A 57,671-nucleotide genomic window follows, 5' to 3' on the forward strand; every position below is an offset into this window, starting at 1 on the left:
GGCGGGGGCGGCGTGATGATCACCGTGGTGTCCTCGGCCATGCTCCGGCGGCCGTTGGGCGTGGTGGCGATCACCTCGTTCCGCACCAGATCGCGCTCGCCCTTCTTGAGCACCCGGGCCACCACCGAGAACACCCGGCGCTCCCCGGCCTTGAGCGGGAATTCGGGCCAGCGCACCTCTCCATCGGCGTACGTGCCGTCGCCGGACAGGGAGACGAACTCCAGCCGCTCGCCGAACCGGTCCACCAGCGCGACCGAGGGCTCGTTCACCTCGCCGGTGTTGCGCACCGTGATGGTGTAGGTGAGCTCCTCGCCGGGCTTGGCGTCGGCGCGGTCGTCGCTCTTGCTCAGCGCCAGGCCGGTGGCCACGGTCACCAGCGTCTCGTCCACGGCCTGATCGCTCAGGCCGACCGCGGTCGCGCTGGCCGTGGTGCGCAGCACCTGGCCGGATTTCGCGTCGGCCGGCACCTTGGCGGTCATGATGAACTTCTCCTCCGCGCCCGCCGCCAGTTCGAAGCCCGGCCAGGTCACCTGGCGGTGGGTCTCGTTCCAGGCGCCACCCCGGGTGGCGGACTCGAACTGGAGGCCGCTGCCGGCCGACTCCACCAGGTTGACCTGGCCGAGCGGCAGCGTTCCCGGGTTGCTCACCGTGATCGTGTAGGTGAGGGTTTCGCCGCGCACCGCCTCCTGCTTGCGGTCGGTCTGGCTCACCGCCAGCTGGGCCGCGCCCACGAAGGTCTCGTCGGTCGCGTCGGCGATGGTGCCCTGGGCGGTGGCCATGGCCCTGGACTCGTAGCGGAAGCCCGCGATGGCCTGGTCCGGCACCCGGGCGACCACCTGGAAGACCCGCTCCGCCCCACCGGCGAGCGAGAACTTGGGCCAGTTCGCGGAGCCGCCGCCGGCGGAGCCGCCGTCCGAGGCCGACGAGACAATCAGTCCAGCGCCCAGTTCAAGCCGGGTGTCGATCGCATTGGCTTTCTCGCCTCCTTCGTTGATCACGGTAACCGTGAAGCTCACGGTGGCGGATGGCGCCACGTATGTCCGGTTGTCAGTGACTCGTACCGTCAACTGCGCCTCGCGGGACGCTGACGCCGGTAGCACCAGGCCGATGGCCAGCCCTACGAGCAGGCACCCCAGCAATACCGGCAAAAATGAACGCCGACCCCTCCGAGTATTGATCATCTAGAAATCCCCCGATCTCGGTGCACACTCGCACGACTACGGAGCGTAACAACGGCTCAGGTGTCAAGTCGAAGAGCCGTACCGTGGCGATCAGGAGAAGTTATTGCCGGGGTCGATCTTCGTTAGCCCGGATCTCCGCTCTTCCGGTGGCGTCCGCGGGCCGGTTCGTCGGAGTGCTCGGCCCAGGCGGCCTTGAGGGCGTCGGGGAGGGCGCCGCTCCGGTAGATGTCGGACGTTTCAGGTTTGCGGCGTTTACCGCGATATTGCGGTTGAGGTGGGGTGGGGTGGTGGGGGTATCGGGGCAACTCCGCTGTTGATTCGGCGGGGTCGAACCAGCTGGGGGGTTCTGTGGCGGCGACGGCGTTGACGCGGGTCCTGCGGGTTTTGGCGTAGCCGAGGGCGATGACGGCCAGCAGGAGGGGGGCGATCAGGGCTTGGGCGTTGAGGGCCTCGATGCCGCCCGCGGGGACGTGCTGGACGGCCGAGACGGGGAACGCGGCCAGGTGTCCCGCGATCCCCTCGTTGTTCTGCTGGGATTTCGGGTGCGCGGTCTTGGCGGACGGTTTCTCGGACGTCCTCTTGTTTGCGTGCTTCTTGGGCGCGGGCCCCTGGGCGGTGCGGTCTTGCTGGTTCCGCTGGCCTTGCTGGTCCGCCTGGCCTTGCTGGTCCTGCTGGTCCTGGTGGTTCTGGTGGCCCTGGTGGTCCTGCCGGTTCTGCTGGTCGCGGTGGTCGTGGGAGTTCGGGCGCCCCTCCCGCGTGGCCAGCTTGGCGGCCGGATCTTCAGAGGCGTTTTCGGGCGCGTCCCCGGAGATGACGTCGGGCGGTTTGACCGCTTCGGGCTCGGTGTCTGTTTTGACCTGGGCCGGTTGCAGTCGTTCTTTGATCTTTTCCGGGTAGCCGTACCCGACGACAGCGCTCTGGTCCCGCGACTTCTCGCGGACGCGGCTGCCGTCGACGTTGCCTTCGATCGTGGTGATCTCTTTGCCGTCCACCCCGGTGACCAGGCCGATGTGGTCGATGCCGTCGAGGCTGCCCGAGCCGTCCCAGTCGTAGAAGACGACCGCGCCCGGCACCGGCTTGTCGCCCCAGGCGCCCTGCTCGCGGAACCAGCGGGCGTGCCCGACGGTCCAGGCGAACTGCCCGAACCACTCCTGGTATCCGAGTTTGTGCGCGCCCCACGACAGGAACATGTCGCACCATGCCTGCGTGGAGTAGTCGGCATCCTGTTCGACGTTGTTGTACCACTTGCCGAACTTCGTGTGTCCATTCGGTCGTTCGGTGTAACCGATCTCCTGCCGCAGCAGGGCGATCAACTTCGCCATCTCGGGGCTCATGAGAGTGGGGGGCCTCCTGTTCCCTTCGGGGACATGAGTCACGAAGGAGGCAATCCCTCGCAAAAGGGATATTCAGTGACATCTATGCATAGAGTCAACGCACTTTACCCAAACATGAACAAACAGGAAAAGGAGGCACGGCGTCGCCGGTGCCTCCTTCAGTGCCGAACGGAGATCCTCAGAGGATGGGTCCGTCGGTGCCCTGGCTGGGTGATTCCTCGGTTTCCGGATCCGGGCAGGCCGGGCCCACGATCCTGGACGTGGAGGTCGCGGTGGCGCCGCCCGGGGAAGCGCTGACCGTGATCACTCGCTCGTCGGTGAAACCACACTGCGGCTGCTTGAAGGAGGCCGAGAACTCCTTGGTGTACTGCGTGTCGCCTTCCAGCGTGGCGCTCTGCGCATCCTTGAACTCCAGGTCACGCTCGCCGTACCGGAGGTGCTGCACGATGGACACGGTCAGCTTGACCGGAGCGGTCGAGCCGGACGTCACCTGCACGCTGGCCGTCCGGCCGTTCCACGAGGCGATCTTCACTGTCGGCGGCGCGCACTGCGGCCCCGGCACCCGCACCTGCTTGGTCTGCGGGCCGTTCGCGGCGGCCGGTTCTGTGGTGACCGTGACGCTGAAGACGGCCACCTTCTCGCAGGCCACCTCGCCCAGGTCCCCCTTGAGGCTCAGCGGGTAGGTGGTCTTGCCGGAGATGTTCGTCGACTTCGTCTGGGCCGGCTTGCCGTCCCTGGCGAACACCGCCGTCACCTTCGCCGGGCCCGGGCCGTCGGTCTTGACCTCGACGCCCGCGGTCGTGCCGTCCCAGCTGGCGATCGCCACGCTCTGCACGGCGGGGGGCGGGCACGCCGGGCCCTTGATCGGCGTCGTCTTGCTGACCGGCCCCGCCTTCGGCGTGGTGGCTATGGTGATCCTGCGATACACGGTCTTCCCGCAGGCGGGCGCGGTGAAGGCGTCCTGCACCACCGGCGTGTACGTGGTGGCCCCCGCCAGCGGGATCACCTGCGCGGGACGCGCCACCAGATGATCGGTGTCGGGCCCTTCGGCGAACACCACCCGCAGCGACACCGGCCGGTTGGCCGACGTACGCACCCGCAGCGAGGCCGACTGCCCGTCGAACGACGAGACCGCCAGCCCGGTCACCTTCAGCGGAGCGGGTGTGACGGTGGCCGTCGCGGTCACCGTGGGCGTGACGGTCGGCGTGGTCGTCGGGTCGGTCACCGGCGGCTGCGCGACCGGGGGGTCAGTGGCCTCATCGGTCGGATCCGTCACCGTCTCGCCGGTCGGTTCCGTCGGCTCCGTGGACTCCTCGGTCGGCTCCACCGTCGGCACGACCGGCTCCGGCGACTCGCTCTGCGCTGGCGGCCGGAGCGTCGTGCCCTCCGAGACGGGCGTCGCCCCGTTCGAGGCGACCAGCACCGCGATCACCACGGCCGCCACCAGCGACCCGCCGATCGCGAACCTCGGCGCGAAATGCCCGAGCCGATCCGACAGCACGGTCCGCGCCAGCGAGGTGCCCACCTCCGGCGCCGACGCCGGGCGCGCCAGCGGGAACAGCAGCGCCAGCAGGGTCGCCAGCTCGGCCAGGTGCCGCCGCCCGCGCTCCTCCCAGTCGGAGCCGTACGCCGCGACCGCCGCCGCCTCCAGATCGGCCACGAAGGCCCGCGCGGTCGGCGGGCGGTCCATCGGGTTCTTCGCCATCCCCCGCCCGACCAGGGCGCGCACCGAGGACGGCACCTCCATGGTCGGGATCGGCGCATGCTGATGCGCGTGCCGCATCCCCGCCAGGTGATCCGCCCGGTACGGCTTGCGCCCGGTCAGACACTCGAAGAACACGCACGTGGCCGCGTACACGTCGGTGGCCGGGCTGGCCGGATTGCTCGACCACTGCTCCGGCGCCATGTACGACGGCGTCCCCGACGGAACCCCCTGCTCCCCGCTGAGCGCCGCGACCCCGAAGTCGGCCAGCTTGCTGGTGCCGTCGGCCTGGATGAGCACGTTCTCCGGCTTGTAGTCGCGGTGCACGACCCCCTGGGCGTGCGCGGTCGACAGGCCGAGCAGGGAGCCCTTGAGCACGACCAGCGCCGCCTCCGGGCTGGTGGTGCCGTGTTCGGCGAGGATCCGGCGGAGCGGCACGCCGTCCACGAGCTCCATCACGATGGCGGCGTCGCCATAGGGGGACTGCACGTATTCGTAGAGCTTGACGATGTGGGCGTCCTGGAGTTCGACCATCAGCCGGGCCTCGCGCTGGAAGCCCGCCAGGAACTCGGGGTCGTTGCGCAGCCGCTCGCTCAGGTATTTGATCGCCACGAACGCGCCGGTGGACTCGTAGGTCGCCAGCACGACCCGCCCGCTGCCGCCGACGCCTAACTCACGTATCTCCCGATACCCCGGAACCGTCCACTCGCTCACCGAATTAGCCCCCTCCAACAGGCACTCGGCGCGAAGAACTAACGCCGCGTACTCATACGAAGGTCTCACCTCTACGCCAGCTTGTCACCGGAGCAGAAATGTCACCTATTCGCTGCAAACCGAATGGGTATGGCTGCTCAGCAGGTCGCGCCGCAGCTCCAGCGGGCGACTACCCACAACGTCGGGTAGGCCAGCACCAGGATCGCGAACACGTAGCTGAGATTCCAGCGCGCGATCCGGAAAGTGTCCACCCGGAACCGCGACTGCAGCACCACGTTCAACCCGGACAGCGGGCCGCCCGCCGCCTGGATGCCCCACGCGATCAGGCCGGTCATGGCGAACAGCGTCGGGTCGGGTTCGAGCGGAGCCAGCATGCTCGCCGCCACCGCCAGCGAGATGACCGGATGCACCCCGACCGCGGACAGGAAGACCATCACCAGCACGAGCGCCCACGCCTGCGGCACGCCGAACCGGAGCATGGGCGGATCCAGCGGCACCACGTCGAGCATGGCCGCGAACCCGGCCGTGAGCAGCCCGGCCGACAGGAACATGGACAGCTCGCCGCTCATCGCGGGCAGGCTCCGCCGCGCGTGCGCGACCAGCCGCCTGGCCGCCCGGCGCGGTGTCCGCACCACCAGCAGGGTGATCGTGAGCGCCGGAGCGCAGACCATGATGATCCCGGTGACCGGCACGGACGGCAGCAGCACGTGCGCGAGCACCACCAGGATCACCAGCGTCAGCGGCAGGCGCAGCGCCCCGAGCGTGAGCGGATATCCCCGGAAGTCGCGGACGGCGGGTCCGAACGCCCGGGTGATCTGCACACAGCTGATCGAAAGCGCGGCCAGCGCGAGCCCGGCGCCGACCGCCATGAGGATGGGCAGCTTCGCGGCCGGCGCGTAGGTGAGCGCCGCCGCCGACGCCCCCCAGAACGGCGACCAGAACGCCCCCGCCGAGTAGCCCCGCGACAACACCATCAGCTCGGCCCGAGGCAGTGGGATCTTACGAAATATCCGGTTCGCGATGATGTCCAGCGCGGTGAGGTTGATGACCGACCCCAGCACGTGCACGGCCATCGTCGTCTGCCACACCCCCGACCGCCCCGTCGGCGCCTTGTGCTCGCCGGTACGCCCCCGGGGCGCCACCAGCCGCACGAACGAGATGGCCGCCAGCATGCTGATCATCGGCTGATTCGCGGCCAGCGCCAGCCGCCAGTCCGGCGTCACCCCGTGCGCGATCCCGATCCCGAGACCCACCACGCCGAGCGCGGCGAGCAGCACCACGATCGCCCGATACCGCCGGGTCAGCCGCTGGAGCAGGAGAATCCCTGCCACCCAGGTGACCGCCCCGGCCGCGAGCATGGCGGGACGCCAGGCCAGCCCCGCGATCGAGAGGGCGATCGCGGCGGCCAGCAGCGCGGCGGGCAGCTGCCGGGTCACCTGCGGCCTACGCCGCGAGTTCGTGCAGCACCTTGCCCACAGCTCAAGCCGTAACTGAGCGCGGGGTTCATCTGCAGCACGTCCCGATCTTTGCGCAAAACGCCATAAATAACCAAATTCCGGGCGTCCTGGAAGGACGTCAGGTTCTCCCCGGTCGCCAGCGGCCCCGGATAGCGATCCCCGGGCCAAGATTCGGCTGAACCCGCGCGCGGCGTACCTTTGGACGGGCCAGGAACCGCAGGAGGATCGAATGGCCGCAGGCCCGCTGGAGAGCACCGACCCGCGCACGCTGGGTGGCTTTGAGATCGTCGCCCGGTTGGGGGAGGGCGGGCAGGGTGTCGTGTACGAAGGCTGGTCGGCGGCGGGGGAGCGGGTCGCGATAAAGGTGCTCAAAGGGGGCACTGATCCGGTGACCCGGCGGCGTCTGGCCCGGGAGTTGGAGGCCGCGCGTAGCGTCGCGCCGTTCTGTACGGCCCGGGTGCTCGCCGCCGAACTCGACCGGCCTGAACCGTATGTGGTGAGCGAGTTCGTGGCTGGGCCCTCGCTGCACGATCGGGTCAAGACCGGTGGTCCGCTGCGGGATGGGGATCTGGATCGGCTCGCGGTCGGTACGGCTTCCGCGCTCGCGGCCATCCACGCCGCCGGGATCGTGCACCGGGATTTCAAGCCGGGGAACGTGCTGCTCGGGCCGGATGGGCCCAGGGTGGTGGATTTCGGGATCGCGCGTCCGTTGGATGGGGCGACCGCGACCTCGGAGTTGGCGGGGACGCCGCCGTACATGGCGCCGGAGCAGTTGCGGGGGGTGCCGGCGTCGGCGGCGGCGGATGTGTTCGCCTGGGCGGCGACGATGGTGTTCGCGGCGACCGGGCGGGCGCCGTTCGGGCAGGACACGGTGGCTTCGGTGTTTCATCGCCTGCTGAGCGCGCCGCCGGATCTGGCGGGGGTGCCGGAGAGCCTCCTGCCGGTGTTGCGGGATTGCCTGGCGAAGGACCCGGAGCATCGGCCGACGGCGAAGGAACTGATGATCCGCCTGGTCGACCCGACGCGAGAGTCGACCGCCGTGCTCGCACCGGATTTAACGCGATTTATTGGGACGACGGCTCCGACGGTGGTTTCGCCTACGGCCATGCTCGGGGTGAGCGATCGGCGGGTCCCCCGGCGGGCGATTGCCGCGATCGTGAGCGGGGCGGCGGTGGTCGTCGCGATCGTCGCCTTCTTCCTGATCAACCAGGGCACGACCCTGCCGTCCGGTGGCCCTTCGGAGCCGGTCGTCAGCGCGGAGACCGGAACCGAGCCGGGGACTACGTCGGAGATTACGACGGGGACTACTTCGGGGCCTGCGACGGGGACGCTGGTGTCCGGGGCGTTCGCGGGGACGTGGAAAGGAGACGTCGTCTCCCAGGACAGCCGGAAGGACACGTACGGCCTCACGATCATCCTGGGAGAGGGTGATCGTGAGGGATACGCGATCCGGGAGAGCTGCGAGCAAGCGCTGCGAGTCACCCGGAATCGGGGCAACGCGCTCGATCTCACCATGGAACAGCAGGGTCAGTGTGTGGGCGGGGATATCACCCTCACGTCTTCCGGTGGGGACACGCTGGTATACGAAGGGCAGGAGGGCGGCGGCTCCCTGGCGTACCGAGGAGAGCTCAGCCGCTCGTCCTAACCGCCGCGAACCAGCTGGAACGCGTACGGGCCTGTCTTCGCCGAGTTCGATCGGACGATCAGCGCGTACTTGCCGTCGCCGTTTGAGAGCGCCATGTCGAAATCCCCGCAAAGCGGGACCGGCTGGCGGGCGTTGGCGATGTTGGTGTAAGCCGCGTCCACGAGTTCCAGTTCGATCGCCGTGCACGCGCCGGTGCCGCCGACGACCTTGATGGCCGTCGCGCCGTCCGAGTCGAACTCGAAACGGTCGATTCGTCCGGGGACGTCCAGGCGTCCGGCCCCGGCGGGGCTGCCTTCTTCGATCTTCATGCCGATGGTGACCGGGAACGTGCGGGGCTTCACGGTCGCGATGCGGAAGCCGTACGGGCCGATGGTGTTGTTGTTGCCCCAGACCTCCAGCCGGTGGGTGCCCGCCTTGGTGAGCTTGAAGACCCAGGTGCCGAAGGACAGGCTGAGGTTGGGCAGGCCGACCGGTTCGTCGTCGACGTCGGAGAAGGCCTGGAACTGCAGGTCGGTGGAGCCGTTCATGTCGGCGACGTAGAACTCGCGGGCTTCGCCCAGGTCTATGACGTACACGTCTTTCTGGCCGGCGCGGGTGAGCTCGCCGGAGACGACGCTGCCGTCGATGAGGGTTCCGCCGGGCTGGACGGTGGCCCCGGTGGTCTCCCCAGTGGTTTCCTCGGTGGGTTCGGTTGCGGGTTCGGTAGCGGTTGCGGTGGCTTCTTCGGGTTCCTGGGTGGCGACGCTGACCACTTCGGGGGCGGCCGCGTCGGTGTTCGGGGAGGTTGCGGCCGGGCCGCAACCCATCAGGGCCAGGCTGACCGCGGTCAGGGCGAGTGCGGTCTTCACCAGGCCGGAGACGGTGGGAGAGTTCGTCATGTCCCCGATTGTGGGCAGTCCTCCTTACGGGAGGGTTGAACTCCGCTAACGGGTACCTTGGCGCAATGACCGTTCTGTTGCCGGGTGTCGCGCTCAGCGACCATTCGTTCACCGTTCCGCTGGACCACGCCGACCCGGGCGGCCGGACCATCGAGGTGTTCGCGCGCGAAGCGGTCGACCCGGCGCGGCGTGGCGAGGACCTGCCGTGGCTGCTGTTCCTCCAGGGCGGTCCCGGCGGCAAGTCCCCCCGCCCCACCTCGGCGGACGGCTGGCTCGGCCACGCGCTGCGCACCCACCGCGTGCTCCTGCTCGACCAGCGCGGCACCGGCCGCAGCACCCCGGTCACCGCCCGCACCCCCGACCTGGCCGGGGAACTCCACCACTTCCGGGCCGACGCGATCGTGGCCGACGCCGAACTGATCAGGCGGCGGCTGACCGACCGGCCCTGGGACACCCTCGGCCAGAGCTACGGCGGCTTCCTCACGCTGACCTACCTCTCCCAGGCTCCCGAAGGGCTCCGCACCTGCTACATCACCGGCGGCCTGCCCGGCCTGGACGCGACGGCCGACGACGTCTACGCGCGCACCTACCCCCGCGTCCTGGACAAATGCCGCCGCTACCTGGCCCGCTTCCCCGCCGACGCCGCCAGGATCGAGGCCATCGCCGACCAGCTGCGCACCCACGACGTACGCCTCCCCGACGGCGACCGCCTCACCGTGCGCCGCTTCCAGACCCTCGGCATGATGCTCGGCACCGGCGAGGGCGCGCAGCGCCTGCACTGGCTCATCGACGAGGGCGTCACCGACGATTTCCTCCATCAGGTCATGACCGAAACCAGCTTCGCTGGCAACCCGCTCTACGCCGTCCTGCACGAATCCATCTACACCCAGGGCGCCGCCACGAACTGGTCGGCGGCCCGCCTGCTGCCCCCCGAACTCGCCGAGGACGCCGCCCCGCTGCTCTTCACCGGAGAAATGATCTACCCCTGGATGTTCGACGACATCCGCGCCCTCCGCCCCCTCAAACCCGCCGCCGACCAGCTCGCCACCCGCGCCGCCTGGCCTCCCCTCTACGATCCGAACCGGCTGGCCGCCAACGAGATCCCCGTCTTCGCGGCCGTCTACCACGACGATATGTACGTGGACGCGGCGCTCTCCCTGGAGACCGCGCGCCGGGTGGGCAACGTGCGAACCTGGGTCACCAACGAGTGGGAACACGACGGCGTACGGGTGTCCGGCGGACAGGTTTTGGCCCGCCTCATGGACATGGCTTCCGGACGGATATAACCCCGGAAAGGCGATAAATCCTCATATCGTTGGGCTAAGATCGTCAGCGAACGTGTTGAGGGTTTGGGGGATCGATGGAATTCGAGCAGGCACCCACGGGGATCGACCCGAACATTCCGAGCGTCGCCCGGATGTACGACTTCTTCCTCGGCGGCAAGGACAACTTCGCCTCCGACCGGGCCGCGGCCCAGAAGATCATCGAGCTCACTCCCAACGTCCGCGAGGGAGTCCAGGCCAACCGCCGTTTCCTCAGCCGCGCCGTCAACTTCCTCACCGGGACCGGTATCCGCCAGTTCCTCGACATCGGCGCCGGCCTCCCCACTCAGGAGAACGTGCACCAGGTCGCCCTCCGCGCCGCCTCCGACTCCCGGATCGTCTACATCGACAACGATCCCATCGTGCTCGCCCACGGCCGCGCCCTGCTCGCCGACAACCAGCAGACCATCGTCCTGGACGGCGACCTCCGCGAACCCCTCGCCATCCTCAAGGACCCCCGCGTCAACGCCCACCTCGACTTCACCCGTCCCGTCGGCGTGCTCCTGCTGGCCGTCCTCCACTTCATCCCCGAAGACGACCTGGCCGAGACCATCGTGCAAACCCTCCGCGACCACCTCGCCCCCGGCAGCGCCATCGTCATCAGCCACCTCTCCTACGGAGACCTCGACGAATCCCAACTAGCCGAAGGCACCGCCGTCTACACCCGCACCACCGCCGGCGCCGTCCGCCCCCGCTCCCACACCCAAATCCTCAACTTCTTCAACGGCTTCACCCTCGTCGACCCCGGCCTAGTCTCCACCGACGACTGGCGCCCCGACCCCTCGTCCCCCCGCCTCCCCCTCCTCCCGGGCGTAGACGGCTTCAGCGGCGTCGGCCTCCTCTAACTCCCACCGATCAGGTCGGCCAGACAAGGCGGTAGCGTCCGCCGTCGGCGCGGATGATGCGGCGGGCGCGGTGGAACAGATGCGGATGTTCGCGTTCGATGCCGATCAGCTCGTCCGCGCGTAGTCGGCGGACGACATCGAAGGCGGTCGCTGGGACTTCGGACGGGTCAACGTCCAACTCCATGAGCGTTACCGCCGCCTCCAGGTATAACCAACCGGGGAGGGGGAGTTCGTAAAGGACCCGACCGAGGAGTTCTAGATAATCACGGTCGCGTGCCACCAGGTAAAGGGCACATGTGACCAGGTAGTCTCCCTCGCCCACAATGATGGGGTCGAGGCTTACCAGCGGCAATGCCTGAATCAGAAGAGCGGACGCTTCCGGCGCGGTTAAGTTTCGCAGATCCTCAAAGAGACGGATTAACACCTCGCGAAGGAAATGCTCGCGTGGTAATCGTCCAATCCGGGAGATCATCTCGAAGACGCGAGCGTAGGCCTCTGTGAGCGGGGGGTGGTCGACTGGATAGATCTGCTTGTCGGGGAGCCGTAGATCGTTAAAAGCGGTGAACAGGGAAGTTGAGGCCCCGTCGCTGGTGCTGGCGATGGAGGTCACCGCGTAAGGCATGGAATGAAAGATAGGGGTGAAGATTTCCGCATTCACGGATCGGCCGGCCCCGGTGTCGAGCATGGTGTGAGCGGGAAGTGCCCGCCACTGCCGAGGATCGGCGGTTGGGGGCTTGTTGTGCGCCCATGCCAGTGGGTCCTGGGTTTCCCATATGACATCGCGGGTGGTCTGGAGTTCTCCCACCTTGGATCGGTAGCTCACGGGAAGCACCTGGTGTGAGCCCGTCCAATACACGGTCAGCACTCTCCTGTCCCCGTCCCACGAACGGGCGATTCCCAGCGCGGATACCATGCTGGGCCACTCATCGTGATGCATCCCGGCCCGCCAGAGATCGACCAAGTGCTGCCAACGCCACACCGCCTCGGCATCGGGGCCGAACAACTCTGCGGCGGTCACCGGTCCCGTCAGGACCGTGGTCAGCAGGACAAGGTTGGCGGTCTGCCGGGCGATGCGCTGGATCGCCGACAAAGCCATGGGTTCATAGTTCGAGCGGGTCAGTTCGGTGCCGAAGTAGATTTCCTGGAACTGGTGCTGGAGAAACGGCCTCAGGTTCTCGCCCGGTTCGGAGATGTTGATCAGGAACTCCGGGATCGACGCGCGGACCGACAGGACGGCGAACGACAGCAGGGCACCCAGGGGCCTCCGATCGGGACGCGGGCTGAATATCCCGCCCAGGATGCCTTCGTGATCGTGTATCTCTCGCGCGGCTCCCTCGCGCAGCAGATCCCGGACCAAGCGCGCGATCAGATATTCACCGAAGGTGGCGTGCAGGAATTCATAGGTGCTTAGCTCATTGGAATCCTGGAGCGCCAGTGCCTGGTGCATGAAAAAGAACCGGCCGATGACCGTCTGGGCCGCAGTCAGCGGACGCTGGAAGCCCACTCCGGGAGTCGGAGGGTCGGGGATCAACGCGGTGAGGTCTCGATCCAGGTCATCGTGGGTGACCCACTGCTGACCTCGATTGAACATGGCGAACGCGGCCACTGAAAGCCGGAGTAACTCCCGTTCGATCGCCGCCTCGCGCCGGGCGGGGGAAAGGCTGGGTTCGTGCTTGTCGACCTCCCGGGCGGCGAAACCGTGCAGCAGGCGCTCGTACAACTCGCCGAGGCTGAGTCCACTCGCTTCGTGCAAGGCTCCCTTGGATGTCGGCGTTGGACCGGTGGCCGAGTCGGCGTCGTACAGCGCGAGCATCAGCAGGAGCAGTGGTTGCTCGGCAAGTTCACGGTGCGCAAGCACGTCGTCATATGCAAGCGGCTCACGGCCGGTCGAGGCGAAATGAGTGGCGTTGGTGCTGTTCCAGGTGTCAATCCACAATTTCACCTGGTCGTCGGAGAACGGCTCCAGCTTTACGGCGACGGTTCCGCCGGGCAAGCGGCAGCGGTCGGCGACGGCCGTCCGGGTGGTGACGATCACGGCTACCGGGCGGCCGAGCTCGGCTTCGCGGGTCTGGAATTCGGCGGCCTGGACGAGATAGTCGGCTCGATTGACGCCGGTCGCCTGGAGTAGTTCGTCGAGGCCGTCCAGAAGGACAATCGGGAGGGCACCGTCGGCGGAGCGAGACAGTTCGGGCCAATTCAGTGTTTCACCAGTGGCGACGCGGATCGCCGCCTCGATCTGCTCCTGGATTCCGGCGTCGGCGGGGACCTGGCGGAGCGGAACGCGGATCGGCAGGAAATCCCCAGCGGGGAGACGAGCGGCGAGCACTTGGGTGAGTACGGACTTCCCCACGCCCGGCTGGCCGAGAACCAGCAGTGGCGAACGGGTAGCGGCCATCGAGGTCACGAACCCGGCCAGCATCTGCTGGAGGTCGTCCCGGATCGGCTCGGCCGCCCAGGACTCCTCCAGGCTGAGATCCTCCTGTCCGGTAATGACGCGAAATCGTGGGTTGACGTATCCATCGGCGAGGGTGGGCAGGGCCAGGTTCCCCGGCCGGTCTTTGGTCGGGCTGATCGGGCGGGCAAGGGCCGCGTGGTTCAAGGCAAGGATGCTCCGCAGTTGGGGAGGCGGGACCCGGCCGGAGGTGATGGCGGCGAGCATGGAGTTCAGGCCGCCGAGCCCGTGGCGGATCTGCTCCTGAGTCTCGTGATGTTCGCGTTGGTACGCCCAGAAGGCGAACTCGGGGAACTCGATGGCGAGCTGGCGGTACATCTGCTCGTAGCGGTCTGCGGCGAAGCGCGGCAACCGGTAGATCTCCCGCTGCGCCCGGTCCTTCTCAGTCGAATTGAGCTCTTCCCAAACGGCCAGACCGGCGATGAAGGCTATCAACGAATCGCAGGCGAGAGAGTAGGCCTTGTGCTGGCGGCGGAACAGTATTCCCGCCGCGATCTCGGACATCGGGATGCCGTCTGACGATTCCAACGGGAAACGCAGCGCGGCACGCCGGGGCTTGCCCGCGGAAAAGATCGCGCTCTTCTCGGCGTAGGTGAGGTCCAGGCGCTTGAGACTGAAGGGCACCTCGATGTCATCGAGGGCTTCGAAGAACGCGGTCGTGATGATGATCGTGTGTGCCGCGTGCAAACGTTCCGTTCTCGTGTAGCGGCTGGTACCGGTGACCTTCTCACGGAGCGAGCCAATGAGCTGGTGGCCTAGCCGTACCGCCTCGGTCTTGGCGTCGAACAAGCTGAGCGCGACCCCGCTCGTCCCCGGGATCATGGCCGCTCCCAGGAGCAGGCCGCCGAAAGCTCGATCCAGAGCCTGGAGCGTGCGGGTTTCGCCCCCCAGCACCCGGACCGCTTCCCCATAGCTGAACTGCATCGTCACAGGAGCTCCTCAGCGGGTGATCGTGCCGACGCCTCCCAGAACATAAGGCTTGGCGGTGTCCATTCGTGGGGGAACGGGGTGGTCTGGGCGCCAGTCGTGGACGGGGACGAGGCCGGGGTCGAGGAGGGTGGTGCCGGTGAAGAAGTTGGTGAGGCAGGTGAGGGAGCGGTCGGCGGCGGGGCCGGTGGAGGTGCGGGCGTAGATGGCGCGGCCTTCGGCGCGTTCGGCGGGGGGCATGTCGCCGGCGTAGATGTGGGTGATCACGATGTGGCTGCCCGTGGGGAGGGCGTCCCGCACGTGGGCGACGACCGCGAGGGCGTCGCGGTCGGAGGTGATGAAGTGCAGGACGGAGAGCATCAGGGCGGCTGTCGGGAGCTCGGGGTCGAGATGGGCGAGCAGTTCGGGGTGGTCGAAGATGGATTTGGGCTCGCGGAGGTCGCCTTCGATGGCGATGGTCCGGGGGTTGTTGGCCAGGAGGGCGCGGGCGTGGGCCAGGACGACCGGGTCGTTGTCGACATATACGACTTTGGCGTCGGGGGCGAGGCGCTGGGCCACCTCGTGGGTGTTCTCCCGGGTGGGCAGGCCGGCGCCGATGTCGATGAACTGGCGTACGCCGGTCTTGGTCAGGTGTTCCACGGCTCGGCGCAGGAATGCCCGGTTCTCGCGAGCGAGTTCGCGTACGCCGGGGACCAGCCGGATGACCTCCTCGGCCGCCTCGCGGTCCGCGCTGAAGTTGTCCTTGCCGCCGAGCCAGTAGTCGTACATCCGCGCGACACTGGGAACAGCGGGGTTGAGCCCCGGTGGCACCTCGCCCGATTCGCTCAACGTCATGCTCCTCGACCCCTGGACGGAAGCCAATCTTAGAGCGATATAGGCGATATATACGCGCTGGCGGGGTGGCTTTAGGTCGTGAGGATTCTGGCGGATTCGGATTCGTGGGCGAGGCGGCGGATGGTGTCCAGGACCCGGCCGTACATGACGGTGCCGATGATGAGGGCTTCCACGGTGGTTTCGCGGGGGGCGTCGAAGGGGATTTGGTGGATTTCGTGGGTCTGGACCAGGGTTTGGGCGGCGGTGGCGTACGGGATGAGGTCGGCGAGGGTGGGTTCGGAGCCGAGGCGGCGGAGAGCGACGATGGTTTGGGCTAGTTCTTCGCGGGCGGGGGCATTGGGTTCGATCTGCCAGTCGTAGGCGGCGATGAGTTGGTCGACCATCTCGCGGGCTTCCTGCCAGTCGGGGGTTTCCTCGTGGGGTTCGACGCCGGGGCTGAGGGCGTAGTGGGCGGTGCCGAGCATCTTGTGCACACCGAGGGTCTCGTCGTCGACGGCGTCGATCACTTTGCGGATGGCGGCGACGGGGAGGCGGCCGACCTCCAGGAGGGCGCGGATCAGGCGCAGGCGGCGCAGGTGGGTCTGGCCGTATTCGGCGCGGGTGGCGGAGGTTTGCTCGCCTTGGGGGAGGAGGCCTTCGCGCAGGTAGTACTTGATGGTCGGGATGGGCACCCCGGATTCGGCGCTGAGCTGGGAGATCCGCATACCGAAGAGGGTACCTGTGGATTAGACAGCAATGCTATCCAACTGGAGATCTTTGCCAGAATGACGCGGCGATCAGTTCGGCGATCAGGGTTTCGGTGAGCAGGGCCACGTCGGGGTCGTCGTCGTGGCGGTAGCGGATCGACGCCTTTTGTCCGGGGAGTTCGCCGCCCACCGTCAGGACCGTCGATTCGCGCTGGCGAATCCACTCCATCGCCTGGTCGTCGTAGCGAGAGCCGGGGAAGAACAGGGCGCGGTAGTCGTAGGTCTTGGTGAGGTAGACGTCCACGTGTGACCAGTCTCCGGTCTCGCAGGCGTCGGCCTGACGCCGTGGGCCTTCCCGGAACATCAGCGCCGACTGCTGCGCGGAGGACAATCGCTCGGCGGGTGCGATCGTGTACACGCCATGCGGCCCGTCCAGCAGCGAGATCGCCTGATCCAGCCACGCTCCCCGCCGATCGAGCAGATCAGCACTGGCCTCCGCCACCCGCCGCACAAGTCCCGAAATATCGCCACCTGTCCCCGTCAACCGATCAACGAGCCCCAGCAGCAAAGCCAGCGTGTGCTGAAATGTCCGGCAAGCGACGCCACCGTTCTCCGCCCCGGCCAGCATCGGCGCCACCACATCCGCGCCCTCCGCGACCGCCGACTCAACCTGGTTGGTCACCGCGACCACCCGCGACCGCCCCCGATACCGCGCCACCGCGTCCAGCGTCTCCCGGCTCCCTCCAGACGCCGAAATCGCCACAACCAACGTCGACGCATCAGCCGGATACCCCCCAGCCGCCGAGGCATACTCCGCCACCGCGTCAATCCCCGCCACCCGCAACCGCAGCGCCGCCACCCCCGCCGCGTACCGGGAACTCCCCATCCCCAAGAAGACAACCCGCCGCACATCCAACGGCACCCCACCCAGGAGATCACCCCCATCCCACGCATCGGCAAGCGCGAACAGCGCCTCAGGCTTCGCTTCCAAATCAGCCAAATACAACGCCGCGTCCATCAAGGGCCTTTCGATCTAGAACCAGGTGCGGAGGACGCCCATGGGGGCGTAGCGCCAGCGGGGGAGGTGGTGGGCGGCGTAGAGGAGTTCGCGGCATTCCTGTTCGATCTCGAAGGGGCGCAGGAGTGAGCGATCCAGGAGCTCTGACTGTCCGGCTTCCGCCAATTTCGTGACATAGGCGGTTTCGAGGGCTTCGCGGGTCATCCAGGACCATGCGGCCATCGCCTGGGGATCAGCCCCGCGCCGCTTCACGGCCACCTGGGCCACATGCTCAAGGCTGGTGGTCAGCTGGGCGAGATCCCGAGCCACCGGCTGGTACGGCAAAGCCCCCGAAACCGTCGGATTCCCATCAAAATCCACGATCGCCAACCCATCCCGCCACCGCAGCACCTGCCCCACATGCAGATCCCCATGAACACGCACCACCGGCGTCTCCCCGGCCACCGCGAGCGGCGCGAGCTCACGCCGGAGATCCCCCTCATGCGCGGCCAGCCACGCCGAATCCTCCGCGTCCTCGGTCACCCGAAGCGCCTCACCCAGCGCCTCGAACGCCCGCCCCGCCCACGACGCCTCCGCCACCCGCACAGGATCCGGCAACACACTCGACGGCGTCGCCAGCGCGACATGCAACTCCGCCGCCATCCGCCCGAGCTCGCCCGCGAAAGCCGTACCCCCCGAAACGGCCTCATCGACGCACCACTCCCAGCCATCCCTGGCCTCGGGCAGGTATGCGGTCACCAGCGCCAGCAGCTCATCCCCGCAGAACACCGCCGCGTACGGCTCCGCGATCGCCCGGAACCCCACCTCCGCCAGATGCGCGAACAACTCAGGCGCGGGCGAATCATCAGAAGGCCTCGCAAACCACTTAACCACTACGGTTTCACCTACGATCACCGAGTGGTTTGTCTGATCGGCCGGAATCACCCGTTCCCCGGCCGGGATGGGCGGAAGGGGACGCATGCTCCGTACGACGAAAGGATCCGGCGGATCCAGCAGGGTGCGCAGGAGCGTCTCCGAGAGGCCCGGTTCGATCGGGCGTCCCGGGATCAGGGTGGCCGTCGCCGACAGCCGCCACCGTGGAGTGTCCACGCCTACTCCTGAACGTCGCTTCAACAAGAAACACAAATGTAAAGCTCACCGTGCCCAGCAAAGTCTTGTCTAAGTTGAGTTCTCCTGCAACACTCGCGAATCATCAGGAAGGGAGCGCCGCTTGTCCGGAAATCTCACGAAGGCTTCGGAGACTTCCCGGAGGCCGCCAGGCTGGGGAAGGGCCGCCGCGGCGGTGTTCTTCCTGGCGCCCGGACTGACCGCCCTGATCGTGCTGGCCATCGTGCCCATGATCTTGATGCTGACCTACATGTTCTTCCCGCGAGGACGCTTCGGCGGGGTCGTCTACGAGTTCACCCTGGAGAACTTCGCCCGCCTCAACGACCCCCTCTACCTGGGCGTGATCGGCGACTCGCTCGTCATCGCCGGCCTGGTCACCCTGATCGCGCTGCTGATCGGCTACCCGACCGCCTACGCGATCGCGCAACTGCCGCCGCGCTGGAAGACCATCGCCCTGGTGGCGATCATGCTGCCGTTCTGGACGAACTTCCTGATCCGCATCTACGCCTGGATCGTGCTGCTGTCCGGTCCTGGCCTGGTCAACGACGCGCTCACCGGGCTCGGGCTGGTCGACGAGCCGCTGGAGCTCCTCTACAACGAGGGCACGATCGTGCTCGGCCTCGTCTACGGCTACCTTTCGCTCATGATTCTGCCGATCTACTCGGCCGTGGAGAAGCTCGATCCCCGGCTGCGTGAGGCGTCCGCCAACCTGGGCGCGAGCCCGTTCCGCACGTTCCTCAGCGTGACGCTGCCGCTGACACTGCCCAGCGCGCTGATTGGCGCGGTGCTGGTGTTCGTGCCCAGCTTCGGCAATTACGTGGTGCCGGAACTGCTCGGCGGCGGAAAGGCGATCATGGTGGGCAACATGATCAGAGACCAGTTCCTCAAGGCCCGCGACTGGCCGTTCGGCGCGACGCTGGCTTTGGTCATGATTGTTTTCACGTTCGTGCTGCTCATCGCCCAGGCCGTGGCCTCCAGGAGGGTGCGCAATGCGTAGGCGGAACCTGGGCGTCTACGTGCCGCTCTGGCTGACGTACGTGTTCTTCTACGCGCCGATCGTGGTCATGGTGGTGATGTCGTTCAACTCCAGCGACTCGCCGTTCGGCTTCGACGGCTTCAGCCTGAAGTGGTACGGCGCGCTGGCCGAGAACGACAACGTGCTGCGCGGCCTGGTCAACACGCTGATCGTCGCGGTGGGCACGACGGTGATCGCCACGGTCGTCGGCACCATGCTCGCCGTCGGCCTGGCCCGCTACACCCGGTCCAAGATCCTGGACGCGCTGGCCACCCTCCCGGCCATCCTGCCGGAACTCATGCTCGCGGTCGGGCTGCTCATCTTCTACTCCACCGTGCGGTTCACCCTCGGCCTGCACTCGATCCTGCTGGCCCACCTGACGTTCGGCATCCCGCTGGTCGCCGTCGTCGTCCGGGTCCGCCTGGCCTCCATGGACATGTCCCTCGAAGAGGCCTCCCGCGACCTGGGCGCCGGCCCGATCCCCACGTTCCTGCGGATCACGCTGCCCGGCCTGATGCCGGGCGTGGCCGCCGGCGCGCTGCTGGCGTTCACCTTCTCCCTCGACGAGTTCGTGCTCGCGTTCTTCACCGCCGAGCCGACCGAACCGACGCTGCCGATCGTGATCTACTCCATGATCCGCTTCGGCGTGACCCCCGACATCAACGCCCTGGCGACGATCCTGCTGGTGGTCAGCTTCACCGCCGTGATCGCCGTCCAGCGGATGACCCGACTGACGGAGTCGTTCAAATGACGCTGCTTTCCATCGAGGGAGTGTCCCGGAAGTTCGGGGACGTCGTCGCTCTTTCCGATGTCACGCTCGACATCAAGGCGGGGGAGTTCTTCGCCCTGCTCGGGCCGTCGGGGTGTGGCAAGACCACGCTGCTGCGCATCCTGGCCGGCTTCGAATGGCCGGACCGCGGCAACGTCCGCCTCGACGGCGCCGACCTGCTGCGCCAGCCGCCGCACCGGCGGCCGGTCAACCTGATGTTCCAGTCCTACGCGCTGTTCCCGCACATGACCGTCGCCAAGAACGTCGCGTACGGCCTGGAGCGCGAGGGCCTGCCCCGCGCCGAGATCAAGACCAGGGTCGGCGAGGTGCTGGAGAAGGTCGGCCTGGACACGATGGCCGGGCGGCGGCCCGCCCAGCTGTCCGGCGGCCAGCAGCAGCGGGTCGCGCTGGCCAGGGCCATCGTCAAGCGCCCCCGCATGCTGCTGCTGGACGAGCCGCTGTCCGCGCTGGACAAGAAGGTCCGCGCGGAGATGCAGCTGGAGCTCAAGCGGCTCCAGCACGAGGTCGGCATCACCTTCGTGGTCGTCACCCACGACCAGGAGGAGGCGATGTCCCTCGCCGACCGCATCGCCGTCATGGACAACGGCCTGATCGAGCAGGTCGACGCCCCCATCGCCCTCTACGACCGGCCGCGCACCCGGTTCGTCGCCGACTTCATCGGCGCCAATAACCTCTTCACCGGTACGGTCACCGCCGGCGGCTTCGAAGTCCCGGGCCTCGGCCCGCTGCCCTGCAAGACCGACCTGCCCAACGGGATCGCGGTCCTGGCCGTGCGCCCCGAGCGGGTCCGGCTCGGCGACCCCGGACGCGGTGCCGCCGACGGAACCGTGGTCGACGTGAGCTTCTTCGGCGGTATCTCGCACATCGCGGTGGACGTGCCGGGACATGACCGGAAGGTGCTGGTGGCCACGCAGGGGTCGGCGCGGATCGCCCCGGGCGCGGCGGTCGGGCTGTTCTGGAACCCGGACGACGCCGTGCTCGTGCCCGCGTAGCGGTCAGGCGCTCTGGGTGCGCGGCACGGATGGCCTGCGGGTCGCCGTGGTGCGGTGCGGGATGCTCGCCTTGAGCGGGTGGCCGGTGGCCAGGCGGGCGTAGTCGAGGATGAGCTCCGCGGCTTCGTCCGCGCCGATCGTGTGGTGCCTGGCCACGATGCGGTAGCCGTACGCGTCTTCGAGGGCCACCAGGTTGCGGCCGATGGTCTCGGAGTCCTGGGCGAGGGTGAAGGCGTGCTGGGCGGCGCCGACCTCCAGGATGGTCTGGTACATGGAGACCTGGCGGTCGTAGAGGGTGGTGAGCAGCGTGCCGTACACCCGGTTGCGGCCGGCGGCGCCGCCGAGTTCGCAGAGCAGGCGCACGCCCGCGTCGTCGGGGCCCTGGGGGAGGCCGGAGCGGATCGTGACCATGAGTTTCTGGGCCGGGTCGGCGATGCCGCTGATCTTCTTGATCCGCTGCTCGTAGAAGCGCTCCATGCCCGCGTGGTGCGCCTCGATGAGCAGGTCGCGCAGGTCGGGATAGTGGTAGAGGACGGCGCCCGAGGTCAGGCCCGCCTCCTCCGCGATCTGGTTCAGATGAACGCCCTCCGCGCCGTGCTGGATCATCGCGCGCCGCGCCGCGTCGATCAGCTCAATCCGCCGATCTGCCTTGCTCTTGCGCTGAGTCATGACACCCGTCCCCGTCTGAACGATCTCACAACTAGTCTCGCAGGTCTTGACGTAGGAACTCGATGGGTATTTGAATCACGATTCAACAAACATGGCACGAAGGGAGATGCGGTGCTCAAGGAGGCAGCTCCCCGGGTCTACTGGACGGATGGCCAAACTCTTCCGGCATACCCACCTTTGGACCGGCGTACTACTGCGGATTTGCTCGTCGTGGGCGCGGGTTTTACGGGATTGTGGGCCGCGGTGCTCGCCAAGCGGGAGAACCCCGCGTGCGATGTCGTGCTGGTCGACGCGCACACCGTGGGATTCGGGGCGAGCGGGCGGAACGGCGGCTTCATCTCCGACTCGCTGACGCACGGGCTGGCGCATGGCGTGCATCGCTGGCCTGGGGAGATAGCGCTGCTGCTGGCCCTCGGCCGGGAGAACCTGGCGCAGATCGCGGCGTTCGTCGAGGAACACGCCATCGACGCCGATCTCCGCCTGGTCGGCAAGACCAGCGTCGCCGTCGCGCCGCACCATGTCGACGAGCTCCGCCGCGCCGAGAAGCGGCACCGCGAGTACGGCGAGGACGTCACCTTCCTCGGCCCCGAGGAGATGCGCGCCGACGTGAACTCGCCGACCTATCTGGCGGGGCTGCGGATCCGGGGCAACGGCGGGCTGGTCGATCCGGCCCGGCTGGCGTGGGGGATGCTGCGGGTCGCGGGCGATCTGGGTATCCGGATTTATGAGAACACGCCCGTCACCGGGCTGGAGCGATCCGGATCGGCCGTCCGGGCGACCACCGGCCGGGGCGCCGTGACGGCCCGCCAGGTGCTGCTGGCCACCAACGCGTTCCCCGCCCCGCTGCGGCGGCTGCGCAACTTCGTGCTGCCCGTCTGGGACTACGTGCTCGTCACCGAACCGCTGGACGCCGGCCAGCGCGCCGCGCTGAACTGGCCGGACGCCCAGGGCATCACCGATGTGGGCAACCAGTTCCACTACTACCGGCTCACCCGGGACCAGCGCATCCTCTGGGGCGGGTACGACGCCGTCTACAACTTCCGCGGCACCGGAAACGAGCAGCGCCCCGCCTCCCACCAGCTGCTCGCTCAGCACTTTTTCACGACATTTCCCCAGTTGCGGGGTCTGCGCTTCACCCATCGCTGGGGCGGCATGATCGACTCCACCAGCCGTTTCACGCCCTTCTTCGGGACCGCGATGGGCGGGCGGGTGGCGTACGCGCTGGGGTACACCGGTCTCGGCGTCGGAGCGTCCCGATTCGGGGCATTGGTCGGCCTGGACCTGCTCGCCCGCAGGGACACCCCCAGAACAGGTCTGCGCATGGTCCGGCGGCACCCCGTGCCGTTCCCGCCGGAGCCCCTGCGCTGGCCGGTGGTCGAGTTCACCCGCCGCGCGCTGGCCCGCGCGGACGCCAACGAGGGCCGCCGAGGGCCCTGGCTGCGCGCCCTGGACCGTTTCGGCATCGGCTTTGACAGTTGAACAGGTAAGGAACCACCCGATGACCATCCTCATCAACCCCGCCACCGGAGAACCCGTCGACGAGGTCCCTGACAGCACTCCCACCGACGTCGCCGCGGCCGTACGGGCCGGGCGGGACGCCTTCACGCACTGGCGGGACACCACCCCCGCCGACCGAGCCCGGCTCCTGCTGCGCCTGGCCGACCTGGTGGAAGCCGACGCCGAGGAGCTGACCCGCCTGGAGGTCGAGGAGACCGGCAAACCCGCCGCCGTCTTCCGGGACGGCGAGCTCCCCTTCGCGATCGACAACCTGCGCTTCTTCGCCGGCGCGGCCCGCTCCCTGGACGGCACCGGCGCGGGCGTGCTCAGCTCCGGCTACACCTCCGCCCTCATCCGCCGCCCGATCGGCGTGATCGGCTCGATCGCCCCCTGGAACTTCCCGTTCATCATGGCCGTCTGGAAGATCGGCCCCGCCATCGCCGCCGGCAACGCCGTCGTCATCAAACCGGCCCCCGCGACCCCGCGCAGCACGCTCCGCCTCGCCGCCCTGATGGCCGAAGCGGGCGCCCCCGACGGCCTGCTCCAGGTCGTCACCGGCGGCGCCGGCATCGGCCAGGCCCTGGTCACCGACCCCGGCGTGGACATGGTCGGCGTCACCGGCTCCACCGCCACCGGCCGCGCCGTCATGCGCGGCGCCGTGGACGGCCTCAAGCGGGTCCACCTCGAACTGGGCGGCAAGGCCCCCGCCCTCGTCTTCGACGACGCCTCGCTGGCGGACATGGCCTTCGGCGTCACCATGGGCGCCACGTACAACACCGGCCAGGACTGCACCGCCGCCACCCGCGTCTACATCGCCAGATCCCGCTACGACGAAGCGCTGGAGGCCCTGCACGCCGCCATGGAACAGGTCAGGCCCGGCGACCCCTGGTCCGACGAGACCGACATCGGCCCGCTCATCTCGGCCGCCCACCGCGACCGCGTCCACGGCTTCGTCACCCGCGCCTCCGGCCGCGTGCTCCTCGGCGGCAAGCCCATCGACGCCCCCGGCTTCTACTACCCGCCCACCCTGATCGCGGACGCCGACCAGGCCAGCGAGATCGTGCAGGGCGAGATCTTCGGCCCGGTCCTGGTGGCGCTGCCCTTCGACTCCGAGGAGGAGGCCGTCCGCCTGGCCAACGACACTCCCTACGGCCTGGCCTCCTCCATCTGGTCGGCGGACGTCGCGCGCGCCCTGCGCGTCGCCCACCAGCTCGACGTCGGCGTCACGTGGATCAACGATCACCTGCCCATCGCCTCCGAGGCCCCGCACGGCGGCGTCAAGGGCAGCGGCTTCGGCAAGGACATGAGCCAGGAGGCGGTCCAGGAGTACTCCGTGGTCCGCCATCTCATGATCAAACACGCCGCCCCGGAGGCCAGGGACTCCTTCAGGCCCGCCTGAGCGCAGAACCTTGTTCCGTTATGCAACAAGCGCTTGGTCGCAGGTGGAACATGGGGTGAGCAGGCGACTCGCCGCAGGTTACGCGAACAGGCCATTGTTCGAAAGGCTCATAATGGAGCACGTGAATCAGCGAAAGAGCACGACCACGGTCAAGCGTCAGACCGGGGGCAGGCGGGGCACCAGCATGGCCGGCGCCGTTTCCGAGCGCCGGGACCACCTGGTGAAACTCGCCGCGGAGCTCTTCGCGCGCAAGGGCTTCCAGGCGACCACCGTCCGGCAGATCGCCGAGGAGGCGGGCATCCTGTCCGGGAGTCTCTACCATCACTTCGACTCCAAGGAGGCGATCGTCGACGAGGTGCTGCGCACGTTCCTCGAAGACCTCATCGCCCGCTACCGGGCCGCCCTGCACTCGGACGGCGATCCGCGCGCGGTCCTGTCGGAGATGGTCAGGATCGGGTTCGGCACCCTCGAGCTGCACCGCGCCGCGATCACCGTCATGCAGAACGACTGGAGCTACCTGCGCTCGCTTCCCGACAACCGCTTCGACTACCTGGTGAAGGCCGAGGACGAGGTCGAGCGCATGTGGATCGAGCAGATCAAGCGCGGCCAGGCCGTCGGGCAGGTCCGCGGCGACGTCGACCCCAAGCTGACCTACCGGATGATCCGCGACACCATCTGGGTGGCCGTGCGCTGGTTCCGCCCCGGCGGGCGGCTCAACACGGCCGGGCTGGCCGAGCACTACGTCAAGGTCCTGTTCGACGGGCTCGCGACCGGGGACCGGACCAGCCAGCAGGCATGAGCATCATCGAGGCCGTGCGGGGGGCGCTGGCCGAGGTCGCCGACCCGGTCAAGGCGCCCGCGATGCGCGCGTACATGAAGTCGGAGTTGCCGTTTCTCGGGGTGCAGTCGGGGCCGCGCCGTACCGCGCTGAAGAAGGTGTTCGCGGGGCACCGGCTGGGTTCGGCGCCGGAGTGGCGCAAGGCCGTGCTGACGTTATGGCGGGAGGCCGAGTATCGCGAGGAGCGGTATGCGGCGATCGAGCTGACCGGGTCGCGGCTCTACCGCGACTGGCAGACGCTCTACACGCTGCCCATGTACGAGGAGATGATCGTCACCGGGGCCTGGTGGGACCTGGTGGACGAACTGGCCGTGCATCGTATCGGGACGCTGCTGCGGCTGTTCCCGGACACGATGAAGGTCACCATGCTGGAGTGGGCGCGGGATCCCGATCTGTGGAAGCGCCGCACCTCGATCCTGTGCCAGAACACCTTCAAGGACAGGACCGACCTGGGGCTGCTCTACGCGTGCATCGAGCCGAGCCTGTCGGATACGGAGTTCTTCGCCAGGAAGGCCATCGGCTGGGCGTTGCGCGAATACGCCAAGACCGATCCGCGGGAGGTCGTGCGTTACGTGAACAACCACGGCATCAGCGGGCTTTCCCGGCGGGAGGCGCTTAAGAACGTGGCGGAATAGGGACGGCTCGCGCGCCCCGAATACGCGCGAGCCGGGCCGGATGATCAGACGCTGGGCACGGTGTCCACCCAGCGCGTCGAGGCGGACCGGTAGGAGTTGACCCGGTTGAGGACCTCGGTGGGCGCGACGACTTCGTTCTTGGAGTGGTAGAACCAGTCGACCTGCTGGACGTACGTGCGGGGGGTCGAGCTGCCGAGCAGGCCGCCGCTGATGAACCACAGGTTGAAGTTCACCGACTGGACCGTCTCGGGGTAGTAGATGTCACCGTGCGTCGCGAAGAGCGCGCCGTCGATGTAGTACTTGATCTGGCCGCCGGAGACCTGGAGGACCAGGTCGTGCCAGCCGTCGTAGCTGATGCGGTTCTCGGTGTGCACGTTGACCGCCAGCCAGGGTTCGTTGCGGTAGGTCTCCCAGGAGGTGGCGTACATGATGTTGGCGGGCTCGCCCCAGCCGCCGTTGGGCAGATACTCGAAGTCCTGCTCGCTGTAGTTCGGGTCGAGGTCCTGGTTGAGCGGCGTGATCGTGAAGAAGGTCTGCACGATGTGGTCGCCGTCGGGGCCGCTGATCGGGGCGTCGGAGAATTTGACGCGGGCCGCGTAGGTGCCCTCCAGGAACTTGCGCTGGTGCAGCACTTCGGACTGCTGGGTGCCGGCCGAGGTGCCGTCGGTGACCGACTTGAGCTGGAGCGCCTTGTTGGTGCCCGAGACGACGGGGAAGGAGATGTTCCCCTGCGGCCAGGTCGCTCCGGGGATGCCGGGGCCGCCCTGGTTGGTGCGGATGGTCCAGTTGTGTGCGCTGATGGTGCTGTCGTTGGCGTCGGTGTAGTTGAAGTCGTCGAACACCACGCCGGAGCCGCCCGGCGGGGGACCGCTCGGCGAGGGCGACGGCGACGGAGACGGGGACGGCGATGGGTTGCCGCCGGTCGGCGCGGTGCCCCAGAGCAGGGTGCCGTTCTGGTAGACGGTCACCTTCGTCCAATCGATGTACGAGGTGTTCGTCCCGAAGGAGTAGTCGTCGCTCTGGGTGATGCGCTGCCAGTCGGCGCGGTAGAAACGCAGCTGCATGTCACCGGACTGGGCGCCGGTGGCCAGGGTGCCGGAGGTGAAGCCGACTTCCAGGTAGCGGTCGGCGGTGGCCGTGCCGGGCGAGATGGCGCCGAAGGTGCCGGTGACCGTGGAACAGGACACGACCGCCCAGGAGCAGGCGAAGCGGTACTGCTGCGAGGCGGAGTCGGCCTTGAAGTAGTAGCGGATCTTGAGGCCGCTCAGCGGGATCGCGGTGGTGCCGTTGTTGATCAGGTTGAACCAGGGTTCGACCTGGTCGGCGGTGACGCCGGAGGCGCTGGTCTTGTACTGCAAGCGGACGGATGTCGCGGCGTCGGCCGGGAGGGCGACCAGGCCGATGAGGGCGAGAGCGGACACCAGTCCGCCGGCTAACCACTTCTTTCTGGACAACATTCTTCCTTTCGGTGTACGAATCCCCCGAGGTCTACGGAATGAGCGGCCCGATATGGATGCCCTGGGCGGCCAGCCGGGCCAGGTGCGGGTCGAGCCGCCGGAGGAAGTCCGGGTAGTCCTGGGGGGAGCCCCAGGCCACTTCGGCGAAGGCGCACAGGCGGGGGAAGGTCTGGCGCTCGACGTCGTCGGGGGTGGGCATGTATTCGGTCCAGAGCTGCGCTTGCACGCCGAGGATCCGGCCGTCCGCTCCGGGTGGGGCGGGGGGTGGGTCGAAGTGGTATGCGTCGGACAGCGTGAGGACCCGGTCGGGGGCGAAGGGGCCCGGCTGGAATTCGACGGGGTAGTCGAGATATGTCCGGGTATGTGGGGCTAGGACGACGTCGCGGCCTTCGAGGGCGGCGAGCGGGCCGCTCTGCTCGTCGAGCCAGGTCATCGTGGTCGCGCCGGGAGGGCCGTCCGCTTTCTCGTGCCAGTAGACGAGGCGGCGTCCTCGGCGCTGGAGGTGCTCGGCCATCCTCGTCATGATCCAGCTCCTGGCCGCGTGCGCGCCGGGGAGCCCGAGTTCGCGGATACGCTCCTGGGCGCGGGGGGTTCTCTCCCATTCGCCGGGACGGCATTCGTCCCCGCCCACATGCACGTACTGATCCGGAAATATCTCGATAACTTCGTCCAGCACCTCCTCGAAGAAGGTGATCGTGGACTCTTCCAGGTTGAGCGTGTGCGGGCTGATTCCCCAGGCGTCCCACACCGGCAGCTGGCGGGAGGGGTCGTTGCCCAGATGCGGATACGCGGCGAGCGCGGCCTGGACATGACCCGGGAGCCCGATCTCGGGGACGATCCGGACAAACCTCTCCGACGCGTACGCGACGAGCTCCCGGATGTCGTCGTGCGTGTAATGATCGCCGGACACCTCGGTGAGCCGGGGGTGCCGCTTGATCTCCAGGCGCCAGCCTTGATCGTCGCTCAGGTGCAGCTGGAGCACGTTGAGCTTGTGCAGGGCCAGCAGGTCGATCAATCTGCGGATGAAGTCCGTCGGCATGAAATGCCGGGCGACGTCCAGCATGAGGCCGCGCCAGGGGTACTTGGGGCGGTCCTCGATCGTGGCGTGGGGGAGCGCGTCGCCGTATAGGGCGAGGGTTTGGCGGGCGTAGAAGTGGCCCGCGTCGCCTCCGGCGGTGAGGTCGACGCCCGTGGGGGATATTTCCAGACGGTAGCCTTCCTGTCCGAGTGTTGGGTCTGGTGGTGCGAGCCGGACACGCTCAGGGTCGTACGCGACAGTGCCCCCGAGAACGGCCAGTTTCCTGGGCCGCGGAATTATCACGTGGAGATCCCTCTCAGGTCAGCCCTTGATCGCGCCGGCGGTGAACCCGGAGGTCACCCGGCGCTGCAGGAGGAGGAAGATGAGCAGGACAGGCAGCATGAAGAGGGTGGCGGCGGCCATCGTGGCGCCCCAGTCCGTGCCGAAGATGTTGCTGAACGACGACAGCCAGACCGGCAGGGTGCGGTCGTCCTGGTTCTTGATGATCAGCGCGTTCGCGAAGGCGAACTCATTCCACGCGGTGATGAACCCGAACAGGGAGGTGGACATCAGGCCCGGCGCGAGGAGCGGGAAGACGACCCGGCGGAACGCGACCAACCGGCTCGCGCCGTCCATCTGGGCGGCTTCCTCCAGCTCCGGCGGGATCGCCGCGAGGAAGCCCCGGAGCGTGACGATCGTGAACGGAAGCGTCGTCATGAAGTAGATCAGGCTGAGCATGGACAGCTTGTCGAGCATGCCGGTGTCGCGGGCGATGATGAACATCGAGATCAGCAGCGCCTCCCAGGGCGCCATCTGGGCGATGAAGACCATCAGGATGAAGCCGCGCCGTCCCCGCCACCGCATCCGCGCCACCGCGAACGCGGCGAGCAGCGCGACGACCAGGGCGGCCAGGACCGCGCTGACGGTCACCAGCAGGCTGTTACGCCAGAACAACCCGAATCCGTCGGCGTTCACGGCGGTGGCGAAATGCTCGAGCGTGGGGTTCGCAGGCCAGAACGTTGGGGTGTCGGCCTGGATGTCCTTCGTGGGTTTGAACGCGGTCAGCACCATCCAGTAGACGGGGAAGACCGAGACGATCAGGACCGACAGGGCGGCCAGGGTGAGCGGGAGGCGCCGGAGTCTCACAGCTGGTCTCCTTTCGTGTGGTCTCCTTCGTGCCGGAGCATCCGCCGCAGGTGCGTGATCAGGGCGGCGACCAGGATCAGGACGGTCAGCGTGGAGATGGCCGCGCCCAGGTCGTATTTATGGAGGGATTGGGCGATCTGGTAGGCGTACACGGGGAGGGTGGTGGTCGCGCCGTCCGGGCCGCCGCGGCTGATCGCCCAGATCTGGGCGAAACACTTGAACACCCAGATCACCTCGAGGGAGGTGATCAGCCCGAACAGCGGGCGCAGGATCGGGAAGGTGACATTTCTGAATATCTGCCATCCGGTCGCGCCGTCGATCCGCGCGGATTCGTAGAGCTCCGCCGGAATCGTGGTCAGTCCCGCGTACAGGGTGAGCGCCGCGAACGGCACCGACTGCCAGACGACGACCACCACCAGGATGACGAACGTGGACGTGCCGTCCGCGAACCAGGGGTAACCCCGGAAGGACTCGAGACCGAGCGTGGCCAGCAGCCAGTTGACCACGCCCAGCCTCGACTGGAACAACCACTGGAAGATGGTGGTCGCCGCCAGAACCGGCGTCGCCCAGGTGAGCACCAGGCCACTCATCACGGCCAGCCGCAGGCGTTTCCGCAGCCGGGCGATCATCAACGCGACGAGGGTGGAGATCACCATGATCGCGGCGACGTTCACGGCCGTCCACAGGAGGGTCCGCCAGACCACCGACCAGAACTCGTCGCTGCCGAGGACCTCCTGGTAGTTCTCCAGACCGACGAAGGCCGCCCCGCCACGGATCAGCTCGCCGGTCCGGAAGTGCTGGAAAGAGATCACCACACTGCGCAGCAGCGGGTAGAGCAGGAGATACGCGGCCCCGAGCACGGTGGGGGCGACTAGCAGATACGGCCATAATCCGGCCATCCGGGATCGTCCCGGGCTCCGCCGGGTGAGCGGCGGCGCGGGACTTTCCTGGCGGGGGGCGACCACGGGCGGTGCGGACACGGGCTTCCTCGGAAGGTCGTGGGGAGCATGGGTGGGAGGGTCGGCCCACCTTTCGGGAAGGGTGGGCCGCGCTCCTACGACTTGGTGGGGGGCTTGGAACACCTGACGGAATGCCGCTGCTGCTCCGGATACGGTCGGATTCCGTTTCGTGGGCGTGAGCCGTACAGCTACGACTTGGTGTTGAGGATGTCCGTGATGACCTGGGACGCCGCGGCGGATTCGGTCGCGGGGTCGCCGCCGGTGAGGACCTTGGTCAGGTATTCCTTGATGACGTTCTTCGCCTCGACCGCGGCCCAGTTGGGGGAGTTCGGGGTGGCGTGCCCGTTGGTCGCGCCGATGGCCATCGCCGCCGCGCCCTCGCTGCCGCTCAGCACGCCGGCGAAGGACGCCTTGTTCGGGACGTACGACATCTCCTTGGCCATGTCGAGCTGGAACTTCTCACCCGCCAGGGCCTTGACGACCTCGTACGCGGCGTCGGGATTCTTGGACGCCTCCGGGATGATCAGGTCGGATCCGCCGGTGAACACCGCGCCCGGCTTGTCGGCCGTCTTCCCCGGAATCGGGAAGAATCCCAGCTTCCCGGCCAGCTCCGGATTGGCCTTCTCGATCGCGGTCGCTCCGCCGGGGGAGGAGATCAGCTGCGCCACGTCGCCCTTCGCGAACACGTCGGCCTGCGGCGGCTTGGCCTCGTCGGAGTCGCGCGGCCCTTCGCCCAGCGCCTGCAGCTTCTGGTAGAACCCGATCCCGGCGATCGCCTGCGGCGTGTCCAGGGCGCCCTTCCACTGGTCGCCCTCCCGGACCGCCAGGTCGCCGCCCTCGTCCCAGATGAACCCGGCGAGGGTGTACCAGTTCTGGCCTGGTAAGTAGATGCCCTGCGTACCGCCCTTGTTGAGCTTGGTCGTGACCTCGATCCATTCGTCCCGCGTCTTCGGTGCCGCCGTGATCCCGGCCTTCTCGAACAGGTTCTTGTTGTAGATCACGACCCGGTTCGCCGCGTACCACGGGATCCCGAACTGCCGCCCGTCGATCTTGCCCGGCTCGGCGAGCCCGGGAATCCAGTCGGTGCCCCCCAACTCGGCGACCTTGTCGGTGAGGTCCTTGACGCCGCCGCTCGCCGCGTACTCAGCCACCTGGGTGTTCCCGACCTCGATCACGTCGGGCGCGTCGTTGCTGGCCAGCGCGCTGGTGACCTTCTGCCCGATGCCGTCCCACTCCTGGATCTGGATGTCCAGCGTGGTCCCCTGGTGGCTCGCCTCGAAGTCGGACTTGAACCGGCTGATGACCCCGTCGGTGAAGCTGTCCCGCATGACCCAGACGGTCAGTTTGACCGGCCCCGCGTCAGCGCTGGGAGTGGTGGATTCTGGCGTGGATCCGCACGCGGTCAGGCCGGCGGCGAGCGCCAGCACCGCCGAGGCGGTAAGGAAGCGGGACCTCATTGGTACTCCCAGTGGTCAGATATTGGTAAGCAATCTGCCTGCTTCGAGTAGAGTGGTCTTAACCAGTTGTCCCGTCAAGGCCTGTTATCAAGCGTTAATCTGGCCAACTGGTCATAAGCTGGTAAGGTGCAGGTTGTGACTCTGAACATGCGGGCCGGGCTGAAGCGCGACCGAGTGCGCGACTTCCTGCTCGACTTCATCGCCGACAAGAAGCCGGGCGAGGCCATCCCCTCCGAACGCGACCTGTGCAAGGAACTCGGCGTCTCCCGCCCCACCCTCCGCGCCGCCATCGACGACCTGGTCCGCTCCGGCCAACTCGTCCGAGAACACGGCCGAGGCACCTTCACCGGCCCCCACCGCGTCACCCAGGCCCTCGCCGCCACCCCCAGCGGCTCGTTCTACGCCCCACCCGCCGAGGGCCACTGGGCCAGCCGCATCCTCGAATTCGGCTCCGCCCCCGCCGGCCCCCAACTCGCCAGCCGCCTCCAACTCGCCCCCGCCGCCCCCGTCCTCCGAGTCGTACGCCTCCGCCTGGTCGACGACGAACCCATGGCCATCGAACGCCTCCACCTCCCCCACGCACTGGTCGACGGCCTGGTTCCCTCAGACATGGAATCCGGCTCGTTCTATCGCTTTCTCCGCGAACGTTTCAGCGTGGACGTGCGCAGCGCCATACAGACCATCGAGGCAACAGTCACCGACGAGACAGAGGCAGAACTGCTCCACGTGCCGGAACATTTCCCGGCATTGATGGTGGAGCGCACCACCAGAGACGTGAACGGCCGGATCGTCGAGTTCACCCGCTCCATCTACCGAGGCGACCGCTACCGAGTCACCTCAGAACTAAACTTCGACGCCGATTCCGGCTGATCCCGCCCAGGCCGCATGGTCACGGTACGCAGGTCGTCCAGCGTGGCCGGACCGGTTCTTCTTGTTCCCGCGAAATGGACGTACTATCGCCGGTTCCCGGACATTATGGGTCTGATGCATGGACCTGGATTCCCGGAGGGGTGGATGGCGCGTCGCGTGTGGCCGACCAAGTCGATTGCCCTGGTCATCGTATTTGTGCTGTCCGGATGTGGGGATAACGCCCCTCCGGAGCCGACCGCGGCCGAAGCCGGCGAGGTGCTCAAGAGCCATATCGACCAGACGTTGAAGCATGCATTCGCCGAGAACATAAAGATCACGGACCCCGGCGGAAAGGACATCCCCTGCGGTAATGGAAAGTACCGGCGTACCTACGCCGCCGAAGCCGACGCCGGAGCTGGTTCAGGTGATTCTGAGATAATCACCGTCGCACTTATCGGCGCACTGCGCTCTGTGGCCGATTATGACCTCGTCGGCCCCCTCAGCCAGTTGACCCAAGAAGAGGCTGTGAGTGCGAAATATCATACGAGACTCGTTCTTTCCTCTCCTGCCAAAGGCAGGATGGTGGCACGAGGTGAGACAGAGTGCTTGTCATTGAGTTGACGAGGGTAAAGTTAGTCGAATGGTGATGGGTTTTGCTTCAATGCGCGACCTCGGCTTCCGTCGATGACTACCTTAAGCCACTCGTGAGCCTCGCCCAGCTCCTTCTTTTCTGTTCCGCCGGACCCATTGGCGATCAGCCAATCATTGAAGTTCTTCAGGGCGTTCTTGTCTTTGGCTATCTTGTCGAATGACAGCAGGTTTCCGTTGTCATCAGTGATGGGCGGATGGGAGAAGCGTGCATCGGTCAACGGAACCTTGGCCTTGAAGCCGTGTTCCATGAGCATGTTCGCCATCCAGCCGTCCATGGCCAGAGCAGCGGCATCTGACTTCGCGGTCAGTGCGTCCATTCGGGTCTCGTCGATCTCTAGCACGGACTCCAGGCCGGGAGGTGCAAGAGTGGAGAGACCAAGCCATAGGATCTGACCTCCCATGCCAGGCACAGCAAGGCCCCCCACACCAAGAGCCAGTCCAGCCGCGAACATTTGCGCCTTGATTCGCTGCTGGTCGATGGCATCCAGCTTCCCCTGGACCTCACGCTCGGCTGCGAACTGCAGGCCCGCGACATACCCCATCGCCCTCATCGTGCGTTCGAGATACCCGACTCCGTTGCCGCCGTCCTTTGCGGCGGCCGTGTTGATGAGTCTGTCGGCGAGGACCCCCATGCCTTCTTCGAAGGGTTTGATGTTGCCCGGAGAGTTCGCGAAGGTCTTGACGAATTCATACGTGTCTTTCGGGCTTAGGCGAAATACTGGGTCCAGTCCGGGGATGATGGTTTTGGCGTCCTCGAACGCGCTGGGCTGGGTGCGGTTGGCATCACCGAGGTTCGCTCCTTCGACTATCTCGGTGGCGTACGAACCGGCGAGTTCGGCGAGGCGTATGCGGGTCGGTTCGGCGATCTTCAGTGACGGAAGTGTCGTCATCAGTTGGAAGGCATTCCGGACAGCCTCCGTGGAGTGCGCCCCGTCCTTCTCGTCGTAGGCGCCTGATGCGGCGGCCAGCATCCGGCCGAAGGCGTCGGCGCGTGAATTCTCCTTCTCCTGCAAGTCCGCCTGCCAGGAGAAGGTGGAAGAGACTTTCACCCTCTCGTTCAGTCGGTGAAGCGACGCAGCCAGGGATCCGTACTCCTTGGTCGCAGTAGAGATCGCCGTTCTCGCGGCTTCGGGATTGTTGCCCAGGGCGTAGAGATATCCGGCCAGGCTCGTGCCGTTCACCGTGCTCTCGCCGCTCAGCGCATGTCGGCTCACCACGGTCGAAAGCCAGGCCGCGGGAAAGTCGCCGGTTCGGAGCAGGTCGCCCAAAGCCTGATTACCGTGCTCCGGGTCGTATGCTCCGGCATTGTCCTTGAGTTCCGCGAAGTCTGCCGCGATGGCGCTACTTTTCGGTGGCTGGAAGAGCGTGGATGCGTGTCCAGGGTCCCGGCCGGTCACCATCTCATACCGGGTTTCGGCGAAGCCCGGCACCTGCGCTCCGAAGCTGACCGCGGTACCGAAAGCCCGGCTGACCAGGTCGATCGTGTCGTCAGGATCTTTCATGCCCGCCCGGAGCTTGGCGGGGATCCCAAGCGTGCCTTCGGCTCCGAGCGTGGCGAAGAAGGAGGCGCTGAAATCCGCGTCATTCCAGTGTGCGCCCAACTCGGCCGCCATTTCGGCGAGCACGTCATCGTTGGTTTTGCCGCCGGGCCATCCCCAGTCGATCGCCTGGATGCCGGCGAAGCGTTCCGCCAGCGCCTTCCCCTGCCGCCGCGCCTCCGCCTGGGACAACATCGTTTTTTCGTCCAGCGGCACCAGACCGCTCAGCAGGCCCGGCGCCCACGACCGGATATTAGCCGAGGCCTGAATCGCCTGATTGCGTCTGCGGAGCTGCGGTAATTCGGTTTCGAGCCAGTCCAGAATTTGCCCGACCGGCTGCAGGCCCAGACTCGACAGGTCGGCGCTGGTCAGCAGGCGGCGGATCGCTTCCATCTCTTCTTTGATGACATCGCGGCCACTTGTGAGAGAGGCGATGAACGTGCTCATCAGACCTGGATCGATGCCACTGAAATCCGGTGACAACGGCCCCGTTCCAGGGGGTCCCTGCTCCATGATCTCTCTCCACCCTGTAGCCGCCCCGCTTCACTCTAATATTCGTACGACAGATTGGTCTGGTGTACCTGCATAAACGATGGCAGATCCCATAACGTGGAAGTAATCGCGACGTTTAGCGAAGGGGCATATGAGCCACTCCGCGGACCACATGGTCCCCAACCCCCGGCACCAGCTCATGGAACGGACTTTGGCGGAGCTCAGAACACGGGTCGAGGCCCTGGAGGCGGCGCTCGATTCGCCGCACCGCCAGTTCACCGGCCAGCCCGTGTGGGTCGGCCCCGTGGCCCGACGGTTCGCCGAGGACTTGAGCGCGCGCCGCGCACGGTTACGGCAGGCGGCCCACGCAATGATCGCCGATCTCGAAGGGGAACTGCGGGCCGTGCCAACGAAGGTGCCTTCCACCAAGATTCCCCCGTCCCGCGGGGGCTGGTGAATCCACGCGTGTGAGAACACGCGACGGGGTGCTTGGGCGCGCGTGGTCGCCTGCGTGGCGCGTCTGGTGGTGTTCAAGTGAGAGTTCGTTATGGACATTAACCATGATCTTGGAAGATAATTCGGGGAACTGTTGCTCGCGAGCCTTAGTCACCGTGGCTTCGCAACCCCATCGCTCCGTCGATGCCCGGTGACCTTACTCCGGGTGACAGAAGGGTTTCTCCATGAAGCGAACCCCCCGGCTGCTGACTCTGGCAGTCTCGTTACTCCTGGCGGCCTTGGGCGTGCTCGTCGCGCAGACGTCGGCGTACGCGGCCAATCTGCTGGCGAATCCCGGATTCGAAACCGGTGCGCTGTCGCCGTGGTCCTGTACCGGCGGGCTCGGGTCCGTCGTCAGCACGCCGGTGCGCAGCGGTACGAGGGCGCTCTCGGGCGCGGCCAACGCGTCGGACAACGCCAAGTGCTCGCAGACGGTGAGTGTGCGGCCGAGTACCGCGTACACGGTGTCCGCCTGGGTGCGTGGGAACTACGTCTACCTGGGCGTCAACGGTGGATCGGCGACGTGGACCTCGTCGGCGGCCTATCAGCAGCTCACCCTCTCCTTCACCACGGCGGCCGGTCAGACCACCGCCGTGGTCTACGTGCACGGCTGGTACGGCCAGGGCACCTACTACGCCGACGACATCAACTTCGACGGACCCGGCGGCACGGCGTCCCCCTCTCCGAGCCCGAGTCCGTCCCCGAGCCCTTCCCCGAGTCCGAGTCCGTCTCCGAGCCCGAGTCCGTCTCCGAGTCCGTCTCCGTCGCCCTCCCCGACGGGAAACACGTGCGCGGTGAAGTCCAAGCCGGCCGGCAAGGTCCTGCAGGGCTACTGGGAGAACTGGGACGGCGCGTCCAACGGGGTGCACCCGCCGCTCGGCTGGATTCCGATCACGGACGCTCGCATCAAGGCGCACGGCTACAACGTCATCAACGCCGCGTTCCCGGTCATCCTCTCTGACGGCACCGCTCTCTGGCAGGACGGCATGGACGCCACCGTCAAGGTCGCCACCCCGGCCGAGATGTGCGCGGCCAAGGCGGCGGGCGCGACCATCCTGATGTCCATCGGCGGCGCGACCGCGGGCATCGACCTCAACTCCAGCACGGTGGCCGACCGCTTCATCGCCACCATCGTGCCGATCCTCAGGACGTACAACTTCGACGGCATCGACATCGACATCGAGACCGGTCTGACCGGCAGCGGCAACATCAACCAGCTGTCGGCGTCGCAAGCCAACCTCATCCGCATCATCGACGGCGTGCTCGCCCAGATGCCGTCCAACTTCGGCCTGACCATGGCCCCCGAGACCGCGTACGTCACCGGCGGCAGCGTCGTCTACGGCTCCATCTGGGGCGCCTACCTGCCGATCATCAAGAAGTACGCCGACAACGGCCGCCTCTGGTGGCTGAACATGCAGTACTACAACGGCTCGATGTACGGCTGCTCCGGCGACTCCTACTCAGCCGGCACAGTTCAGGGCTTCACCGCCCAGACCACCTGCCTGAACAACGGCCTCGTCATCCAGGGCACCACGATCCGGGTGCCGTACGACAAGCAGGTGCCAGGACTGCCCGCCCAGTCCGGCGCCGGCGGCGGCTACATGACGCCCTCGCTGGTCTCCCAGAGCTGGAACGCCTTCAATGGCAGCCTCAAGGGCCTGATGACCTGGTCGATCAACTGGGACGGCTCGCGGAACTGGACCTTCGGCGACAACGTCAAGGCACTTCAGGGCCGCTGACGGTAACCCGGGCAGCGGATCGAAGCACCGCTGCCCGGTGTCCCGTTCCACTCGTGAAGCGTTCATGGATCTTCCCAGTTCGATGTCACACAATTACCCCAAGACTTGACACAAGTCGTCCTGAGCGTCAGTTTCCGGGTGGTCGCATCCCAGGGGTCGGGACGTGCACATGGACAGGACGGTGGAAAGACCCGGGAACGAGGTCGCGATGACCTCCTCGGAGTTGACGGTGCTCAATCTGCTCGGATCAGGGCTGAGCACGGCACGGATCGCGGCGTCGCTCGGCGTCACGACCTGCGCGGTGGAGGCGTGCAAGCGCGGCATCTACCGCAAACTCGGCGTGGTGAGCCAGGCGCACGCGGTGGCGAGGGCCATCTCGCTGGGGTTCTTCGACCATCATCGGCCGCTGCCGGACAACGGCCGTACCCGGCCTGAGGTGGTGGTCGTGCACGCGCGGCCGGGGGCGTGCCGGGACCGCGTGGCCGAGACGCTCCTCGCCTGCGGGCAGTCGTTCGCGGTGCTGCGGGATTCCACCGGCGCGCACTGGTTGCAGTGGCGGCGGGGCACGCTGGCGGCGGTGCTGATCGACCCGGATCCGGGTGACTGGCAGCTGCCGGCCCGGCTGGGGGCGCCCACGCTGGTGGTCTGCTCGGTGCCGCCCGATCTGGCGGCCGTGGGGGAGGCGGTCCGGCACGGCGCCCGCGCGCTGGTCTGGCGGGAGGACGTGCCCGAGGACCTGTGCGGGATGTTGTCGCTCATGTGCCGGGGCTACTTCACGATGACCGCGCTCTGCCTGGACGCGTTCACGGCGGGGATCGCCGCGCATCCGCCCGAGCTGACCGCCCGGGAGCGGGACGTGCTGGATTCGATCGCGCTCGGGCACACCATCGGGCAGACCGCGCGACGGCTCGGCATTACCGCCAAGACGGTCGAGAGCGTACAGGCCCGGCTGTTTCTCCGGCTGGGGGCGCGGACCAGGTCGGAGGCCCTGATCATCTCGCATCGGCTCGGGCTGGTGGACCGGTCACGGGCGGCGGGCCCGTGACCGGTCCTCAGGTCAGGCGGTCGCGCAGCGGCGGTTGTTGAGGGTGAAGTTGGGGGGTTTGGCGTTAGTGAAGTTGTCGCGCTGGGCGTTGAAGCCGATGCCGTCCCGGCTGGCTCCGGGGGCGATCGTGCCGTTGGTGGGGGCGTTCGTCACCGTGACATTCCGGCCGCTCTGGCTGACCACCCCGTTCCAGAGCTCGCTGATGGTCTGACCGTTGGCCCACTCCCAGCGCAGCGCCCACCCGTTGATCGGCGTGGTGCCGGTGTTGGTGATGGTCATGTTGACCTGGAAGTTGCCCGGCCATTCGGTGGTCTGGGTGAAGCTGACCGTGCAGGTCGCCGGGGGAAGGTCGGCTTCGGGCACCAGGAACACGTTGGGGGCCAGGTCGGCCGCGGTCAGGTCGGTGTTGAGGTCGATGATCTGGCCGAGCGTGCGCCGGTAGTCGATCCCGTAGGTGTTCCTGATGTACGTGAGCCCCTGGTCGTTGCCGTAGAAGAACCGGTCACCGTCCCGCAGGGCCTGGAACTGCCGGGCCCACATGGCCAGCTGGAGCTCGCCGAACTCGCTGCCGGGCACATGCTGCTCGGCGACCATGCCGACGAACGCGTCGATGTTGTTGACGTTGCCGTACAGGGCGCGCAGCCGGGAGGCCAGCGTGGTGCGGCGGACCTCGCGGGTGGCGGTGCCCTCGACGGCGGCCTCGTCGTTCAGGTCGACGGCGTTGCCGTCGATGTCGAACAGCTGGAGCACGTCCAGGCTGTCCGGGTCGTTGATCTCGTTGCCCGCCGTCAGCTGCGCGTCCGCGGGGAAGGCGTCGGTGGCCTCGCCGGTGATCGCCGTGAAGGAGGTCTTCGCCGGCAGCCCGAACGCCTGCCGCAGCTGGTTGTACGTCGGGATGCCATGGTCACGACCACGCTCGATGTCGATCGCGCCCAGGTCCACGACGCCGTTGAAGCACTCCGGCAGGCCCGGCCCGTCCAGGCATTCCGGGTTGCCGGAGACCGGGATCTGGAACAGCACGCTGCGCAGCTGGTTGTCGATCTGCTCGTCGTTCTTGTACTCCGACTCCAGGCCGAGCGCGAGCAGCATCGGGCCGAGCTGGACCTGCTCCAGCAGGTCGGGGTTGAAGAAGGCCAGGTTGAGCGGAATCGCGATCTCGGCGTCGTCGCCGTCCACCGCGACCTCGACACCCTGCGCGGTCAGCGCGTTCAGCGTCGCCTGCGAGTAGCGGGAGGCGTTGGTCTCCAGCTCGAACTCGCCGTGGATCATGCTGTGCGCGCGGTAGCCGACGGTCGCGAACTCGTTGCCCAGGTTGGCGTTGACGCCCGGGTTGTAGCCCGTGTAGCGCGGCAGGGCGACGCCGAGCGAGGGCAGGAACTCGTTGTAGGTGATGTACTGCTGCTCGGCCATGACCACCCGGCGGGCGATCTGGAACTTGTCCTCCTCGCTCAGCGAGCCGGGCAGCAGCGCGACGATCCGGTTGTGCTCGCGGGCGAACAGGGTCTGGGTCGCGGTGAGGGACAGGTTCTCGTTCGCCCGTACGTCACCCGCCACCATGGCCCGCCCCGGCTGCCCGATCAGGCGGCCGTTGAGCTCCATGACCGGCGCGGTCCCGGCGTTGCCCCGGGCGTCCCTGCGCGGTAAGTACCCGTTGGACAGCATCAGCGAGGCGCTGTTGTTGGCCAGGTTCCCGTCCACGGGACCGGTGCGCAGCCATTCCAGCCGCGTGTTGTCCGGGCCGTACACCGGGAAGCCGTTCAGGTAGGAACTGTTGGTGTTGGTCTGCTGGCGGGGATTGCTGACCCCCGTGCCCGGCGCCGGATTCGACCGGACGAACGGGATGTAGCCGAGCGTGTTGGTGAAGTCCTCCAGCGGATCGGAGGCGCTGAACGGGATGTTCGCGGTTTCCCCTTGGGGGTCGCCGGGCTCCCGCCCGTCGCGCAGGCCGAAGGTGTGGTCGATGAACTGCCCCCACGTGAACCCCCACTGGGTGACCCTGCGCTCGGAGAACAGGTTCTGGTTCACGTCGTTGTGGATGCGGTTGCTGACGTTGCGCACGTTCGGCCCGCCGAACGGCTGGCTCAGCCCGTTCACGTAGCGGGTGGGCCCCACCCGGCTGTACGGCGTGTTCGCCTGCCCCCACGTCGGATTGGCGACGTTGTTGCCGCTGCCGTTGAGGCTGGAGACCGTGAATGGGACGACTGCGTGGGCGGCCGGAATCCCGGTCAACGTGACCGCTCCCGCGACCACGAGCGCGGCGCCCAGCCGCGCGGCACGGTTAAATGACATCATCTACTCCCTAACCCGCCGGACCAAAGGCCGTGTATGTCCGGCGCGTGGCGTCAGACTCTTCCCGGGTCGAATTACCGTCAATGGAGCAGATGAGACGTATACCCCTTAAGGGAAATAAACCCCTAAGGGGTATTTCATATAAGTGAGGGAAATCAGCTTGGTCGGGGGACGCGCGAATGTTTATCGTTGTGGAAGGACCCAATGGGGTAGGGAAGTCCACCACCGTCGGTTGCTTGGCCGCGCGAATGCGGGAACGCGGTTTTCCCGTGCACGTCACGACAGAACCGACGGATACCCCATTGGGGCGGCTCGCGAGGGACGGCGAGGAAACCTGGCCCGGCAGGGCGCTGGCGCTGGCGGTGGCCGCCGACCGCACGCTCCATGTCGAGGAGGAGATCCGTCCCGCGCTGGCCGCGGGGCAGGTGGTGATCAGCGACCGCTACGTGCAGTCGTCCCTGGCGCTGCAACAGCTGGATCAGCTTCCTCTAGAGGACATTTGGCGATACAACGCGCATGTGCCTCCGGCGTCCCTGTCCTGCTACCTGCACCACCGGCCTGACGTGCTGGAACAGCGGTTGCGTGCACGCGGAAGGCTGTCACGGCTGGAGCGCATCGGTTCGCCTGTGCGGGAACTCGCCCTGTACGACGAGGTCTACCGCTTCCTGGAACGCCGCGGCTGGCGGCAGACCCGAATCGACTGCCGGAATCGCGACGCAAACGAGGTCGCGGCACTGCTCCTTCAGGAGCTGCCGGTCCAGCTGTAGCGGTGTTCGGGGCGTCCCGCGGTGCCGTAGCGGGGGCGGAGTTCGGCGCGGCCGGTGGCGCAGAGGTACTCCAGGTACCGGCGGGCGCTGACCCGGGACAGCCCGGTGAGGGTGGCGGCCTCGGCGGCGGACAGGTCGGTGCCGGTACGGCGGAGCGTCTCGGCGACCAGCGCGCAGGTCGTCTGGGAGAGACCCTTGGGCAGATGCACGGTGATGGACGCGCCGAAGAGACGATCCACATCCTCCTGGCGGGCCTCGCCCCCGATCCCGGTGAGGTGGCGTCGGGTCTCGGCGTAGCGCATCAGGCGGTCGGAGAGGGCTCCGGCGGTGAACGGCTTGATCAGATAGTTGACCGCGCCGCCACGCAGGGCCGCGCGGACGGTGCCGACATCGCGGGCGGCGGTGATGACGAGCACGTCGACGGGCTGAGCCAAGCCCCGGATCGCCCGCAGCACATCGAGACCTGACATGTCGGGCAGGTAGATGTCGAGCAGGACCAGGTCCGGCGCGTTCTCGGAGACAGCGGTGAGCGCGGCCCGGCCGGTGTGAGCGCTACGGACGACGGTGAAACCAGGCGTTCTGGCGACATATCCGGCGTGGATGCGGGCCACCATGAAGTCGTCGTCCACGACAAGGACTTTCATCTCCGTACCTCCGCGGCAGGGAGGAGGGCGGTGAACACGGCCCCGTCGGCGTTGTGCAGGCGCACCCAGCCGCCCCGCCGCAGGCAGGTCTGCCGGGTCAGCGCGAGCCCGAGCCCTCGCGCCCCGGAGTGCGCGATCTTGGTGGTGAAGCCTTCGCGGAAGACCTCCTCGGCCAGGTCCGGGGTGATGCCCGGGCCGGAGTCGCGCACCCGCACGTGCAGCCCGGCGTCGTCGGTGCGGACCAGCACCTCGACCACGCCGCCGGTGCCCTCCAGCGCGTCGATCGCGTTGGCGACCAGATTGCCCACCACGAGCACAGCGTCCCTGGGATCCTCCAGGTCGTCCACCCGGGACTCCTCGGCCACCACCAGCGAGGCACCGCGTTCGGCCGCCTCGGCCGACTTGGCCAGCAGCAGGGCGGCCAGCGTGGGGTCGGCGACCCGTTCCCTGATGCCCTGGGCGAACTGGCTGTAGGCCTCGGTGGTCTGGGTGATGTAGCGCACGGCGGTCTCGTGCTCGCCCAGTTCGAGCAGGCCGACGACGGTGTGCATGCGGTTGGCGAACTCGTGGGCCTGGGCGCGGAGCGCGTCCGTCGTGGTGCTCGCGTCGTCCAGCTCCCTGGACAGCCGGACCAGTTCGGTGCGGTCGCGGAAGGTCACCACCCAGCCCCGGTGCTGGCCGCGCACCGAGACTGGGGTGCGGTTGAGGACGAGGACCCGGCCCTGGTGCAGCACGATGCGATCCTCGCCGGGGTCGTCGCCGCCGAGCACGTCGCGGACCCGGCCGGAGAGCGGCATCTCGGCCAGGTCCTGCCCGACGGCGTCGGCGGACAGGTCCAGCAACTCCCTGGCGGCGTCGTTGGCCAGCGTCACCCTGCCGGTCAGGTCGAGCGCGAGCACGCCCTCCTTGACCCCGTGCAGCACCCCTTCGCGCTGCTCCAGCAGGGCGGCGATCTCCCTGGGCTCCAGGCCGAAGGTCTGGCGGCGCACCCGCTGCGCGATCAGGGCCGCGGCCAGCGAGCCCGCGACCAGGACGGCCAGCACGGTCCAGATCAGCGGGGGCAGGGCGGACCCGAGCTGGTCGGCGACGGTCTGCTCCAGCACGCCGACCGAGGTCAGGCCGATCACCTGCCCGGCCTCGTCGAAGATCGGCGCCTTGCCCCGGACCGAGCGGCCCAGGGTGCCGGTCTGGAAGCCGGTCCAGGTCTGGCCGGTCTCCAGCACCTCAGACCCGTCCGTGGACAATCGCTGCCCGATCAGCGCGGTGTTCGGGTGGGCGTAGCGGATCTGGTCCCGGTTGGCGATCACCACGTAGTCGGCGCCGGTGGCCCGCTGCACGCCCGCCGCGATCGGCTGGAGCAGCACCTCGGGCTTGGGGAACTTGAACGCCTCGCGCACCTCCGGCAGCCCGGCCACGGACTGGGCGATGGCCAGCGCCCGCTGGCGGTACTGGTCGTCCAGCTGGCGGCGGGTGTGCTGGGCCCAGACGGTGGCGGTGCCGCCCACGGCGAGCAGGACGATGACCATCTGCAGCACGAACAGCTGGGTGCCCAGGGAGGGGTTGCTCACGCGTCGCACGGTCCCTCACCTGCTCTTCCGGCCGTCGGACATCTGGCCGAAATATACGGGGGTCCGGATAACAGCGCGATTGCGGCGGCTTGACCAATACCACCAATACGACGGCAAGCACGCCAAGCATCGACAGCGGCGACCGGTGCGCCCACGATCCTCACCACATTGCAACTCACGGTGTTGGAGTGATCATGAAGATATCCAGGCTCGCCCTACTGGCGGCGGTGGTCGCGTCGCTGACGGCGTGCGGCGCCGGAACGGATTCGGCCGGCGGGGCGAGCGCCCTGCGCATCATGGCCCCGGCCGCGCCCGGCGGCGGCTGGGACCAGACCTCGCGTACGGCCGAGCAGGCCATCAAGTCCGTCGATCCCGCCAGGAAGGTCGAGGTCTTCAACGTGCCGGGGGCGGGCGGCACCATCGGCCTGGCCCAGCTCGCGCAGGAGAAGGGCGACGCCGGGATGCTGATGACCATGGGCCTGGTCATGGTCGGCGCGGTCGAGCAGAACAAGTCCGCGGTCACCCTCGCCGAGGTGACGCCGATCGCCCGGCTCACCGAGGAGTACGAGATCGTGGTGGTTCCGGCGGAATCGCCCTTCCAGAGCCTGGGTGACCTGGTCACGGCGTGGAAGGCCGACCCGGCGAAGGTCTCGGTGGCCGGTGGTTCCGCGGGCGGCACCGACCACATCCTGGCCGGGCTGATGGCCAAGGCGGCGGGCATCGACCCCAAGCAGGTGAACTACATCGCCCACTCCGGCGGCGGCGAGGCGCTCAACGCGCTGCTCGGCAACAAGGTCTCGATCGGCATCTCCGGCATCGGCGAGTTCGCCGAGCACGTCAAGTCCGGCAAGCTGCGCTCGCTCGGGATCAGCGCCCCCGCCCGGATTCCCACGCTCGACTCGCCGACCATCAAGGAGGGCGGCCTGGACGTCGAGCTGGCCAACTGGCGTGGCTTCGTCGCGGCGCCCGGGCTGGACGAGGCGGGCGTCAAGTCCCTCACCGATCTGGTCACCAAGATGCACGACGGGCAGGCGTGGAAGGACGCGGTCGCCAAGAACGGGTGGATCGACGCGTTCCAGACCGGCCAGCCGTTCGCGGACTTCCTCACCGCGGAGCAGGCCCGGGTCAAGGGCATCATCGCGGAAATGGGACTCGTGTCCTGATGTCCGTACCAGATGAGCGGAACGACGTCACCTCGCGTGGCGTCGTTCCTTCCTGGCGCCGGCCCGAACTGGCCCTCGCCCTGATCGTGCTCGGGCTCGGCGTCTTCGTGATCGCCGGGACCGCGAACGTGGCGGCGGCGGCCTCCACGCTCGGCCTCGGTCCCCGGTTCTTCCCGCTGCTGGTGGGCGCCGCGATGATCGTCATCGGTATCTGCTACGTCGTCGACGTGGTCCGCGGCGGGCACGGCGACCCGGAGGAGAGCGAGGACGTGGACGCCCGGGCCCCCGCCGACTGGCGCGGCGTCGGCCTGGTCAGCGTGATCTTCCTGATCTTCGCCGCGCTGCTGGACCTGCTCGGCTGGGTGATCGCGGGGGCGCTGCTCTTCTTCGGCCTGGCCCTGGCGCTCGGCGCGCGGGACCGCCTCAGGGCCGCCGTGGTGGCGATCATCCTGGCCGTCGCGACCTACCTGGCGTTCGTCAAGGGGCTCGGGGTCACCCTGCCGGGCGGCCTGCTGTCCGGGGTGATCTGAGTGGACTCCCTGAACCTGCTGCTCGACGGTTTCGCCACCGCCCTCACCCCGGTCAACCTGCTGTACGCGCTGATGGGCGTCACCCTCGGCACCCTCGTCGGCGTGCTGCCCGGCATCGGCCCGGCCATGACCGTGGCCCTGCTCCTGCCGATCACCTTCAACGTGCCCCCGGCCAGCGCGTTCATCATGTTCGCCGGAATCTACTACGGCGGCATGTACGGCGGCTCCACCACCTCCATCCTGCTCAACACCCCCGGCGAGAGCTCCTCGATGATCACTGCGCTGGAGGGCAACAAGATGGCCAGGCGCGGCCGGGCCGCCCAGGCGCTCGCCACCGCCGCGATCGGCTCCTTCGTGGCCGGGACGATCGCGACCGCGCTGCTGGTGGTCGCGGCGCCGCTGGTGGTGGACTTCGCGATCTCCTTCGGCCCCGAGGACTACTTCGCGCTGGCCATCCTCGCCTTCACCGCCGTCTCGTCGGTGCTGTCCCGCTCGGTCGTGCGCGGCCTGGCCTCGCTCAGCCTGGGCCTGGCCATCGGCCTGGTCGGCATCGACCAGCAGACCGGCCAGGCCAGGCTCACCTTGGGCATCCCGCAACTCCTCGACGGCATCGACGTGGTGATCGTCGCGGTCGGCCTGTTCGCCCTCGGCGAAGCGCTCTACGTCGCCTCCCGGCTCCGGCACGCGCCGCCCGAGGTGATGCCCGTGGGCCGGGCCTGGATGGGCCGCGCCGACTGGGCCAGATCCTGGCGCCCCTGGCTGCGCGGCACCGCCCTCGGCTTCCCGTTCGGCGCGCTGCCCGGCGGCGGTGCCGAGATCCCCACCTTCCTGTCGTACGCGGTGGAGAAGCGGATAGCCAAAGGCCCCGCCAAGGAGGAGTACGGCAAGGGCGCCATCGAGGGCGTCGCCGGCCCGGAAGCGGCCAACAACGCCTCCGCCGCCGGCACCCTGGTCCCGCTGCTCACCCTGGGCCTGCCCACCTCCGCGACGGCCGCCATCATGCTCGCCGCCTTCCAGCAGTACGGCCTGCAGCCGGGCCCCCAGCTGTTCGACCACAACCCCGCCCTGGTGTGGGGCATGGTGGCCTCGCTGTTCATCGGCAACACCATGCTGCTGGTGCTCAACCTGCCGCTGGCCCCGCTGTGGGCCCGGGTGCTGCGCGTGCCGCGGCCGTACCTGTATGCCGGGATCGTGCTCTTCGCCGCGCTGGGCGTCTACGCGCTGAACAACTCGTGGGTGGACCTGATCGTGCTCTACCTGCTGGGCCTGCTCGGCTTCGCGATGCGCAGGTTCGGCCTCCCGGTGGCCCCCGCCGTGATCGGCCTGATCCTGGGCCCGATGGCCGAGATCCAGCTCCGCCGCGCGCTCGCCATCGGCGCGGGTGACGTCACCACCCTGGTCCGCAGCCCGGTCGCCGTCGTCCTGCTGGTGCTCGCCGCGCTGGCCCTGCTCACCCCGCTCATCAGAAAGGCGTTCAAAGCCTGATTCTCTCTCGAATTGGTACGCATACGTCATCGGGCTACTAGAAGATCCCTCTATGGCGAAATTAGGGTTTCCGTTCACCCTTGGGGTGGCTTCGGGGGAACCGTCCGCTGATGGGGTGATCTTGTGGACGCGGCTGGCGGTCGAGCCGCTGCACGGGAGTAAGCCTGGCGGCATGCCGAATCAGGTGTTCTCCGTCAAATGGGAGCTGGCGGAAGACGCGGAATTCACCCGCGTCATCCAGTCGGGAACCGCGCCGGCGCAGCCCGACTGGGCGCACAGCGTGCACGTGCGCGTCAGCGGGCTGCGGGCGTGGACCGAGTATTTCTATCGGTTCAGCGTGGATGGGCATACGAGTCCCGTAGGGCGTACGAAAACGGCCCCTGGACCCGATTCCACGGAGCCGATAAAGGTCGCGGTGGTTTCGTGCCAGCGGTATGAGCACGGCTTCTTCACCGTGCTCAAACACGTGGCGGAAGAGCGGCCGGACGTGGTCTTCCATCTGGGGGACTACGTCTACGAATACGGGAAGCCCGCCAATCCGCAGCCGGGGCGGTACATCAGGCCGCTGGAGGCGACGGAGGAGTGCAAAACGCTGGCCGCCTACCGCCGCAGGTACGCGCGCTACCAGCTGGACAAGGACCTCCAGGCGGCGCACGCGGCGGCGCCGTGGATCACGATGCCGGACGACCACGAGGTGCGGGACAACTACGCGGGGCTGCTGCCGGGGGACGGGTCCAGCCAGTCCGCGTTCCTGAAACGGCGCAACGCCGCCTACAAGGCGTACTACGAGCACCTGCCGCTGCGGGTCCGGCCGGTCGGCAACAACCTGCAGTTCTACCGCTGGCGGCCGTACGGCAAGGTGGCGGACTTCATGTTCGTGGACGCCCGGCAGTACCGGAAGGGCAAGGACATGCTCGGGGTCGAGCAGCAGGAGTGGCTGACCGCCCGGCTGCGCGCGTCGACGGCGCGGTGGAAGGTGATCGCCCAGGCGCTGTTCTTCGCGCCGCGGAAGTTCCCGCTGGAACCGCCGAGCACGGACGCCTGGGACGGCTTCCCTGACTCGCGCGCGAAGGTGCTCGCCGCCGCGACGGGCGACCTGGTGGTGCTGAGCGGGGACGTGCACAACGCGTGGGCGGGCGAGTTCGGCGGCGGGGTGGAGTTCGTCACGAGCTCGGTCACCAGCCGCCCGCCGGCCACCGACGGGACCGCGATGCTGGCGCTCAACCCGCACCTCAAGTTCTTCGACGGCCGGCGCGGCTACCTGGTGGTCACGGCCGGCATGTCCGACTTCACGGTGGACTACCGGGCCGTCGAGTTCGTGGACCAGCCCGGCGCACCGGTGGTCACCGCTGCGGGCTTCCGTGTCGTCGACAGCAAACTGCAACGAACCGATCTGTGAAATAGGAGGTCAGCCCCCTAGCGAATAGGAAACTTTCCTATTAGATTTCGGGCATGTCCAAGTGCGGTGCCGCATGACGCGAAGCATGGAGCTGTTGCGTCTGGCAGACACGGTCCTGTTCCCCGGCTTCCTGGGAACCACGCCCCCTGACTGGCTGCGGCGTCGCCTCGGCGACGGTCTCGCCGGGGCGGTCCTCTTCTCCCGCAACGTGGACACGCCCAGCCAGCTGGCCGAGCTGACCGCCGCGCTGCGCGCGGAGAATCCGGACGTCGTCGTCGGCATCGACGAGGAGGCCGGGGAGGTGACCCGCCTCGAAGCCAGGACCGGCAGCTCGCGGCCCGGCAACTACGCGCTGGGCGTCGTGGACGACGAGGCGCTGACCGAGGCGGTCGCGCGGGACGTCGGCTGGGATCTGGCGGCGGCGGGGGTCACGATCGACTTCGCGCCCGCCGCGGACGTCAACTCCAACGCGGACAATCCGGTGATCGGGCTGCGCTCCTTCGGCGCGGATCCCGAGCTGGTGGCGCGGCACACCGCGGCGTGGGTGCGCGGGCTGCAGTCGGCCGGAGTGGCGGCCTGCGCCAAACACTTCCCGGGGCACGGGGACACCTCGGTGGACTCGCACTACAGCGTGCCGGTGGTGGGCGGGAGCCGCGAGGACCTGGAGGCGGTCGAGCTGCGCCCGTTCCGGGCCGCGATCGCGGAGGGCGTGCGCTCGATCATGACCGGGCACCTGCTCGTCTCCGCGTACGACCGGGAGTCGCCCGCCACCTTGAGCCCGGCCATCCTGACCGAGCTGCTGCGCCGGGAGCTGGGCTTCGAGGGCCTGATCGTCACGGACGGTATCGAGATGGCGGCGGTCTCCGGGCCTTTCGGCATCGGCGGGGCGAGCGCGCGGGCCATCGCGGCCGGGGCCGACGCGATCTGCGTGGGCGGCGAGCACGCCGACGAGACCATCGTGGAGCTGATCAGGGACGCGATCGTGGACGCGGTCTTCGAGGGGTGGCTGCCGGAGGAGCGGCTGGCCGACGCGGCGGCGCGGGTGCGGGCGCTGGCCGCCTGGCGTCCCGCCCGGGTCGCGCCGCTGACGCGCGAGCCGGTGGGACTCGCCGCCGCGCGCCGGGCCATCCGGGTGAGCCGGGACGACGGCTCCGTGCTGCCGATCGTGGTGGCGCCGCACGTGGTGGAGCTGTCGCCGGAGATGAACCTGGCGATCGACAAGGGCATGCCGTGGGGGGTGGGGGAGCCGCTGGGCAAGCTGCTGCCCGGGACCACCGTGACGCGCCTGCACGAGCCGGAGCTGGCCGACGGCCTGCCCGCCGACGTGCTCGCCCAGGCCGTGGACCGGCCACTGGTGATCGTGGTGCGGGACGCCCACCGGCACGCCTGGCAGATGGACGCGCTGGCGCACCTGCTGGCGCGGCGTCCCGACGGGGTCGTGGTGGAGATGGGGCTGCCGGGACGCACCGACCTGGGGGCGGTGCACATCGCCACGCATGGGGCCGCGCGGGTGTGCGGGCAGGCGGCGGCGGAGACGCTGACCGGTCAGGTGGCGGCGTTCTCCTGACGCGATCCCAAATTTTGATTACGTAGAGCTATCATTTAGCCACGCTCAGCTATATGCTCGCTCTTGCTTTGACCGGCCAGATCAACCGGGAGTCAAGCGAACGTGGACGGCTGGGCCCGTCGTTCCTTGTTCGCGCTCACGGCTCTGGCGTACCCCAAGGAGCGAGATGTTCAAGAAGATCGCCGTGACCGGCGCCATCCTCACCGCCGCCTGCGGCGCGAGCTTGATCGCCACCCCGGCGCACGCCGACACCTGGACCTCCAACTGGAGCTCCAACCGGGACTCCGCGCAGTCGGGCAACAACTTCGGCTGGGTGGCCGCCCGGAACGCCGGCTCCACTGGCTCCACCAACGTCAACAACATCAACGGCATCGCCGCGACCGCTTCGGGCGGCAGCGTCACGGTCACCTACATCTTCTACTAGGTCACCGACGCGATACGCATGGCCGAACTAGTCCCGCAGCACTGACGAAGGAGACGAGATGTTCAAGAAGATCGCCGTGACCACCGCCGTTCTCGCCGCCGCCTGTGGCGCCGCCATGGTGGCGACCCCCGCCCAGGCCGACACCTGGACCAGGAACAGCAGCCGGAACGTCGACTCGGCCCAGTCGGGCAACAACTTCAGCAACATCGCCGCGACCAACTTCGGCCGCAGCGGCTCGACCAACGTGAACAACATCAACGGCATCGCGGCCACCGCGACCCGCGGGGGCAGCGCCGGCCTCTCCTACCGGTTCCGCTAACCGGAGGAACGCGCGCGCCGGGACCCGGAAGGGCCCGGCGCGCGCCGCTGTTGTATTCATGGGCTTCCTGAGTACAACGAGGAGAACGATGAAGGTCGCGTATGTCACGTGGGACGGCTGGGACGACGAGCGGGAGGTGATGCTCGCGGCCTGGCTCGGGGCCGACATTGAGGGCGCGCCCGTGCGCTGGGACGACCCGCACGTGGACTGGTCCTCCTTCGACGCGGCCGTGGTCCGCTCCACCTGGGACTACGTGCATCGCCGGGACGAGTTCACGGCCTGGGCCCGGCGGGCGGGGGCGGCGACGCGGCTGCTCAACCCGGCCACCGTGCTCACCTGGAACACCGACAAGACCTATCTGCGCGACCTGGGTGTGCCGATCGTGCCGACTCACTGGAGCTCCATCGACCTCCCGGTCTGGGATGAGTACGTGGTCAAGCCCGCCATCTCCGCCGGGGCCCGGGACACGATCAGGACCGGTGACCGGCAGCAGGCCGAGGCGTTCGCCGTCGAACTCGAGAGCCAGGGGCGGACCATCATGGTGCAGCCCTACCTGGAGACCGTGGAGCATGAGGGCGAGCTGTCGCTGATCTACTTCGGCGGCCAGTTCAGCCACGCGGTGCGGCGCAACGCGATGCTGGCGCACGACATGCGCGACGGGGTCGCCGGGAACGGCAAGTTCACCCTGCGTGACCCCGACGAGGACCAGTTCGAGCTGGCTGAGCGGGTGCTCGGGCAGGTGGCCGAGGAACTGCTGTACGCCCGGGTCGACGTGGTCCGGATGCCGGACGGCGAGCCGGTGCTGATCGAGCTGGAGCTGACCGAGCCCTACCTCTACCTGAAGGCCGAGTTCGACGCCCCCGACATGTTCGCCAAGGCCCTGGCGGATCTCCTGGGCTGAGTCAGGGATGCCGGCTGGACACCGACACCACCTCGCCGGTCATGTACGTCGCGTACTCGCTGGCCAGGAAGACGATCACGTTGGCCACCTCCCAGGGCTCGGCCGGGCGGCCGAACGCCTCCCGGGCGGTCAGCTCGGCGAGCAGGTCGCCCGTGGTGACCGGGTGCCCGGCCGAGGAGGGGGCGACCGCGTTGACCCGGATGCCGTGCGGCGCGGCCTCCAGCGCCACGCACCGGGTCAGCGCCATCACCCCGGCCTTCGCGGCGGCGTAGTGGGACTGGCCGCGCTGCGCCCGCCAGCCGAGCACCGAGGCGTTGTTGACGATCACCCCGGACCGGCGCGGGATCATGTGCCGCAGGGCGGCCCGGGTGCAGCGCATGGTGCCGTTCAAGGTCACGTCCAGCACCGCGGACCACTGCTCGTCGGCCATCTCGGCGAGTTCCACGGCGCCGCCGAGCCCGGCGTTGTTGACCACGATGTCGATCCGGCCGTACGCCTCCAGGGAGGCGTCGAACAGGGCGAGCACCTGGGATTCGGAGGTGACGTCGCAGGAGACGGCGAGCGGTTTGACCCCGGTGATGGCGGTCAGCGAGTCGGCCGCCTCGGAGAGCCGCCGCTGGTGCCGGTCGGAGACGACGACCGTGGCGCCCTCCTCGGCGCAGCGTTTGGCCGTGGCGTAGCCGATGCCGGCGCCGGCGGCAGCCGTGACCAGGGCGACCTTTCCGTTGAGCAGACCGTGCGCAGGTGGATACGACGGGGTCATCTGGGCAGCCCCAAGCTCGGCGATGATCGGGTGGGTGCTGAACAGGTATAAGCGTTGCAGATCCGACAGGTCGCCGTCCTGGGGTGACGGTTATCGGAAATACGCTCGCGGGTGGGGGGAGTTGGAACTAAGGTGAGGCCCATGATCAAGCGTGCCGCCATGACGACGACGCCGGAGGTTGTCCCGGCGCGCTGATTCCTGATGTGCCAAGCCCGGGGCGACGCCCCGGGCTTTCGTGTTTCCCGGTCGCTCGCCCCATGATTCCCGCGAGGAGACCGTCATGTACGACCACCGCAAGCTCGGCCGCGAGCTCGATCTGTTCGACACCGATCCGCTGATCGGGTCGGGGTTGCCGTACTGGCTGCCCGATGGCGCGGCTGTGCGGCTGGCGCTGGAGGAGTACATCCGCGACGTCGAACGGAAGGCCGGATACCGGCACGTGTACTCACCTGTTCTGGGCAAACGCGAGTTGTACGAAATTTCAGGACACTGGGCGCACTATCACGAGGACATGTTCCCGCCTATGGATCTTGGCGCGGAGCAGGTGGTGTTGCGGCCGAGTCTGTGTCCCCATCACGCGCTGATGTTCCGCTCGCGGGGTCACAGCTACCGCGAGTTGCCGCTGCGGATGGCCGAGATCGGCGGCATGTATCGCGCCGAGCTGTCCGGCGTGCTCGGCGGGCTCACCCGGGTGCGCGCGATCCAGCTCAACGACGCCCACATCTTCTGCACCCCCGATCAGGCCGTGGACGAGGCGAAGGCCGCCCTGGACTTGATCGCCGCCGCCTATGACGCGCTGGGAATCCAGCCGGTTCGCTACCGCCTGTCCCTTCCCGGGCCCGGGGGCAAGTACGTCGCGGACCCGGAGCTCTGGGAAAGGGCAAGCGCGCTTCTGGTCGAGGTGCTGAAGGAGGCCGGAGTGCCGTACGAGGCGGAGGAGGGCGAAGCCGCCTTCTACGGACCCAAGATCGACGTTCAGATCGTCGATCACGCGGGGCGCGAGTCCACTCTGTCCACCGTGCAGATCGACTTCTACCAACCGGCCCGGTTCGACCTGGAGTACACCGGGCAGGACGGCGCGCACCACCGCCCGGTCATGGTCCACCGCAGCATCATCGGCAGCATCGAACGGGCGGTCGCCCATCTCATCGAGGTCCACGGCGGCGCTTTCCCCGCCTGGCTGGCGCCCCGCCAGCTGATCGTCCTGCCGATCTCCGAAGACGAGATCCCGGCGGCGGAAGCACTCGCCAGCCGCTGCCTCGAACTCGGCCTACGTGCCGATATTTCCGCACAAGGTTCGCTGTCCGCGCGGATCCGTGCCGCCCACCTGACCCCCTACCAGGCCATTATCGGCGCCCGCGAAGCCGCCGCCGGCACCGTCTCGCTCCGCCTCCGCGATTCCCGCACCCTCCCCCCGCTCCCCGCCGGCGAAGCACTCGGCAGAATCGCCGCGCTCGTCAGGGCACACAGCCTCGATCTGTGGGATCCGGAAACCGGGTCTATCCTTTCGTAGCGAATCAGCGGCAACGGGCGGAGGCGGAACGGTGGAGATCGAGCGGGCGCGACGGGACTACGAGGAGCTAAGAGGCAAGGGCCTCAAGCTGGACCTCACCCGGGGGAAGCCCTCGTCGACGCAGCTGGATCTGTCGGCGGAACTGCTGCGGCTGCCGGGAGACGCGCACACGGCGGCGGACGGGAGCGACACCCGCAACTACGGCGGGCTGCAAGGGCTCGCGGAACTGCGCGCCCTGTTCAGCGGGGTGCTGCAGGTCCCCACCGGACAGCTGATCGTCGGCGGGAACTCCAGCCTGGCGATGATGCACGACTCGATCGTGTACTGCCTGCTCGGCGTCCCGGTCGGCGGCGAGCGCCGGTGGGCGGACGAGGAGCGCGTCGCGTTCCTCTGCCCGGTGCCCGGATATGACCGGCATTTCGCCCTCTGCGAGCGATTCGGGATCGAACTCATCCCGGTTCCCATGACCCCTGACGGCCCGGACATGGACGAGGTCGAGCGGCTGGTCGCCGCCGACGCCGCGATCAAGGGCATCTGGTGCGTGCCCAAGTACAGCAACCCGGACGGTGTCAGCTACAGCGCCCAGACCGTGGCCCGGCTGGCCGCGATGCCGGCCGCCGCCCCCGATTTCCGCATCTTCTGGGACAACGCGTACGCGGTGCACCACCTCACCGACCAGCCGGCGGAGATCGCCGACGTGCTCACGCTGGCCGCCGAGGCGGGCCACCCCGACCGGGTCTTCGTCTACGGATCCACCTCGAAGGTGACGCTGGCCGGGAGCGGGGTCTCCTTCTTCGGGTCCTCGCCCGCCAACGTGGCCTGGTTCCTCGGCTTCCTGGGCAAGGGCACGATCGGCGCCGACAAGGTCAACCAGCTCCGGCACGTCATCTTCCTGCGGGACGAGGACGGGCTGCGCGCCCACATGCGCCGGCACGCCGAGCTGATCCGGCCGAAGTTCGAGGCCGTGGACCGCATTCTGAGCAAGGAGCTCGGCGGCACGGGGCTGGCCAGCTGGTCGAGCCCGGCGGGGGGCTACTTCATCAGCCTCGAGGTGCCGGACGGGTGCGCCAAGGAGGTCGTGCGCAGGGCGGCGGAGGCCGGGATCGCGCTTACTCCCGCCGGGGCCACACATCCGTACGGGAACGACCCGGCCGACCGGACGATCCGGATCGCCCCGACGTACCCGGACCTGGAGGAGCTGGAGGTGGCCATCAGCGGTCTGGCCACCTGCGTGCGCCTGGTCGGCGCGGAGAAGCTCGGCTGATCCGAGCAAGACACGGCTCCCTTCCCAGGCCCGGGAGGGGAGCCGTTTTCTTTCTAACGGACACGTGTCCTGGCGGGCGTGGGGGACCCGCCAGGACACGTACCGCCCCGGCGTGGCGCGTACGACCCCGGCGAGGGATGGGGTCGTCCGTGCCGTTAGTCGCGCGGAGTCAGCGGGATCAGGTCGATCTCGGCAGATTCGACTTGACCTCGAATGTGGCATTGGTAGTGGTGTTGACCCTGGTGATGTAACGCGTAGCGCAGTAAACGCGTTGCCTCACAGGGATCGCGCGACAGCAGGCAGACCTACCCGCACGGACCGTCAACACCGGCCCACCCCCATTGGATGGATTTGTACCAACGTTTGGATAATGCGCGGATCCCAGCGTCAGGTCAAGTGGTTGTTCCAAGTCAGACCGAGATCGTCTAGATTTGTTGGCACAAAAGGGTGGATTGAGGGAAAATGGCACGATCGTCGCTCTACCAGCAGGTGGCCTCCGAACTCCGGCGGGCGATCTACTCGGGCGAATTCGGGCCCGGCGATCAGATCCCCACCGAGACCGAGCTGATGGACGGCCATCAGGTCAGCCGCAACACCGTGCGGCTGGCCCTGGGCGAGCTCGAGAACGAGGGGCTCATCCTCCGGATGCGCCGGCGCGGCACCTTCGTCCGGGAACGCCGTCCGCTGCTCATGCGCCCGCAGGACGAGCTGTTGCCGCGAGGCGACAGCCGCCCCCGTTTCGACTCGTTCGTGTTCGCGGTCACCTCCGAGGGTCGCCAGGCCGACCAGAACATCGAGGTTCAGATCGTCCAGCCGCCGGAGGACATCGCGACCCGGCTGGAGCTCGTCGAGGACCGGGCGCTGGCCGTCGTGCGGCGGCGGTTACGGTTCGTGGACGGGCAGCCGTACAACACCAACGACTCCTACTTCCCGCTGAAGCTGGTGAGCGACTCCGAGATCGTCCGTCCGGGCGACATCAAGCGGGGCGCGAACCGGGTGCTGGAAGAGCTCGGGCATCCGCAGGTCCGTGTTATCGACGATATTTCGGCACGGATGCCGACCCCCGATGAATCCGCCCGGCTGCAACTGGAACCTGGAACCCCGGTTGTGGTCTACGTCCGAGTCGGATACGACGAGGAGGACGTCCCCGTCCGCGTCGCCGTGTCCGTGTTGCCCGCCGACAAACACCTGATCAGGTACGAGCTGGAACGTCATTGACCGAACACGGGCCGTCCTGATCGGGCGGCCCAACGCGAGGTACCGCCGCGAGCGACCCCCTGGCCGCGCTCGGGGCAGTGGTGACGTCTGCCAGAAACGGCGCCATCGCCGATATCACGCCCGCCTTCTCGCACGCGGGCGCTCTTTCCGGTCGGCCTTAACGACCTTGTGAACCCCTCTCGCCGCCACTCGGCTGGAAGCCGTGCGGCGTCAAACCGTGACTCTACGTAATCACAACGACACCCGTAGCAACGAAAGGACCTGTCATGCGCTCTGACACCCTCAATCTCTCTGCAGAACTCACGCTTCGCAGGGCTACCCACGCCGACCTTTCGGGCGTGCTTTCACTGCTGGCCCGCGCCGCCGGCTGGCTGAACTCGCTCGGGGTGCGGCAGTGGCCGGTCGGCGGCTTCCCGGCCGAGCGGATCGAGCCGCTCATCAGTGCCGGGAACTTCTACGTGCTCGACGCGGAGGACGGGACCGCGGGCGTGATGGCGCTGGACGACCACGCCGACGCCGAGTTCTGGACCCCCGGCGACCGTCCCGAGGCCGCGCTGTACGTGCACAAGCTGGCCGTGAACCGGGACTACTCCGGGCTCGGCGTGGGCGAGGCGTTACTGGACTGGGCGGGCCTGCGCGCCCTGGCCGCGGGCTGCCGCTTCGTCCGGCTGGACTGCTCCAAGGACAACAACCGCCTGCAGCGCTACTACCTGGGCCAGCGCTTCCGGCATGTCCGCACGGTCGACCTGCCGCACCGGGCCTCCGGCGCGCTGTTCGAACGCCCGGCGGGCGTCCGGGGTGGCTTCATGCCTGCCCGTGTGCACGATCTGACCACATATGTCCCCAAGCAAAAGGCTCTGCTATCACACTGACTCGGTGCTGAACAGGGCGGATGCCGTACGGCCCCGCAAACGGACCCGATAATGTTCGGTCCATGACCGGATCGCTGCTTGAAGTGATCGCGCTGGACGTGCGCGATGCCGTGGCCGCCGAGGAGGGCGGCGCGGACCGCTTGGAGATCGTGGCGGACATGTCCGCCGACGGGCTCACGCCGGCTCCGGAGACGGTCGCCGC

Annotated in this window: 50 protein-coding genes and 1 pseudogene (1 of these 51 running past the window's edge); 29 read left to right on the plus strand and 22 right to left on the minus strand. The window is 68.0% G+C overall.

Annotated elements, in window-relative coordinates; all coding sequences use genetic code 11:
* The 5 genes and pseudogenes from Amac_RS53815 to Amac_RS56395 form a co-directional block, all read right to left on the minus strand.
* Positions 1-1,016, minus strand: a 1,016-nt coding sequence (locus Amac_RS53815) for a DUF11 domain-containing protein (protein ID WP_170322641.1), incomplete at its 3' end; no start/stop codon positions are given.
* 287 nt (positions 1,017-1,303) lie between these two features.
* Positions 1,304-2,503 (minus strand): CHAP domain-containing protein, encoded by a 1,200-nt coding sequence (locus tag Amac_RS25850; RefSeq protein WP_170322642.1) that lies wholly within the window; start codon positions 2,501-2,503, stop codon positions 1,304-1,306.
* 190 nt (positions 2,504-2,693) lie between these two features.
* Entirely contained in the window at positions 2,694-4,931 is a 2,238-nt protein-coding gene (locus Amac_RS55310) for a serine/threonine-protein kinase (protein ID WP_218041282.1), read from the minus strand.
* A 137-nt stretch (positions 4,932-5,068) separates the two neighbouring features.
* Positions 5,069-6,367 (minus strand): hypothetical protein, encoded by a 1,299-nt coding sequence (locus Amac_RS25860; RefSeq protein WP_155356993.1) that lies wholly within the window; start codon positions 6,365-6,367, stop codon positions 5,069-5,071.
* 41 nt (positions 6,368-6,408) lie between these two features.
* A pseudogene (locus Amac_RS56395) lies at positions 6,409-6,534 on the minus strand (mandelate racemase); the annotation flags it as partial.
* 83 nt (positions 6,535-6,617) lie between these two features.
* Between Amac_RS56395 and Amac_RS25865 the strand changes: the two are divergent.
* Positions 6,618-8,033, plus strand: a complete 1,416-nt coding sequence (locus Amac_RS25865; RefSeq protein ID WP_155356994.1) for a serine/threonine-protein kinase — start codon at positions 6,618-6,620, stop codon at positions 8,031-8,033.
* On the opposite strand, the gene Amac_RS25870 is transcribed toward Amac_RS25865, so the two are convergent.
* Complete coding sequence (locus Amac_RS25870; protein WP_155356995.1) at positions 8,030-8,911, minus strand: hypothetical protein; 882 nt, start codon at positions 8,909-8,911, stop codon at positions 8,030-8,032. The genes Amac_RS25865 and Amac_RS25870 overlap by 4 nt on opposite strands.
* A 65-nt stretch (positions 8,912-8,976) precedes the next feature.
* Here Amac_RS25870 and Amac_RS25875 point away from each other — a divergent pair, with 65 nt between their 5' ends.
* On the plus strand, positions 8,977-10,197 hold the full coding sequence (locus tag Amac_RS25875; protein WP_174900227.1) for an alpha/beta fold hydrolase: 1,221 nt from the start codon (positions 8,977-8,979) through the stop codon (positions 10,195-10,197).
* Between the two features lie 74 nt (positions 10,198-10,271).
* Positions 10,272-11,078 (plus strand): SAM-dependent methyltransferase, encoded by an 807-nt coding sequence (locus tag Amac_RS25880; RefSeq protein ID WP_155356996.1) that lies wholly within the window; start codon positions 10,272-10,274, stop codon positions 11,076-11,078.
* 10 nt (positions 11,079-11,088) lie between these two features.
* Here the strand turns inward: Amac_RS25880 and Amac_RS25885 are convergent, their stop codons facing one another.
* The 5 genes from Amac_RS25885 to Amac_RS25905 all read right to left on the minus strand — a co-directional run bounded on the left by Amac_RS25885 (position 11,089) and on the right by Amac_RS25905 (position 18,084).
* Positions 11,089-14,454, minus strand: a complete 3,366-nt coding sequence (locus Amac_RS25885; RefSeq protein ID WP_373869840.1) for an NACHT domain-containing protein — start codon at positions 14,452-14,454, stop codon at positions 11,089-11,091.
* A 15-nt stretch (positions 14,455-14,469) separates the two neighbouring features.
* On the minus strand, positions 14,470-15,291 hold the full coding sequence (locus Amac_RS25890; protein ID WP_155356998.1) for an SAM-dependent methyltransferase: 822 nt from the start codon (positions 15,289-15,291) through the stop codon (positions 14,470-14,472).
* 71 nt (positions 15,292-15,362) lie between these two features.
* Positions 15,363-15,995: a MerR family transcriptional regulator gene (locus tag Amac_RS25895; RefSeq protein ID WP_155356999.1), complete on the minus strand. Its 633-nt coding sequence runs from the start codon at positions 15,993-15,995 to the stop codon at positions 15,363-15,365.
* 34 nt (positions 15,996-16,029) lie between these two features.
* Positions 16,030-16,995, minus strand: a complete 966-nt coding sequence (locus Amac_RS25900; RefSeq protein WP_155357000.1) for an SIS domain-containing protein — start codon at positions 16,993-16,995, stop codon at positions 16,030-16,032.
* 15 nt (positions 16,996-17,010) lie between these two features.
* Positions 17,011-18,084, minus strand: a complete 1,074-nt coding sequence (locus Amac_RS25905) for a hypothetical protein (protein WP_155357001.1) — start codon at positions 18,082-18,084, stop codon at positions 17,011-17,013.
* 121 nt (positions 18,085-18,205) lie between these two features.
* Between Amac_RS25905 and Amac_RS25910 the strand changes: the two genes are divergently transcribed.
* Genes Amac_RS25910 through Amac_RS25920 form a run of 3 tightly spaced genes read left to right on the plus strand, consistent with a single transcriptional unit; the run spans position 18,206 to position 20,899 of the window.
* On the plus strand, positions 18,206-19,099 hold the full coding sequence (locus Amac_RS25910; protein ID WP_246268691.1) for an ABC transporter permease: 894 nt from the start codon (positions 18,206-18,208) through the stop codon (positions 19,097-19,099).
* Positions 19,092-19,868, plus strand: coding sequence for an ABC transporter permease (locus tag Amac_RS25915; protein ID WP_155357002.1), 777 nt, complete (start codon positions 19,092-19,094; stop codon positions 19,866-19,868). Before Amac_RS25910 ends, Amac_RS25915 begins: the two co-directional genes overlap by 8 nt.
* Complete coding sequence (locus tag Amac_RS25920; RefSeq protein ID WP_155357003.1) at positions 19,865-20,899, plus strand: ABC transporter ATP-binding protein; 1,035 nt, start codon at positions 19,865-19,867, stop codon at positions 20,897-20,899. Before Amac_RS25915 ends, Amac_RS25920 begins: the two co-directional genes overlap by 4 nt.
* Positions 20,900-20,902: 3 nt before the next feature.
* Here the strand turns inward: Amac_RS25920 and Amac_RS25925 are convergent, their stop codons facing one another.
* Entirely contained in the window at positions 20,903-21,568 is a 666-nt protein-coding gene (locus Amac_RS25925) for a TetR/AcrR family transcriptional regulator (protein ID WP_155357004.1), read from the minus strand.
* A gap of 111 nt (positions 21,569-21,679) precedes the next feature.
* On the opposite strand from Amac_RS25925, the gene Amac_RS25930 reads away from it, so the two are divergent.
* The 4 genes from Amac_RS25930 to Amac_RS25945 all read left to right on the plus strand — a co-directional run bounded on the left by Amac_RS25930 (position 21,680) and on the right by Amac_RS25945 (position 25,937).
* Positions 21,680-23,047 (plus strand): NAD(P)/FAD-dependent oxidoreductase, encoded by a 1,368-nt coding sequence (locus Amac_RS25930; protein ID WP_246268692.1) that lies wholly within the window; start codon positions 21,680-21,682, stop codon positions 23,045-23,047.
* Between the two features lie 19 nt (positions 23,048-23,066).
* A complete protein-coding gene (locus Amac_RS25935) occupies positions 23,067-24,464 on the plus strand; it encodes an aminobutyraldehyde dehydrogenase (RefSeq protein WP_155357006.1) in 1,398 nt (465 codons plus the stop codon).
* Positions 24,465-24,648: 184 nt separating this feature from the next.
* Positions 24,649-25,263, plus strand: coding sequence for a TetR/AcrR family transcriptional regulator (locus Amac_RS25940; RefSeq protein WP_246268705.1), 615 nt, complete (start codon positions 24,649-24,651; stop codon positions 25,261-25,263).
* Positions 25,260-25,937 (plus strand): DNA alkylation repair protein, encoded by a 678-nt coding sequence (locus tag Amac_RS25945; protein ID WP_155357008.1) that lies wholly within the window; start codon positions 25,260-25,262, stop codon positions 25,935-25,937. The genes Amac_RS25940 and Amac_RS25945 overlap by 4 nt, the downstream gene beginning before the upstream one ends.
* A gap of 44 nt (positions 25,938-25,981) precedes the next feature.
* Here Amac_RS25945 and Amac_RS25950 read toward each other — a convergent pair whose 3' ends face one another.
* From Amac_RS25950 to Amac_RS25970, 5 genes are all read right to left on the minus strand, one after another.
* Entirely contained in the window at positions 25,982-27,394 is a 1,413-nt protein-coding gene (locus tag Amac_RS25950; RefSeq protein WP_155357009.1) for a cellulose binding domain-containing protein, read from the minus strand.
* 31 nt (positions 27,395-27,425) lie between these two features.
* Positions 27,426-28,715 (minus strand): beta-N-acetylhexosaminidase, encoded by a 1,290-nt coding sequence (locus Amac_RS25955; protein WP_155357010.1) that lies wholly within the window; start codon positions 28,713-28,715, stop codon positions 27,426-27,428.
* Between the two features lie 18 nt (positions 28,716-28,733).
* On the minus strand, positions 28,734-29,558 hold the full coding sequence (locus tag Amac_RS25960; RefSeq protein ID WP_155357011.1) for a carbohydrate ABC transporter permease: 825 nt from the start codon (positions 29,556-29,558) through the stop codon (positions 28,734-28,736).
* The gene (locus Amac_RS25965; protein WP_246268693.1) at positions 29,555-30,538 is read right to left on the minus strand and encodes a carbohydrate ABC transporter permease; all 984 of its coding nucleotides are present in this window, start codon (positions 30,536-30,538) and stop codon (positions 29,555-29,557) included. The genes Amac_RS25960 and Amac_RS25965 overlap by 4 nt, the downstream gene beginning before the upstream one ends.
* 167 nt (positions 30,539-30,705) lie before the next feature.
* A complete protein-coding gene (locus tag Amac_RS25970) occupies positions 30,706-31,974 on the minus strand; it encodes an extracellular solute-binding protein (protein WP_155357012.1) in 1,269 nt (422 codons plus the stop codon).
* 135 nt (positions 31,975-32,109) lie between these two features.
* On the opposite strand from Amac_RS25970, the gene Amac_RS25975 reads away from it, so the two are divergent.
* Positions 32,110-32,844 carry a GntR family transcriptional regulator gene (locus Amac_RS25975; protein ID WP_246268695.1) on the plus strand — a complete coding sequence of 245 codons (735 nt, stop codon included), beginning with the start codon at positions 32,110-32,112 and terminating at the stop codon, positions 32,842-32,844.
* Between the two features lie 144 nt (positions 32,845-32,988).
* Positions 32,989-33,444 carry a hypothetical protein gene (locus Amac_RS25980; RefSeq protein ID WP_155357013.1) on the plus strand — a complete coding sequence of 152 codons (456 nt, stop codon included), beginning with the start codon at positions 32,989-32,991 and terminating at the stop codon, positions 33,442-33,444.
* Positions 33,445-33,455: 11 nt separating this feature from the next.
* Here the strand turns inward: Amac_RS25980 and Amac_RS25985 are convergent, their stop codons facing one another.
* Positions 33,456-35,525, minus strand: a complete 2,070-nt coding sequence (locus Amac_RS25985; RefSeq protein ID WP_155357014.1) for a DUF6571 family protein — start codon at positions 35,523-35,525, stop codon at positions 33,456-33,458.
* Positions 35,526-35,655: 130 nt separating this feature from the next.
* On the opposite strand from Amac_RS25985, the gene Amac_RS25990 reads away from it, so the two are divergent.
* The 3 genes from Amac_RS25990 to Amac_RS26000 all read left to right on the plus strand — a co-directional run bounded on the left by Amac_RS25990 (position 35,656) and on the right by Amac_RS26000 (position 38,783).
* On the plus strand, positions 35,656-35,961 hold the full coding sequence (locus tag Amac_RS25990) for a hypothetical protein (RefSeq protein ID WP_155357015.1): 306 nt from the start codon (positions 35,656-35,658) through the stop codon (positions 35,959-35,961).
* 223 nt (positions 35,962-36,184) lie between these two features.
* The gene (locus tag Amac_RS25995; protein WP_155357016.1) at positions 36,185-37,738 is read left to right on the plus strand and encodes a glycosyl hydrolase family 18 protein; all 1,554 of its coding nucleotides are present in this window, start codon (positions 36,185-36,187) and stop codon (positions 37,736-37,738) included.
* 181 nt (positions 37,739-37,919) lie between these two features.
* On the plus strand, positions 37,920-38,783 hold the full coding sequence (locus Amac_RS26000; protein WP_170322643.1) for a LuxR C-terminal-related transcriptional regulator: 864 nt from the start codon (positions 37,920-37,922) through the stop codon (positions 38,781-38,783).
* A 12-nt stretch (positions 38,784-38,795) separates the two neighbouring features.
* On the opposite strand, the gene Amac_RS26005 is transcribed toward Amac_RS26000, so the two are convergent.
* Positions 38,796-41,072 (minus strand): peroxidase family protein, encoded by a 2,277-nt coding sequence (locus tag Amac_RS26005; RefSeq protein WP_218041283.1) that lies wholly within the window; start codon positions 41,070-41,072, stop codon positions 38,796-38,798.
* Positions 41,073-41,251: 179 nt separating this feature from the next.
* Here Amac_RS26005 and tmk point away from each other — a divergent pair, with 179 nt between their 5' ends.
* Positions 41,252-41,839 carry a dTMP kinase gene (gene tmk, locus Amac_RS26010; protein WP_155357019.1) on the plus strand — a complete coding sequence of 196 codons (588 nt, stop codon included), beginning with the start codon at positions 41,252-41,254 and terminating at the stop codon, positions 41,837-41,839.
* Here tmk and Amac_RS26015 read toward each other — a convergent pair.
* Positions 41,815-42,483 (minus strand): response regulator, encoded by a 669-nt coding sequence (locus tag Amac_RS26015; protein WP_155357020.1) that lies wholly within the window; start codon positions 42,481-42,483, stop codon positions 41,815-41,817. The genes tmk and Amac_RS26015 overlap by 25 nt on opposite strands.
* Positions 42,480-44,051: an ATP-binding protein gene (locus Amac_RS26020; RefSeq protein ID WP_246268697.1), complete on the minus strand. Its 1,572-nt coding sequence runs from the start codon at positions 44,049-44,051 to the stop codon at positions 42,480-42,482. The genes Amac_RS26015 and Amac_RS26020 overlap by 4 nt, the downstream gene beginning before the upstream one ends.
* Before the next feature lie 194 nt (positions 44,052-44,245).
* On the opposite strand from Amac_RS26020, the gene Amac_RS26025 reads away from it, so the two are divergent.
* From Amac_RS26025 to Amac_RS26060, 8 genes are all read left to right on the plus strand, one after another.
* Entirely contained in the window at positions 44,246-45,214 is a 969-nt protein-coding gene (locus tag Amac_RS26025) for a Bug family tripartite tricarboxylate transporter substrate binding protein (protein WP_155357021.1), read from the plus strand.
* Positions 45,214-45,744, plus strand: coding sequence for a tripartite tricarboxylate transporter TctB family protein (locus Amac_RS26030; RefSeq protein ID WP_155357022.1), 531 nt, complete (start codon positions 45,214-45,216; stop codon positions 45,742-45,744). Before Amac_RS26025 ends, Amac_RS26030 begins: the two co-directional genes overlap by 1 nt.
* Positions 45,745-47,229 (plus strand): tripartite tricarboxylate transporter permease, encoded by a 1,485-nt coding sequence (locus tag Amac_RS26035; RefSeq protein ID WP_155357023.1) that lies wholly within the window; start codon positions 45,745-45,747, stop codon positions 47,227-47,229.
* 52 nt (positions 47,230-47,281) lie between these two features.
* The gene (locus Amac_RS26040) at positions 47,282-48,628 is read left to right on the plus strand and encodes an alkaline phosphatase D family protein (protein WP_155357024.1); all 1,347 of its coding nucleotides are present in this window, start codon (positions 47,282-47,284) and stop codon (positions 48,626-48,628) included.
* Positions 48,629-48,713: 85 nt separating this feature from the next.
* On the plus strand, positions 48,714-50,195 hold the full coding sequence (locus Amac_RS26045) for a glycoside hydrolase family 3 protein (RefSeq protein WP_246268698.1): 1,482 nt from the start codon (positions 48,714-48,716) through the stop codon (positions 50,193-50,195).
* A 166-nt stretch (positions 50,196-50,361) separates the two neighbouring features.
* Positions 50,362-50,619, plus strand: coding sequence for a hypothetical protein (locus Amac_RS26050; protein WP_155347624.1), 258 nt, complete (start codon positions 50,362-50,364; stop codon positions 50,617-50,619).
* A gap of 58 nt (positions 50,620-50,677) precedes the next feature.
* Complete coding sequence (locus tag Amac_RS26055; RefSeq protein WP_155357026.1) at positions 50,678-50,938, plus strand: hypothetical protein; 261 nt, start codon at positions 50,678-50,680, stop codon at positions 50,936-50,938.
* Positions 50,939-51,026: 88 nt separating this feature from the next.
* Positions 51,027-51,839, plus strand: coding sequence for an ATP-grasp domain-containing protein (locus Amac_RS26060; RefSeq protein ID WP_155357027.1), 813 nt, complete (start codon positions 51,027-51,029; stop codon positions 51,837-51,839).
* A gap of 1 nt (position 51,840) precedes the next feature.
* Here Amac_RS26060 and Amac_RS26065 read toward each other — a convergent pair whose 3' ends face one another.
* The gene (locus tag Amac_RS26065) at positions 51,841-52,602 is read right to left on the minus strand and encodes an SDR family oxidoreductase (RefSeq protein ID WP_155357028.1); all 762 of its coding nucleotides are present in this window, start codon (positions 52,600-52,602) and stop codon (positions 51,841-51,843) included.
* Between the two features lie 235 nt (positions 52,603-52,837).
* Here Amac_RS26065 and thrS point away from each other — a divergent pair, with 235 nt between their 5' ends.
* From thrS to Amac_RS26090, 5 genes are all read left to right on the plus strand, one after another.
* Positions 52,838-54,115 carry a threonine--tRNA ligase gene (gene thrS, locus Amac_RS26070; protein ID WP_281356341.1) on the plus strand — a complete coding sequence of 426 codons (1,278 nt, stop codon included), beginning with the start codon at positions 52,838-52,840 and terminating at the stop codon, positions 54,113-54,115.
* 31 nt (positions 54,116-54,146) lie between these two features.
* Complete coding sequence (locus Amac_RS26075; RefSeq protein ID WP_155357030.1) at positions 54,147-55,379, plus strand: aspartate aminotransferase type Ic; 1,233 nt, start codon at positions 54,147-54,149, stop codon at positions 55,377-55,379.
* 462 nt (positions 55,380-55,841) lie between these two features.
* A complete protein-coding gene (locus Amac_RS26080) occupies positions 55,842-56,597 on the plus strand; it encodes a GntR family transcriptional regulator (protein ID WP_155357031.1) in 756 nt (251 codons plus the stop codon).
* A 266-nt stretch (positions 56,598-56,863) separates the two neighbouring features.
* Complete coding sequence (locus Amac_RS26085) at positions 56,864-57,469, plus strand: GNAT family N-acetyltransferase (RefSeq protein ID WP_155357032.1); 606 nt, start codon at positions 56,864-56,866, stop codon at positions 57,467-57,469.
* A gap of 62 nt (positions 57,470-57,531) precedes the next feature.
* Positions 57,532-57,671: the start of a copper homeostasis protein CutC gene (locus Amac_RS26090; protein ID WP_155357033.1), read on the plus strand. Its footprint extends 538 nt past the window's final position; 140 of the gene's 678 nt are visible here — the first part of the coding sequence; the start codon lies at positions 57,532-57,534; its stop codon lies beyond the right edge, outside the window.

This window comes from Acrocarpospora macrocephala, assembly GCF_009687865.1.
In the GTDB taxonomy this organism is placed as follows: Bacteria; Actinomycetota; Actinomycetes; order Streptosporangiales; family Streptosporangiaceae; genus Acrocarpospora; species Acrocarpospora macrocephala.

Coding starts and splice junctions, on each gene's coding strand:
- Amac_RS25850 (WP_170322642.1), bottom strand. CDS start 2,503: ATGGCGAAGTTGATCGCCCTGCTGCGGCAGGAGATCGGTTACACCGAA.
- Amac_RS25865 (WP_155356994.1), top strand. CDS start 6,618: ATGGCCGCAGGCCCGCTGGAGAGCACCGACCCGCGCACGCTGGGTGGC.
- Amac_RS25870 (WP_155356995.1), bottom strand. CDS start 8,911: ATGACGAACTCTCCCACCGTCTCCGGCCTGGTGAAGACCGCACTCGCC.
- Amac_RS25875 (WP_174900227.1), top strand. CDS start 8,977: ATGACCGTTCTGTTGCCGGGTGTCGCGCTCAGCGACCATTCGTTCACC.
- Amac_RS25880 (WP_155356996.1), top strand. CDS start 10,272: ATGGAATTCGAGCAGGCACCCACGGGGATCGACCCGAACATTCCGAGC.
- Amac_RS25885 (WP_373869840.1), bottom strand. CDS start 14,454: ATGCAGTTCAGCTATGGGGAAGCGGTCCGGGTGCTGGGGGGCGAAACC.
- Amac_RS25890 (WP_155356998.1), bottom strand. CDS start 15,291: ATGACGTTGAGCGAATCGGGCGAGGTGCCACCGGGGCTCAACCCCGCT.
- Amac_RS25895 (WP_155356999.1), bottom strand. CDS start 15,995: ATGCGGATCTCCCAGCTCAGCGCCGAATCCGGGGTGCCCATCCCGACC.
- Amac_RS25900 (WP_155357000.1), bottom strand. CDS start 16,995: ATGGACGCGGCGTTGTATTTGGCTGATTTGGAAGCGAAGCCTGAGGCG.
- Amac_RS25915 (WP_155357002.1), top strand. CDS start 19,092: ATGCGTAGGCGGAACCTGGGCGTCTACGTGCCGCTCTGGCTGACGTAC.
- Amac_RS25920 (WP_155357003.1), top strand. CDS start 19,865: ATGACGCTGCTTTCCATCGAGGGAGTGTCCCGGAAGTTCGGGGACGTC.
- Amac_RS25925 (WP_155357004.1), bottom strand. CDS start 21,568: ATGACTCAGCGCAAGAGCAAGGCAGATCGGCGGATTGAGCTGATCGAC.
- Amac_RS25935 (WP_155357006.1), top strand. CDS start 23,067: ATGACCATCCTCATCAACCCCGCCACCGGAGAACCCGTCGACGAGGTC.
- Amac_RS25940 (WP_246268705.1), top strand. CDS start 24,649: ATGGCCGGCGCCGTTTCCGAGCGCCGGGACCACCTGGTGAAACTCGCC.
- Amac_RS25945 (WP_155357008.1), top strand. CDS start 25,260: ATGAGCATCATCGAGGCCGTGCGGGGGGCGCTGGCCGAGGTCGCCGAC.
- Amac_RS25950 (WP_155357009.1), bottom strand. CDS start 27,394: ATGTTGTCCAGAAAGAAGTGGTTAGCCGGCGGACTGGTGTCCGCTCTC.
- Amac_RS25970 (WP_155357012.1), bottom strand. CDS start 31,974: ATGAGGTCCCGCTTCCTTACCGCCTCGGCGGTGCTGGCGCTCGCCGCC.
- Amac_RS25980 (WP_155357013.1), top strand. CDS start 32,989: ATGGCGCGTCGCGTGTGGCCGACCAAGTCGATTGCCCTGGTCATCGTA.
- Amac_RS25985 (WP_155357014.1), bottom strand. CDS start 35,525: ATGGAGCAGGGACCCCCTGGAACGGGGCCGTTGTCACCGGATTTCAGT.
- Amac_RS25990 (WP_155357015.1), top strand. CDS start 35,656: ATGAGCCACTCCGCGGACCACATGGTCCCCAACCCCCGGCACCAGCTC.
- Amac_RS25995 (WP_155357016.1), top strand. CDS start 36,185: ATGAAGCGAACCCCCCGGCTGCTGACTCTGGCAGTCTCGTTACTCCTG.
- Amac_RS26005 (WP_218041283.1), bottom strand. CDS start 41,072: ATGTCATTTAACCGTGCCGCGCGGCTGGGCGCCGCGCTCGTGGTCGCG.
- tmk (WP_155357019.1), top strand. CDS start 41,252: ATGTTTATCGTTGTGGAAGGACCCAATGGGGTAGGGAAGTCCACCACC.
- Amac_RS26015 (WP_155357020.1), bottom strand. CDS start 42,483: ATGAAAGTCCTTGTCGTGGACGACGACTTCATGGTGGCCCGCATCCAC.
- Amac_RS26025 (WP_155357021.1), top strand. CDS start 44,246: ATGAAGATATCCAGGCTCGCCCTACTGGCGGCGGTGGTCGCGTCGCTG.
- Amac_RS26030 (WP_155357022.1), top strand. CDS start 45,214: ATGTCCGTACCAGATGAGCGGAACGACGTCACCTCGCGTGGCGTCGTT.
- Amac_RS26040 (WP_155357024.1), top strand. CDS start 47,282: ATGGCGAAATTAGGGTTTCCGTTCACCCTTGGGGTGGCTTCGGGGGAA.
- Amac_RS26045 (WP_246268698.1), top strand. CDS start 48,714: ATGGAGCTGTTGCGTCTGGCAGACACGGTCCTGTTCCCCGGCTTCCTG.
- Amac_RS26050 (WP_155347624.1), top strand. CDS start 50,362: ATGTTCAAGAAGATCGCCGTGACCGGCGCCATCCTCACCGCCGCCTGC.
- Amac_RS26055 (WP_155357026.1), top strand. CDS start 50,678: ATGTTCAAGAAGATCGCCGTGACCACCGCCGTTCTCGCCGCCGCCTGT.
- Amac_RS26060 (WP_155357027.1), top strand. CDS start 51,027: ATGAAGGTCGCGTATGTCACGTGGGACGGCTGGGACGACGAGCGGGAG.
- Amac_RS26065 (WP_155357028.1), bottom strand. CDS start 52,602: ATGACCCCGTCGTATCCACCTGCGCACGGTCTGCTCAACGGAAAGGTC.
- Amac_RS26080 (WP_155357031.1), top strand. CDS start 55,842: ATGGCACGATCGTCGCTCTACCAGCAGGTGGCCTCCGAACTCCGGCGG.
- Amac_RS26085 (WP_155357032.1), top strand. CDS start 56,864: ATGCGCTCTGACACCCTCAATCTCTCTGCAGAACTCACGCTTCGCAGG.